The sequence below is a fragment of the Methylobacterium amylolyticum genome (assembly GCF_030700245.1).
In the GTDB taxonomy this organism is placed as follows: Bacteria; Pseudomonadota; Alphaproteobacteria; order Rhizobiales; family Beijerinckiaceae; genus Methylobacterium.
This window is the reverse complement of the sequence record NZ_JAUYZI010000013.1, coordinates 55951-111943: the sequence shown is the minus strand read 5'-3', so window position 1 is coordinate 111943 and position 55993 is coordinate 55951. Positions and strand designations below refer to the sequence as shown.

Sequence of the window (55993 nt, the reverse complement as noted above, 5' to 3'; positions counted from 1 at the left end):
TGACCGCGACGCGCTCGCTGGGCCAGTCATGGCCGGAGCCGGGAGACCGCCATGTTCCGTTCGCTGATGTCCGCACGGCGGTTCGCGCCGCTGTTCTGGTGCCAGTTCTTCTCGGCGTTCAACGACAACTTCCTGAAGAACGCGCTCGCCTTCCTGATCCTCTACGGGATCGGCGGCGGGGCCGCGGCGCGCGAGAGCGCCGACGCGGGCGTGCTGGTGACGCTGGCGAGCGCCGTGTTCATCGGCCCGTTCTTCATCCTGTCCGGCCTCGGGGGGCAGTGGGCCGACCGCTACGACAAGGCGCTGATGGCGCGCCGGCTGAAGTTCGCGGAGATCTTCGCCGCCGGCACCGCGGTGATCGGCTTCCTCCTGCACTCGGTCCCGATCCTGTTCGTGGCGCTCGGCCTGTTCGGGTCGATCGCCGCCCTGTTCGGCCCGATCAAGTACGGCATCCTGCCCGACCACCTGAAGCGGGAGGAGCTGCCCGCCGGCAACGCGCTGGTCGAGGCCGCCACCTTCCTCGCGATCCTGCTCGGCACCATCGCGGCCGGCACGGCCTCGGAGATGGGCGGCACGGGCGCGGTGTTCGGCGTCCTCGTGATGGGGTTCGCCGTGCTGTGCTGGCTGTCGGCGCGGATGATCCCGCCCACGGGGGAGGGCGCGCCCGACCTCAGGGTCGACCCCAACGTCGCCCGCTCGACCGTCGCGCTGCTGCGCGACCTCTGGGCGGACACGCGGCTGTGGCGCGGCTCGCTGACCGTGAGCTGGTTCTGGCTGGTCGGCGTCGTGGTGCTGTCGCTGCTGCCGACGCTCGTGCGCGGCGCCTTCAACGGCACCGAGACGGTGATCACCCTGCTGCTCGCCGCGTTCTCGATCGGCATCGCGCTGGGCTCCGGCCTCGCCTCCTGGCTCGCCAGCGGCCGGATCGTGCTGCTGCCGACCCCGGTCGGCGCGGTGCTGATGGGCCTGTTCGGCCTCGACCTCGCCTGGACGGTGGCGCACCTGCCGCCGCCCCCCGCCGCGGCGATCGGCCCGGCCGAGTTCCTCCGGAGCGGCGGCCTGCGGGTGGTGATCGACTTCGTCGGCCTCGCGGTGGCGGGCGGGCTCTACATCGTGCCGTCCTTCGCCGCGGTGCAGGCCTGGGCCGACAAGGCGATGCGCGCCCGGATCGTCGGCGCGGTCAACGTGATGACCGCCGCCTTCATGGTGGCCGGGACGCTGGCGCTCGCCGCGCTCCAGGGCACCGGGCTGTCGAACGCCAGCCTGCTCGCCCTGGTGGCGGTGCTGAACCTGATCGTCGGCGTCGCGGTGCTCGTCACCCTGCCCACGAGCCCCTTGCGCGACGCGATCTCGATCCTGTTCCGGGCCTTCTACCGGCTGGAGGTTCGGGGCCTGGAGAACGTCGAGAAGGCCGGCCCGAACTGCATCGTCGCCCTCAACCACGTCTCGTTCCTCGACGCGCCCCTCGCCCTGTCGTTGCTGGAGCAGGAGCCGGTCTTCGCCATCGACAGCGGCATCGCGCAGCGCTGGTGGGTGCGGCCGTTCCTGCGGATGACCCGGGCGATGCCGCTCGACCCGACGCGGCCGCTCGCCACCCGCACCCTGATCAACGCGGTGAAGGGCGGCGAGACGCTGATCATCTTCCCCGAGGGCCGGCTCACCGTCACCGGCAGCCTGATGAAGGTCTACGACGGCGCCGGGCTCATCGCCGACAAGTCCGGGGCGATGGTGGTGCCGGTCAAGATCGACGGGCTGGAGCGCACCGCCTTCTCGCGCCTCTCCCGCCGTCAGGTCCGCCGCCGCTGGTGGCCGAAGGTGACGGTGACGGTGATGCCGCCGGTGCGGCTCACGGTCGATCCCGACCTCAAGGGCAAGGCCCGGCGGCAGGCGGCCGGGGCGGCCCTGTACGGGATCATGTCGGACCTCGTGTTCCGCACCGCCGAGATCGAGCGCGGCGTGATGGCGGCGCTGATCGAGGCCGGCGAGCACCACGGCTGGCGCCGCAACGCCCTGGAGGATCCGGTCACCGGCCGGCTCAGCTACGGCCGCCTCGTGATCGGCGCCAACGTGCTCGGCCGCAAGCTGATGCCGCTCGCGCCGGTCGGCGGCCGGATCGGCGTGATGCTGCCGAACGCCAACGGCGCGGCGGTGACGTTCTTCGCCCTCGCCTCGGCGGGCCGGGTGCCGGCGATGATCAACTTCTCGGCCGGCGCCGCCAACGTGCTCGCCGCCTGCCGGGCGGCGGAAGTGAGCCGGATCCTGACCTCCCGCGCCTTCATCGAGAAGGGCCGGCTCGGCGCCCTCGTCGAGGCGCTCCAGGGCAAGGTCGAGCTGGTCTACCTGGAGGACGTGCGCGCGACGATCACGACGGGCGACAAGATCCGCGGCTTCCTCGCCCCCAAGCGGCCGCTGGTCGCGCGCCGGGGCGAGGATCCGGCGGCGGTGCTGTTCACCTCGGGCTCGGAGGGCACGCCGAAGGGGGTTGTGCTCGCCAACCGGGCGATGCTCGCCAACGTGGCGCAGGTGGCGGCGCGGATCGATTTCGGGCCGATGGACAAGGTGTTCAACGTGCTGCCGGTGTTCCACGCCTTCGGGCTGACCGCCGGGCTGGTGCTGCCGCTGGTCTCGGGCGTGCCGGTCTACCTCTACCCCTCGCCGCTGCACTACCGGATCGTGCCGGAGCTGATCTACGGCTCGAACAGCACCGTCCTGTTCGGCACCGACACGTTCCTGTCGGGCTACGCGCGCGCCGCCCACGCCTACGACCTGCGCTCGCTGCGCTACGTCGTGGCCGGCGCCGAGGCGGTGAAGGAGGCGACCCGCAAGACCTGGGCGGAGAAGTTCGGGCTGCGCATCCTGGAGGGCTACGGCGTCACGGAATGCGGCCCGGTGGTGGCGCTGAACACCCCGATGTTCAATCGCTTCGGCACGGTCGGCCGGGTGCTGCCCGGCGTCGAGACGCGCCTGGAGCCGGTCCCCGGGATCGAGGAGGGCGGGCGCCTGTCGGTGCGCGGCCCCAACGTCATGACCGGCTACCTGCGCGTCGAGAAGCCCGGCGTGCTGGAGGCGCCGCCGGAGGGCTGGCACGACACCGGCGACATCGTCGCGATCGACGCCGCCGGCTTCGTGACGATCAAGGGCCGGGCCAAGCGCTTCGCCAAGGTGGCGGGCGAGATGGTGTCGCTCGCCGCGGTCGAGACGCTGGCCGCCGAGCTGTGGCCGGACCGCCCGAGCGCGGTCGCCGCGGTGCCGGATGCCCGCAAGGGCGAGCGGCTGGTGCTGTTCACACAGGCCAAGGACGCGACGCGGGCCGCCTACCAGAGCTTCGCCAAGGGCCGCGGTGCCTCCGACGTGGCGATCCCCGCCGAGGTGGTGGTGCTCGACGCGATCCCGATGCTCGGCTCGGGCAAGGTCGATCAGGTCGCCGTGACGAAGCTCGCCCGGGAGCGGGCCCAGGCGCCCGAAGCGGCCTGACCCGATCCCCGCGGCCGGCCCCGCCCGCGGGGTCCGGCGGCTCGCGTCCCGGCGCGGGTTTCGGCCGCGATCGGGGGGCGGGCTTCGCGGGTCCGCACCCGCGTCACCCGGGCGGGAGCGGGATCACCCGTTCGGGTGATGCGCGCAGCGGGCCGAGCCTCCGAAAAGGAAGGCGCGGCCCCGTTTCGCGCGATCCGTCCCGAGGCGGATCCTCCGGGCCGCGGCACGCCGCCCGCAGGCGGCGCCCGGATGGGGTAGGACGATGCAGTGGAGCAGGCAGGTTCCGAATTGGCTGACCCGGCGCCGCTATTTCCAGCGGTTCGGGCCGATGCTGGCACCCCGGCGCCAGGGGGCGCCACAGCCGGAGCCGGCCGCCTCCGAGCCCGCGTCCAACGTGCTGCCGTTCCCCGGCCCGGCTGCCGGTGAGCGGCGCTCGCCTCCGGCGCCCCGGAATCCCGACGCGGATTGAGCGGCGGTGCCCCGGCACCCTCCTGCCCGACACCCCCCGGGCGCCCTCCGCGTGATCCCGCGCCCGGACAGTCAATCCGTCCTCTCCGTGGCCGATCCGCGGTCGTTCACAGGCTTCGTCCCCTCGGCGGCCCCGATCGCTATTGCCGATCGGAAGTCTCGGACGCTATCACCGCGGGGGCGAAACCTGCCGAGCCTGTCATGCCGACCGCCAGAGCGCTCCCCGCCGCCATGGATGCCGCTTCGGCACTCGAGCGCGCGGCGCGCGGATGCCTCAGATCCGTATTCGGACGCGGACCGACCGCGCACGCGCGCGGACGATGGACCCTCCTGCTCTGCGCGCTGGCGCTGATCGCCTGCGGCGGCGCGCCGGCGGCCCGGGCGGCGGGGCGGACGGCCCTGGTGATCGCCAACGCCGCCTACCCGGACAGCGACGCCGTCCTGCCGACCCCGATCGGCGACGCCCGGGCGTTCGGCGAGGACCTGAAGCGGCGCGGCTTCACGGTGGTCGCCGCCGAGAACGCCACGCGCGAGGCGATGACGGCTTCGATCGACAAGTTCCTGCGCGGGATCGAGCCGGACGGGATCGCGCTGGTGTTCTTCAGCGGTTACGGCATCCAGGCCGGCCGCAAGAACTATCTCGTCCCGGTGGACGCCACGATCTGGAGCGAGGCCGACGTGGTCCGCAACGGCGTCGCCGTGGACGGCCTGATGGACGAGATCGCCAAGCGCCGGGCCGGCATCCGGGTGCTGGTGCTCGACGCCGCCCGGCGCAACCCGTTCGAGCGGCGGTTCCGCAGCTTCTCGCAGGGGCTCGCGCCCGCCGCCGCGTCGCCCGGCACGCTGACCCTCTACGCCACCGCCGCGGGCGGGGTGATCAGCGAGGGCGGCGGCCCGCGCAGCCCGTTCGTCACGGAGCTGATCCAGCAGATCGGCGGCGACGGGACCGCGGACCAAGCCTTCGCCGCCGTCCGGGACGCGCTGGCCAAGCGCACCCGCAACGGCCAGGTGCCGGCGCTGGCCGTCAACCTCGACGCGACCTTCTCCTTCGATCCCGACCGGCCGCGGGTGCCCGTCGCCAAGGCCACGCCCGACAAGGCCGTTCCCGACAAGCCCAGCGTCGACAAGCCCGCCGCCGGCAAGGCCGCGCCGGACGCCGCCGCCTCCGCCGCGGCGGAGGCGCGCGCCCGGGACGCGCAGGCTGCGCTCGACCGGGACGCCCAGGCCGCGCGCGAGCGCGAGGCCCAGGCCCGGCGGGACCGCGAGCGCGACCGGGCGGCGCGCGAGCGCGAGGCGGCGATCGCCGCCGAGCAGGCCGCCGCCCGCGCCTTCGAGGCGGCCCGGGCGAAGGGCACCGCCGCCGCCTACCAGGACTTCCTCGACCGCCACCCGACCGGCCCGGCCTCCGACCGGGCGCGCACCGAGATCGCCCGGCTCGACACCGAGACGCGGGCCCAAGAGGCGCGCGAGCAGGAGGCGCGGGCCCAGGAGGCCGCTCGGCGCCGGGCCGACCAGGAGCGCCAGCGGCTGGCCGACCTCGACGGGCGTATCCGCCGCAATCCCCGCGACGAGGCGGCCTTCTACGAGCGCGGCCAGTTCCACGCCCAGCGCGGCGACGCCTCCGCGGCGATCGCCGATTTCGACCAGGCGATCCGCCTCAACCCCGCGAGCCCGGAGGCGTTCAACAACCGCTGCTGGATGCGGGCGATGGCCGACGACCTCAAGCGCGCGCTCACCGACTGCAACGCCGCGCTCAAGCTGCGCCCGGGCTTCCTCGACGCCCTCGACAGCCGCGGGCTGGTGAACCTCAAGGCCGGCGCGTTCCAGGCCGCGGCGACCGATTACGGCGAAGCCCTGAAGGTCGATCCGCGCCACAGCTCGGCCCTCTACGGCCGCGGGCTCGCCCGCAAGCGCCTCGGCGACGAGGCGCAGGCCCGGCACGACATGGCCGACGCCCTCGAACTCAACCCGCAGATCGACAAGGACTTCGCCTCCTACGGGCTGCACTGAGGTCGCGGCCGCGGCGGCGGGCGCCGACAGCACATCCGGTGCCGGTCCGCACGTCCGGGCGGCGCGAATGCTGGCATCCCGTGTTGATCGGCGCGCCGCGCCGTGTGAATAGAGCTTCGCGGCGAACGGCCCCGCTGAAGCGACTTGTCGAAGCGACGTGGAGGGTGCGATGTTCGATGTCTCGCAGGACGTGAAACGGGTGCTCGTCTCGGGTGCCCTGGCTGCCCTGATCTCCGGCCCCGCGCTGCTCGCCGGCGGCCCCGCCGCCGCGCAGGAGGTGAGCGACGCGCAGATCCTCAAGGCGCTGACGCCGGAGGCCCCGGTCCCCGCCGCGCCGCGCACCCGCGGCCTGACCGTGGGCCCGCAGACCGCGGCCCCACCCCCGGCCAACCCCGCCGTCTCGGCGGACGACGCCTTCGTCGCCAGCCTGCGCGGCAAGCCGAGCCGGTCCCTCTCGGTGGGCGAGCGCGAGAAGCTCGGCACGGTCGCCGCCTCGAAGCCGCAGATCGACCTGCCGATGGAGTTCGACACCAACTCGGACGTGCTGCGCGGGCCGGCGCTCGCCAACGCCAACAGCCTCGGACGGGCGCTCACCGACCCGTCGATGCGCGGCCAGACCTTCATGATCGCCGGGCACACCGACGCCCGCGGCACCGACGCGTCGAACCAGAAGCTGTCCGAGCGGCGCGCCGACGCGGTCAAGCAGTTCCTGGTCCAGACCTACAGCATCCCCCCCGCCAACCTGATCACGGTCGGCTACGGCAAGGCGCATCTCAAGAACGCGCACGAGCCCGACGGGCGCGAGAACCGCCGGGTGCAGGCGGTCAACATGCTCCAGGTGAAGACCGCCGGGCGCTGACGCGCCGCCCCCCGGCTCCGGCCGGCCACGAGCCCCGGGGCGGCCGCCGGCCGCTCTCCCCCCGACGCCGGCGAGCCGACCGAGCCCGAGGCCATGCACGCGTTCACGTCCGCCCCGCGCTCCGAAGGGACCCGCCCACCCCCCGCAGCGCTATCGCGCCGGCCCGGCGCCTGCCTCGGGGGCCTCCTCGCAGCGCTCCTGGCGCCGGCGCTGGCGGCGGGGCCCGCCGCCGCCCAGAGTACGCCGGAGGGCACGCGGGTGCTCGGCGTGCGGGCGGGCTCGGCCTGCCTCACCGAGCAGGTCCGCGTCACCGGCTTCGCGCTGCCCCGGGAGGAGGGCGGCGCCACGATCCCGTTCGACGGCTACCGGATCACCGAGATCCTGGCGGGGGAGGGCGACGCGGTGACGGCCGGCCAGGAGATCCTGCGCGCCGTCCGCCAGGAATCCGGGATGCCGGGCGCCGGCCGCGCGGGGACGCCCGGCGGAATCCCCGGTCTCCCCGAGATCTACGCCGTGCGCGCGCCGATCGCCGGCCGGATCACCCGGCTCGACGCCCGGATCGGGCAGGTCACGGGCGCCCCCGCGACGATGCCGGGGCAGGCGCCCCCGCCCCCCGCGCAGCCGGGCGTGCCCGACCTGATGGTCCGGGTCGCGGGCGAGGCCGGAACCGACCTCTTGGTCGACGTGCCGAGCCCCTACGCCGCCAAGATCAAGGCCGGCACCGCGGCGCGGATCCGGCCCGACGACGGCGCCGAGATCCGCGGCTCGGTCCGCGTGGCGGTCGCCGAGGTCGACCCGCGCACCCAGCTCGGACGCGCCCGGATCGCGGTCGAGCCCGCCGGCGCGCTGCGCCCGGGCCAGTTCGCCAGCGCGGTGATCGAGACGGCGCGCGATTGCGGCCTGTCGGTGCCCCGGGGCGCGGTCACCTACCGCGACGGGGTGCCCACCGTGCAGGTCCTGAACGGGACCCGGGTCGAGACCCGCAGCATCCGCACCGGGCTGTCCGACGAGAACCGGATCCAGGTCCGGGAGGGCTTGGCGGACGACGAGCCCGTGGTCGCCAATGCCGGATCGGCGCTCCGCGCCGGCGACCGGGTGACGCCGGTCATCACCGGCAAGGTCGGGGACGGGCGCTGATGGCCGCCAACTTCTCCGCCCTGGCGATCCGGCGCCCGCTGCCGGCGATCGTCGTCTCGATCATCCTGCTGGCGCTCGGCTGGGCGAGCTTCGCGCGGCTGCCGGTGACCCGGCTGCCCTCGGCCGACATCCCGCTCGTCTCGGTGGTGGTCTCGCAGTTCGGCGCCGCGCCGGCCGAGATCGAGGCGCAGGTCACCAAGACCATCGAGGACGGCGTCTCGGGCGTCGAGGGCGTGCGCCACATCGCGTCCTCGGTGACCGACGGGCTGTCGGTCACCACCATCGCCTTCCGCCTGGAGACCAACACCGACCGGGCATTGAACGACGTCAAGGACGCCGTCACCCGCGTGCGCTCCAACCTGCCGCAGAGCGTGCAGGAGCCGCTGATCCAGCGCGTCGACGTGGTCGGCCTGCCGATCGTCACCTACGCGGCCACCGCCCCGAACAAGAGCCCGGAGCAGATCTCCTGGTTCATGGAGAACGTCGTCAAGCGCTCGCTCCAGGACGTGAAGGGCGTGGCCGAGGCGGCGGTGATCGGCGGCGTCGACCGCGAGATCCTCGTCTCCCTCGATCCCGACCGGCTCCAGGCCTTCGGGCTGACCGCGGTCGACGTGAGCCGGCGCCTGTACGGCACCAACGTCACCGTCACCGGCGGCCGCGCCGAGATCGGCGGCCGCGACCAGGCGATCCGCACGCTCGCCTCGGCCAGGACGCTCGACGACCTCGCCGGCACGATGGTGACGCTCAACACCGGCGGGCAGGTGCGGCTGGAGGATCTCGGCCGCGTCACCGACACCGTGGCCGACCGGCGCACCTTCGCCCGCCTCAACGGCGAGCCCGTCACCGCCATCGGCATCAAGCGCGCCCAGGGCGCGAGCGACGTGGTGGTGGCCAAGGCGGTCGAGAAGCGGGTCGAGCAGATCCGGGCCGAGAACCCGGACTACGACCTCAAGCTGATCGACACCTCGGTCGACTTCACCCACGGCAACTACGAGGCCGCGATCTCGACCCTGTTCGAGGGCGCGATCCTGGCGGTGCTGATCGTGTTCCTGTTCCTGCGCGACCTGCGCGCCACGGTGATCGTCGCGGTGTCGCTGCCGCTCTCCATCTTCCCGGCCTTCTGGGCGATGGACGCGCTCGGCTTCTCGCTCAACCTCGTGAGCTTCCTGGCGATCACCCTGTCGACCGGCATCCTCGTGGACGATTCGATCGTCGAGATCGAGAACATCGCCCGCCACATGCGCATGGGCAAGCCGGCGCTCCAGGCCGCGATCGACGCCGCTGACGAGATCGGGCTGGCGGTCATCGCCATCTCGCTGACCATCATCGCGATCTTCGCGCCCGCGAGCTTCATGTCCGGCATCGCCGGCCAGTTCTTCAAGCAGTTCGGCATCACCGTGGCGGTGCAGGTGTTCTTCTCGCTGCTCGCCGCGCGCTTCGTCACGCCGATGCTCGCGGCCTACCTGATGAAGCCGCACACCGAGCCGGAGAAGCCGCCGGGCCGGATCCTGCGGGCCTACACCCGCCTCGTGACCTTCTCGGTGCGGCACGCCTACCTGACGCTGCTGATCGGGCTCGGCTTCTTCGCCGGCTCGATCGCCTCGCTCAGTCTGCTCTCGAAGGGCTTCCTGCCCGCCCAGGATTCCTCGCGCTCGGTGATGGCGCTGGAGCTGCCGCCGGGCTCGCAGCTCGCCGACACCGAGAAGACGGCGGAGGACATCGTCAAGGTGATCCGCGGCCTGCCCGAGGTGAAGAGCGTCTTCATCGACGGCGGTCGCGTGCCCAAGGAGCCGATCGAGGCGCGCCGGGCCTCGTTCATCATCAACTATACGCCCAAGAAGGACCGCTCCATCACCCAGCGCGACCTGGAGCGGGAGATCGGCGCCCGGCTGCGGTCGGTGCCCGACATCCGCTTCTACTTCGTCGACGAGAACGGGCTGCGGGCGATCTCGCTGGTGGTGCGCGGCGCCGACGCGCGCACGGTGGCCAACGTCGCCGACGAGCTGGCCGGGCAGATGCGCCGGCTGCCCAGCGTGACCAACGTCATCTCCGGCACCACCCTGAACCGGCCGGAACTCCAGATCCGCCCGCATCTCGACCTCGCCGCCCGGCTCGGCGTGTCGCCGACGCTGCTCGCCGAGACGATCCGCGTGGCGACGATCGGCGATGTCGGCCCGGCGCTCGCCAAGTTCGACGCGGGCGACCGCCTCGTGCCGATCCGGGTGCAGCTCGACGATTCCGCCCGGGTCAACCGCAGCGTGCTGGAGCAGGTGCGGGTGCCCAAAGGAGGCGGGGGCTCGATTCCGCTCGCGAGCATCGCCGACCTGGAGTTCCAGCAGGGCCCGACCAACATCACCCGCTATGACCGCATGCGGCAGGCGACCGTGGCGAGCGACCTCGCGGCCGACGCCGCGCTCGGCGACGTGCTCAAGGCGATCGACAACCTTCCGGTGATGAAGTCGCTGCCCAAGGGCGTCACCGTCGATCAGGGCGGCGACGCCGAGAGCCTGAACGAGCTCGCCGACGGTTTTGCCAAGGCGATGAGCGCCGGGCTGATGATGGTCTACGCGGTGCTGGTGCTGCTGTTCGGCTCGTTCCTGCTGCCGATCACCATCCTGTTCTCGCTGCCCCTGTCGCTCGGCGGCGCGGTGCTGGCCCTGATGATCACCGGCAAGCAGCTCACAACACCGGTGTGGATCGGCATCCTGATGCTGATGGGCATCGTCACCAAGAACGCGATCATGCTGATCGACTTCGCCGTGGAATCGATCCGGCACGGCATGGCCCGGGACGCGGCGATCATCGACGCGGGCCAGAAGCGGGCGCGGCCGATCGTGATGACCACCATCGCGATGGTGGCCGGCATGCTGCCCTCGGCGCTGGCCTTTGGCATCGGCGGCGAGTTCCGCTCGCCGATGGCGCTGGCGGTGATCGGCGGCCTGATCCTGTCGACGCTGCTGTCGCTGGTGTTCGTGCCGGCGGTGTTCATCGTCGTGTCGCGCGTCTCCGACCTCGGATTGGGCTTGGCGCGCCGGCTCCTCGCGTTCAATCTGCGCCGGCGGTCGGGCGCGAAGCCCGACGCGGCGCGGTCCGACGCGGCCAAGGCGGAGGGCGTGCCGGTCGCGTCGGGTCTCGGGCCGGCCGGGCCGCCGGCCTGAGTTCGGCCGGCTCCGGCCGCGGGCGGTGGGCCGGATTCCGGGGGCGGGGAGGGCGCGTGGAGCGAGGGCGGACCCGATTGCGCCGCCTCGCGTGGCCGATGCGCCGGATCGCCGGGCTCGCGGGGATCGGCCTCGCCGGCCTGATCCTCCTCGTCGCCGCGGCCGGCGCCTGGGCTTGGCGCGCGATGGAGACCCTGCCGCCCCTCGACCTCGCCCCGGCCTCGGCGCGCTCGACCGTCGTCCTCGACCGGTCCGGCGCGCTGCTGCGCCCCTTCGCCACCGCCGACGGCCGCTGGCGGCTGCCGGTCGGCGCGGAGAGCGTCGATCCGCGCTTCCTGGCGATGCTGCGCGCCTACGAGGACCGGCGCTTCGCGGCCCATCCGGGGGTCGATCCCGTCGCCCTGGCGCGCGCGGCCGGGCAGTGGCTCGCGCACCGCCGCATCGTGTCCGGCGGCTCGACCCTGTCGATGCAGGTCGCCCGCCTCGTCGAGCCGCGCCGGGCGCGCTCCCTCGACGCCAAGCTGCGGCAGGCCCTGCGCGCGGTCGCGCTGGAGCGGAGCCTCGGCAAGGCCGGCGTGCTCGACCTCTACCTCGCGCTCGCCCCCTACGGCGGGGCGCTGGAGGGCGTGCGGGCGGCGAGCCTCGCCTATTTCGGCCGCGAGCCTGTCCGGCTGACGGCGGCCGAGGCGGCGCTCCTCGTCGCCCTGCCGCAGGCCCCGGAGGCGCGGCGGCCGGACCGGTTCCCGGAGCGCGCCCGGGCGGCGCGCGACCGGGTGCTCGACATCGCCGCCGCCCGCGGCGTCCTCGACCGCGCCGAGGCCGCCGCCGCCAAGGCCGAGCCCGTGCCGCGGGCCAAGCGTCCGTTCCCGATGATCGCCGCCCACGCCGCCGAGGAAGCTCTGGCCGAGACGCCCGGCACGCCCGTCATCCGCCTGAGCCTCGACGGCCGCCTCCAGGCGAGCCTGGAGGCGCTGGCGGCCGAGCGCGCGGCGGCGGCCGGCCCCGGCCTGTCGGCGGCGATCCTCGTCCTCGACAACCGCGAGGGGCGGGTGCTGGCCCAGGTCGGCAGCGCCGGCTACCTGGAGCCGGAGCGCCGCGGCGCCATCGACATGACCCGGGCGGTGCGATCCCCGGGCTCGGCCCTGAAGCCGTTCGTCTACGCGATGGCCTTCGAGGCGGGCCTCGCCCATCCCGAGACGCTGGTGGAGGACCGGCCGGCCCGGTTCTCCGCGAGCTACGCCCCCGAGAATTTCGACCAGACCTACCAGGGCACCGTCACCGCGCGCCGCGCCCTGCAACTCTCGCTGAACGTGCCCGCGGTCGCGCTGATGGAGGCGGTCGGTCCCGCCCGGTTCATCGCCCGGCTGCGCGCGGCCGGCGCCGACATCCGCCTGCCGCGCGAGGCGGCTCCGGGACTGCCGGTGGCGCTCGGCGGCCTCGGCCTGACGCTCACCGACCTCGCCCGGCTCTACGCCGGCCTCGCCCGCGGCGGCGACGTGCCCGACCCGCTGCGGCGCGCCGGCCCCGCCCCGGAGCGCGGCCCCGGGCGCGCGATCACCGAGCCGGTGGCGGCGTGGTACGCGGCCGATATCCTGCGCGGGGCGCCGCCGCCCGAGAACGCCCTGCCGAACCGGATCGCCTACAAGACCGGCACCTCCTTCGGTTACCGCGACGCCTGGGCGGCGGGGTTCGACCGCCGCGTCACCGTCGCCGTCTGGGTCGGCCGCCCGGACGGCGCAGCGGTGCCGGGCCTCGTCGGCCGGTTCGTGGCCGCGCCGATCCTGTTCGACGCCTTCGCCCGGATCGGCGGCGAGCCCGAGCCGGTGCCGCGGCCCTTCGACGCGCTCGTGGCCGACACCGCGGGCCTGCCGCCGCCCCTGCGGCGGCTGGGACGCGACGCGGCGCCGGGGAGCCAAGCGCTCAAGATCGCCTTCCCGCCGGACGGCGCCCGGGTCGATCTCGGCCTGTCCGAGCGCGCCCGGCCCGAACCCGCGGACGGCCTGGCCCTCAAGGCGCTCGGCGGCGTGCCGCCGCTGACATGGATGGTCGACGGGACGCCGGTGGCGCAGACCGCCCGGCGCAACGCCGCCTGGACGCCGGACGGGGCCGGCTTCGCGCGCATCTCGGTGCTCGACGCGACCGGCGCCAGCGACAGCGTCACCGTGCGCGTGGAGTAGGCGGCCAACGCACGAATTCGTGACGGGCCTCGCCGAGCTTCACCGATCCTCAACCGATCTGTGACTATCTCAGGTCGTGAGAGGTCGATTATGCAATGGAAGGTCGGCGTCGCGGGCGCGGCGTTCCTGGGGGTGATCGGTGTCGCGGGCGTGGCGAGCGTGGCCGGTCACGGTCCCGACGCCCGGCGCGCCGCCTGGCAGGCGGAATACAGGCCGCCGGCGACCATCCCGTTCCCGTCCGAGAACGCCTACACCCCGGCCAAGGCCGAGCTGGGGCGGCGCCTGTTCTTCGACCCGATCCTGTCGGGCGACCGCGATCGCTCCTGCGGGACCTGCCACCTCCCGGACCTCGCCTGGGGCGATGGCCGGGCTCGGGCTGCGTCCCGCGGGCCGGGCGCCATGGACCTGCGCACGCCGACCCTGCTCAACGTGGCGTGGCAGGACGGGCCGCTCGGCTGGGACGGCAAGTTCGGGACCCTGGAGGCGGTGGCCGCGATGCCGATCACCGCGGCCGGCAACATGAACCTGCCGATCCCGCAAGCCCTCGACCGGCTCGCGGCCGACCCGGGCTACGCCGAGGCCTTCGCCGCCGCCTTCACCGATCCGGCGATCACCCGCGACCGGCTGGAGGCGGCGCTCGCCACCTTCCAGCGCACGATCGTCTCCGGAACCGGTCCGTTCGACCGCTGGATCGCGGGCGACGAGACGGCGATCCCCGAGACGGCCAAGCGCGGGTTCGACCTGTTCAACGGCCGGGCCGGCTGCGCGGGCTGCCATTCCGGCTGGTCGTTCACCGACAACTCGTTCCACGACATCGGCGTCGGCCGCGGCGGCGACCTCGGGCGCGGGCGCATCCTGCGCAGTTCGGTCGCCCTGCGCCACGCGTTCAAGACGCCGACCCTGCGCGACGCGGCCCGGCGGGCTCCGTACATGCACGACGGATCGGTGCCGACCCTGGAAGCGGTGATCGACCTCTACGACCGCGGCGGCATCGATCGGCCGAGCCGCTCCCGCCTGATCAGGCCGCTGCACCTGAAGGCCGCGGAGCGGGCGGACCTGCTCGCCTTCCTCCAGACCCTGTCGGCCACGGCCGACCGGGACGTGACGACCGCCGTGTTCAGCCCGGCGGCGCCGACGCCCTGACGCGCCGGACCGGTGTCCACCTCGGCGGCGAGCGCGCTAGCGGAACAGCGGCAGGCCGGATCCGAGCAGGACGAGGCCCGAGACGAGGAACAGGCCGCCCCCGGTCTCGAAAGCCCGCACGCGCAGGCCGGCGCGCGGCGCGAAGCCGGCCAGGGCGACACCGAGTCCGAGGCAGGCCGCGCTCGCCAGTCCGATCATCGCCACTCCCTGATCCGCACCATCTCTCGGGCGCCCCATCGCATGGGCGCGCCACCCCTCGGGCGAAGCGCCCGCCGCGCCCGGCCGCCGCATACCTTGCGCCGGGAGTCTTAACCGCGCGCTTCCGGCCCCGCAGGCCGGGGCTGATCGGCCAAGGGGCGGGGCGCGCCGGAAGTTCCCGCGCCCCGGCGAGGAGGGTCTGGACAAACGGAAACCGTGCGAGGCGCCCGCTATCCACAGCGTTAACCTTCCGGCCACACACGTTAACAAACCGTTGGCGCGGCGCTCGCGATTCTCCGTAAATGTCCTGGTAAGCACGTTCCTGAGGCGTGCTGGCGAGGATCAGATGCGCTTCCTCAAGAGAAACCGGCTGTTTCCTCGCCCCGTCATCGGATTGGCGACACTCTTCACCTTCGGGGCGATCGGCGAGGCCAGCGCCCACGTCAAATGGTTCTGCGCCTACGACGTCGCCGGCCAGCCGCAAGGTCTCGACCGGGTGCTGTGCCCGGACTTCGAGTGGCTAACCGGGCTGGCCCTGCTCTGCCTGATGCTCGGCTGCCTCGCGGAGGGCACGCCGCTGGGCGGTGCGCTCCTGAACGCTCTCGACCGGGTGACGGCGCGGATCCGCACCGACACCGAGCTCCTGGTGCGCGCGACGCTCGGGTTCTTCTTCGTCTCGCTGTGGAGCCTCGGCGGCATCATCCTCACGCCGGAGTTGAAGACCGACGTGGCCTGGATCTCCTGGCTGCAACTCGGGCTCGCGGCCTGCCTCGTCTCCCGGAAGACCATGCCGCTCACCGGCCTCGGCATCGTGTTCCTGTTCTCCTACGCCACCGCCCAGTACGGCCTGTTCCACCTCGCCGACTATCCCGTCTTCCTCGGCGTCGCCGCCTACCTGATCCTGCGCGGCCTCGACATCCGGCCCTACGGCGTGCGCCCGCTCGACATCGTGCGCTGGGCCGCCGCGGTCACGCTGATGTGGGCCTCGGTGGAGAAGTGGGCCTACCCGCAATGGACCGACCCGCTCCTGGCCGCCAAGCCCGGGATGACCATGGGCGCCTCGCCCGAGCTGTTCATGCAGGCCGCCGGCGTGATCGAGTTCACCCTCGCCTTCGCCCTCATCTGGACGCCCCTGGTGCGCCGGGCCGCCGCGATCATCCTCGCCGCGATCTTCGTCTCGGCGATCTTCGAGTTCGGCAAGGTGGACGCGATCGGCCATTCCGGCATCATCGTGGTCCTGCTGGGCATCGCGGCCGACGACGCCCGGGCCGCGGTCCGGGCCCGGGACGTGGCTCTGGCCCCGGCCTGGTACGGGGCGGCGCTCGCGGGCTTCCTGTTCCTCTACTACGTCGGCCACGCGGCGCTGTACGGGGGCCTGAGCGAGCTGCCGGTGATCTGAGCCGCGGCCGGCGCGCGACGGGGGTGGTCCGTCGGGGGCGGGTCGTCCCGGGCTGCCCCCGATCCCGTCCGGGTTCAGCGGGCGAAGGGCCCGAACACGTCGTGGATCCCGGTGACGAGGATCTGGGTGCCCACGCACAGGAGCAGGAAGGCGAACAGCCGCCCCGCCACCCGCGCCCGCACCGGACCGATCAGCGCCACCACCCGGTCGGCCGAGCCGTAGACGAGGGCGACCGCGAACGCGACGCAGAGCGCGGCCAGGGAGACGCCGAGGTAGAAGCCGAGCCGGTCGGCCATCGCCGCCGGCCGGTTGGCGCCGAGCGTGATCGCCACCGCGATGGTGCCGGGCCCGGTGGTGAAGGGTAGGGTGAGGGGGAAGAAGGCGATCTCCGACAGGGCCGCCGCGGTCGCCTCCGGGCGGCCCTCCGGGCTCGGCGGCGGCGGGAGCCCGCCGGTGCCGGACGCCTCCGCCTGCTTGCGCGCCTCCCGGGCCTCCGGCCGGTTGAGCTGCGTCCAGGCCGAGGACATGACCACGAGGCCGCCGGCGATGCGAAGCGCCCCGAGGCTGACCCCGAAGAAGTTCAGGACCGGCGTCCCAGCCCAGAGCGCGCCGAGCATGACCAGGGCGGCGTAGACGCCGATCCGCCGCGACAGCTCCACCCGCTCGGCGTGGCTGTAGGCGCCCGTCACCTGGGCGAAGATCAGCGCGCCGCCGATCGGGTTGACGATCGAGATCAGGCCCGAGAGGGCGAGAAGGAATTGCTGGATCGTCGAATCGACGTTCATGGGGCCGCGCTCCCGATTCGCGCGGCCCTATAGCACCCGGCGGCCTCAGCCAGGGGAGGGGGCCGGCACAAGCACTCGCGCCGGGACGAGGCGGCGGGCCCGGCGCACCACCTGGACCGCGACCGGACGGTAGAGCTGCTTCGTCGCGTCGACCACGTGGATCCCCGCGAACGGCAGCGACAGGCTGGTGCCGAGCGCCTCCCAGGCGGGGCCGGTCCGCAGCATCGGCCGCGACCGCACCGGCGGCATGTACAGGGTCTCGGCCCAGCCCTCGGGCGAGAACAGCGTGTCGCGCATCAGCCGGCCGAGCTGCGAGCGACTGTAGGGCTGGCCGTGCCCGAACGGCGTCGCCTCCCGCCGGGCCCAGACGCCGCGGCGGTTCGGCACCACGAGGATCAGCCGCCCCCCCGGCGTCAGGGTGCGCCACACCTCCTGGAGCAGCTCGGTCGGGCTCTCCACCGATTCGAGGGCGTGGACCAGGATCACCCGGTCGATGGCGGCCTCCGGCAGCGGCATCATCGTCGGGTCGGCGAGCGCCGTGCAGGAGCGGCCGGTGCCCGGCCAGTTCACCACCCCCTGCGTCGCCGACATGAACGCCAGGGTGCGCTCGGCGATGCAGTGCACCGGCCCGAGATAGGGCGTGGGGTAGCCGATCCCGAGGACCCGCAGGCCCGAGACGGAGCCGAGGAAGCCGTGGACCGCGCGGCCGACCACCCGGCGCGTCGTGCCGCCGAGGGGGCTGGCGTAGAAGGCCCGCAGGCCGTTGACGTCGAGGCGCATGGGTGTCCACCACGCTCGCGCGACGGGAGCGACAGGCGCTTCAATGGTGACCCGGGACGCCCGCGGCAAGCGGCGGAGGAACTTCCGGGCACCTCCGCCTGTTTTCGGCCACAATCTTTGTCGGTCCCGCCAAGCTGAGACGGCGTGGTCCGAGCCGGACACGGGGATTCGATGGCCGTTGAGCCGCAGTTCCACACCTTTCTGTGCCGCAGCGACAACATCGGCGTGCTGATCCGCGACCCGGCCACCGGCGCCTGCGCGGCGATCGACGCGCCGGAGGCCGACGCGGTGATGGCTGCCCTCGACGCCACCGGCTGGCGCCTCACCGACATCCTCGTCACCCACCGCCACGCCGACCACGTGGAGGGCATCCCCGCCGTGAAGCGCGCCACCGGCGCCCGCGTGACCGCGCCGCGCAAGGCCGGCGACGCCGTGCCGGAGGTCGACGCGGCGGTCGGGGAGGGCGACACCGTCCGGGTGGGCGATCTCGCGGCACGGGTCTGGGAGACGCCGGGCCACTGCGCCGACCACGTCACCTACCATTTCGCCGAGGCCGGCCTCGTCTGCGCGGGCGACACCCTGTTCACCCTCGGCTGCGGCCGGGTGCTGGAGGGTCCGCCGACCGCCCTGTGGTCCTCGCTCCGGCGATTCTCGGACCTGCCGGACGAGACCCTGCTGTTCAGCGGCCACGACTACGTGCTGTCCAACGCGCGCTTCGCGCTCGCCGCCGACCCGGACAACCGCGACCTCCAGGCCCGGGCGGAAGAGGCGCGGCGGGCGAAGGCCGAGGGCCGCTTCCTGGTGCCCTCGACGCTCGGCGACGAGCGTGCGACGAATCCTTTCCTGAGGAGCGGCGAGCCGGCCCTCGCGCGGTCTGTCGATCTTCCCGCAAGCGTTGATGCGTCACAGGTGTTCGTCGCACTGCGTGCGTGGAAGGACCGCTTCTGACAGCAGGTGATAACGAGAAAATTTTGTTGCGTTCTCAGTGCGAACTGAACATACGACGTTGAAGCGGTTCTAAGCCGCTCAATGACACTGGCTCCCGGGGGGAAGCCGCAACATCAGCCGAAGCGCCGGGACGCTTCACTCGGAACGATGGGGGTCCGTCTCGCCCTACCACCTGTCCTCTTCCCGCCTTCCACTCCCCTTCCTCAAACCCGAGGCCGAACCGTCGCAGGACGAAACGCTCGGGACGAAGGTGAGATTTCCTGCACCCGATGGCTCTGGTCAGGGCGCGCAGCGCGAATGCGGCGAGGTCGTGGCCCCCAGCCGCGTCCGCGCCCCGGTCTCGGCCGATGTCCGCCTGCTCGGCATCGCCACGGAACACCTCGCCCGGCTCGGCCCGAAACGCGTGACCGTGGTGGCGGTCGCCGCCGAAGCGGGCATGACCCACGCCAACGTCTACCGCTATTTCCCGTCCAAGGACGCGCTCCTGGACGCCGTGGCGGGGCGCTGGCTGCGCGAGGTGGAGGCGCGGCTCGCCGGCATCGCGGACGCGCCGGATCCCGCCGACGACAAGATCGAGCGGTTGCTCACCGCCCTGGCGACCGTGCAGCGCGACGCCCTGTTCGAGGAACCCAACCTGTTCGCGGTGCACCTCGACGCCACCGTCGCCGCCCGGCCCATCGCCCGGCGCCACCGGGTGCGGCTCCGCAACCTCGTCGAACGGGTGGTGGAGGAAGGGATCGCTTCGGGCACCTTCTCGGCCCGCGACCGCGAGCGGGCCATCGCCTACATCTTCGACGCGAGCTACCGCTTCACCCACCCGCTGGCGATCCAGCAGGACGCCGATGTGCCGCGCGACCTGATCGAGGCGCGGTTCGGTGCGGTGATCCACGCGATCCAGCGGGTGCTGCGCTCCGGCATCCTCTGAGGCAACACGTCCCGATCGCGGCGACGCGCGGATCGGCCGGCCGCTGGAGCGCGGCCAGATCACGGGCCCGGACCCTCGCGTCCGGGCCCGTTCGCGTTCCAGGCCTTCGCGTTTCAGGCCCGACCGCACGCGGTGATCGCGCGCCGAAATCCGAAAATGACAACATCGCGAAAGTGTCATCGCGCCCGGAGCGGGGTGATGTCCGACGCTGCACTGCACCTAAAACCTTAGCGGCGCTGGGCTTTCCCACGAGCCCTTCCGTCCCGGCCGCGTCCCGTGCCCGCCCCGACCCTGCGCGCGGCCGCGGCGCATCGGGTTGTAGGGCCGGTGCTTTTCCGCCACACAACCGCGCAGAATTCAGGAGCCGACCGATCCCGGGCGCGGCGGCCCCGCGCTCCCGCTCCCCGACGCTCCCGCCCAACGCCCCCATCCCGACGGACACGGAAGGCAGACCGGACATGGCACGCAGCAAGATCGCCCTCATCGGTGCCGGCCAGATCGGCGGCACGCTCGCCCTGCTGGCCGGGCTGAAGGAACTGGGCGACATCGTCCTGTTCGACATCGTCGACGGCGTGCCGCAGGGCAAGGCTCTGGACATCGCCGAGGCCGCCCCGGTCGAGGGCTTCGACGCCACGTATGCCGGGGCGAGCGACTACGCGGCCATCGCCGGCTCCGACGTGATCATCGTGACCGCCGGCGTGCCGCGCAAGCCCGGCATGAGCCGCGACGACCTGATCGGCATCAACCTCAAGGTCATGCAGGCGGTGGGCGAGGGCATCAAGACCCACGCCCCCGACGCCTTCGTCATCTGCATCACCAACCCGCTCGACGCGATGGTCTGGGCGCTCCAGAAGTTCTCCGGTCTGCCGAAGAACAAGATCGTCGGCATGGCCGGCGTGCTCGACAGCGCCCGCTTCCGCCACTTCCTGGCCGAGGAGTTCAAGGTCTCGGTCGAGGACGTGACCGCCTTCGTGCTCGGCGGCCACGGCGACGACATGGTGCCGCTGGTGCGCTACTCGACCATCGCCGGCGTGCCGCTGCCCGACATGATCAAGCTCGGCTGGTCGAGCCAGGAGAAGCTCGACGCGATGGTCGAGCGCACCCGCAAGGGCGGCGGCGAGATCGTCAACCTGCTCAAGACCGGCTCGGCCTTCTACGCCCCGGCCTCCTCGGCGATCGCGATGGCCGAGAGCTACCTGCGCGACAAGCGCCGCGTCCTGCCCTGCGCCGCCCATCTCGACGGCGAGTACGGGGTCGACGGCATGTTCATCGGCGTGCCGGTGGTGATCGGCGCGGGCGGCGTCGAGAAGATCCTGGAGGTCACGTTCGACGACGCCGAGAAGGCGATGTTCGACAAGTCCGTCGCCTCGGTCGCGGGCCTGATCGAGGCCTGCAAGAGCGTCGACGGCAGCCTCGCCTGAGCCCGCGCGGACGGCGGGAGAGGTGGCGATCGGCGGCGCCTGTCACCGGGGGCGCTGCTCGTCCGCCGCATCGTCCGCTATGCGCGCCTTACAATTCGCCCTGACCACGAGGTCGCGATGAATATTCACGAATACCAGGCCAAGGCGGTGCTGCGGGAGTTCGGCCTGCCGGTCTCGCGCGGCGTGGCGATCTTCGATCCCGCCGAGGCCGAGGCGGCCGCCAAGGAACTCGGCGGCCCGGTCTGGGTGGTGAAGAGCCAGATCCACGCGGGCGGGCGCGGCAAGGGCACCTTCAAGGGCGCGCCCGCGGGCGCCAAGGGCGGCGTGCGCGTCACCAAGTCGATCGACGAGGTGAAGAGCCACGCCGGCGAGATGCTGGGCCAGACGCTGGTGACGATCCAGACCGGCCCGGCCGGCAAGCAGGTCAACCGCCTCTATATCGAGGACGGCGCGCAGATCGCGGCCGAGTTCTACCTGTCGATGCTGGTCGACCGGAGCACCGGCGGCGTCGCCTTCGTGGTCTCGACCGAGGGCGGCATGGACATCGAGGCGGTCGCCCACGACACGCCCGAGAAGATCCACACGATCCCCGTCGACCCGGCCACCGGCGTGATGGCCCACCACGGCCGCGCCGTCGCCAAGGCCCTCGGGCTGACCGGCGCGCAGGCCAAGGAGGCCGCCGCGATCACGGAGAAGCTCTACGCGGCGTTCGTCGCCAAGGACATGAGTCTCCTGGAGATCAACCCGCTGGTGCTCACCGCCGACGGGCATCTCAAGTGCCTCGACGCCAAGATGGCCTTCGACTCGAACGCCCTCTACCGCCACCCGGAGCTGGTGGCCCTGCGCGACGAGACCGAGGAGGACGCCAAGGAGATCGAGGCGTCGAAGTACGACCTCGCCTACATCGCGCTCGACGGCACGATCGGCTGCATGGTCAACGGCGCCGGCCTCGCCATGGCGACGCTCGACATCATCAAGCTCTACGGCGAGAGCCCGGCCAACTTCCTCGACGTCGGCGGCGGCGCCTCCGAGGAGAAGGTCACCGCGGCCTTCAAGATCATAACCGCCGACCCGCAGGTGAAGGGCATCCTCGTCAACATCTTCGGCGGGATCATGAAGTGCGACGTGATCGCCCGCGGCGTGATCGCCGCGGTCAAGGCGGTCGGCCTCACCGTGCCGCTGGTGGTGCGGCTGGAGGGCACGAACGTCGAGGAGGGCAAGGCGATCATCCGCGGCTCGGGCCTCAACGTGATCCCGGCGGACGATCTCGACGACGCCGCCCAGAAGATCGTCGCCGCCGTGAAGGGAGCCTGACCATGTCGGTGATGATCGACGCGAACACCAAGGTCATCTGCCAGGGCTTCACCGGCAAGAACGGCACCTTCCACTCCGAGCAGGCGCTCAGCTACGGCACCAAGATGGTCGGCGGCACGAGCCCCGGCAAAGGCGGCTCGACCCATCTCGGCCTGCCGGTGTTCGACACGGTGGCCGAGGCCCGGGAGGCGACCGGCGCGGATGCAAGCGTCGTCTACGTGCCGCCGCCCGGCGCCGCGGACGCGATCTGCGAGGCGATCGCCGCAGAGGTGCCCCTGATCGTGTGCATCACGGAGGGCATCCCGGTGCTGGACATGGTGCGGGTGAAGCGCGCCCTGTCGGGCTCGAAGTCGCGGCTCGTCGGCCCGAACTGCCCCGGCATCGTCACCGCGGGCGAGTCGAAGATCGGCATCATGCCGGCCAACATCTTCCGGCCCGGCTCGGTCGGCATCGTCTCGCGCTCCGGCACCCTGACCTACGAGGCGGTGTTCCAGACCTCGACCGCGGGCCTCGGCCAGACCACGGCGGTCGGCATCGGCGGCGATCCGGTGAAGGGCACCGAGTTCATCGACGTGCTGGAGCTGTTCCTGGCCGACCCGAAGACTGAGTCGATCGTGATGATCGGCGAGATCGGCGGCTCGGCCGAGGAGGAGGCCGCCCAGTTCCTGAAGGACGAGGCCAAGCGCGGCCGAAGCAAGCCGATGGTCGGCTTCATCGCCGGCCGCACGGCGCCCCCCGGCCGCCGCATGGGCCATGCCGGCGCGATCATCTCCGGTGGCAAGGGCGGCGCCGAGGACAAGATCGCGGCGATGGAGGCGGCGGGCATCCGCGTCTCGCCCTCGCCGGCGCGGCTCGGTTCGACGCTGGTCGAGGTGCTGAAGGGCTGAGGCCGGCCGCCGCGGGGATCGCGGCGTCCGGACGAGCGGCGCCGGCGCGCGAGGCCGGCGCGGGCATGAGGGCGGTCCGGTCCGGATCGGGCCGCCAGAGCGACAGGATGGACGGACCATGGCACGCCAGGACGTGAACGAAGCGCTCCTCGAAACCTCGTTCCTCTACGGCGCCAACGCCGCCTACATCGAGGAATTGCAGGCGGCCTACGCCCGCAATCCCCATTCCGTCGACCCCGCGTGGCAGAGCTTCTTCAAGGGGCTCGGCGAGGACGAGACGCTGGTCGAGAAGAACGCGGCCGGCGCTTCCTGGGAGCGGCCGAACTGGCCGGTACCGGCCAACGGCGAGCTGGTCTCGGCCATGGACGGCAACTGGGGCGCCCTGGAGAAGGCGATCGGCGACAAGATCGTCGCCCGCGAGGGCCGCGAGGCCAAGCCCGGCAAACCGGTCGACGGCGTCGTGGCCAAGACCGGCGTCTCGGTCGAGCAGGCGACCAAGGATTCGGTGCGGGCGATCATGCTGATCCGCTCCTACCGCATGCGCGGCCACCTGCACGCCAAGCTCGACCCGCTCGGGCTGGCGCCGCGCGGCGACCACGAGGAGTTGCACCCGCAGCATTACGGCTTCCTGGAGAGCGACTGGGACCGGCCGATCTTCCTCGACAACGTGCTCGGCCTGGAGTTCGGCACGATCCGCGAGATCGTCGACATCCTTGAGCGCACCTACTGCCAGACGCTCGGCGTCGAGTTCATGCACATCTCGGATCCGGCCGAGAAGGCGTGGATCCAGGAGCGCATCGAGGGCAAGGACAAGGAGATTTCCTTCACGCCCGAGGGCCGCAGGGCCATCCTGAACAAGCTGATCGAGGCGGAAGGGTTCGAGCGGTTCCTCGACCTCAAGTACACCGGCACCAAGCGCTTCGGCCTCGACGGCGGCGAGTCGATGATCCCGGCGCTGGAGCAGATCATCAAGCGCGGCGGCGCGCTCGGCGTGCGCGAGATCGTGCTGGGCATGGCCCATCGCGGCCGGCTCAACGTGCTCACCACCGTGATGGCCAAGCCCTTCCGGGCGGTGTTCCACGAGTTCAAGGGCGGCTCGGCCTCGCCCGCCGAGGTCGAGGGCTCGGGGGACGTGAAGTACCACCTCGGCGCATCCTCGGACCGCGCCTTCGACGGCAACAACGTCCACCTCTCGCTGACCGCCAACCCGTCGCACCTCGAGATCGTCGATCCGGTGGTGCTGGGGAAGGTCCGCGCCAAGCAGGACCAGTGGGCCAAGCCCAACGTCGAGCGCCGCACGGTGCTGCCGCTCCTGATCCACGGCGACGCGGCGTTCGCCGGCCAGGGCGTGGTCGCCGAGTGCCTGGGCCTGTCGGGCCTCAAGGGCCACCGCACCGGCGGCTCGGTGCACTTCATCATCAACAACCAGATCGGCTTCACCACCGATCCGCGCTTCTCGCGCTCCTCGCCCTATCCGTCCGACGTGGCGAAGATGGTCGAGGCGCCGATCTTCCACTGCAACGGCGACGATCCGGAGGCGGTGACCTTCGCCGCGAAGGTGGCGGTCGAGTACCGGCAGAAGTTCGGCAAGCCGGTCGTGATCGACATGCTCTGCTACCGCCGCTTCGGCCACAACGAGGGCGACGAGCCGGCCTTCACCCAGCCGAAGATGTACCAGCGCATCCGCAAGCACCCCTCGGTGCTGGAGCGCTACGGCCAGAAGCTCGTCGAGAACGGCAGCCTGAGCCAGGAGGCGCTCGACGCCCGGAAGGCCGAATTCCGCGGCATGCTCGACGCCGAACTCGACGTCGCCACGAACTACAAGGCCAACAAGGCCGACTGGCTCGACGGGCGCTGGTCCGGCGTCAAGGCCGTGCACGAGGACGTGGACGACCCCCGGCGCGGCCGCACCGCCGTGCCGGCCGAGACCCTGCGCGAGATCGGCCAGAAGATCACCCAGGCGCCCCCCGGCTTCCACCTGCACCGCACGATCCAGCGCTTCATGGACAACCGCGCCAAGGCGGTGGAGACCGGCGTCGGGATCGACTGGGCGACCGCCGAGGCGCTCGCCTTCGGCGCGACCCTGCTCGACGGCAACCGCGTCCGCCTCTCCGGACAGGATGTCGAGCGCGGCACCTTCTCCCAGCGCCACGCGGTGGTGATCGACCAGGAGAACGAGCAGCGCTTCACGCCGCTGAACTCGATCCGCGAGGGGCAGTCCAACATCGAGATCATCAACTCGATGCTCTCGGAGGAGGCGGTGCTCGGCTTCGAGTACGGCTACTCGCTCGCCGAGCCGGATGCCCTGGTGCTGTGGGAGGCGCAGTTCGGCGATTTCGCCAACGGCGCGCAGGTGGTGATCGACCAGTTCATCGCGTCCGGCGAGCGCAAGTGGCTGCGCATGTCCGGCCTCGTGATGCTGCTGCCGCACGGCTACGAAGGGCAGGGGCCGGAGCACTCCTCCGCCCGCCTGGAGCGCTATCTCCAGGCCTGCGCCGAGGACAACATGCAGGTCGCCAACTGCACGACCCCGGCCAACTACTTCCACATCCTGCGCCGCCAGTTGAAGCGCGACTTCCGCAAGCCGCTGATCCTGATGACGCCGAAGTCGCTGCTGCGCCACAAGCGCGCCGTCTCGACGCTCGCCGAACTCGCCGAGGGCTCGACCTTCCACCGGGTGTTGTGGGACGACGCGGAGGCCGAGGGCAGCGAGTACAAGCTCGTGCGCGACGAGAAGATCCGCCGCGTCGTGCTGTGCTCCGGCAAGGTCTACTACGACCTCCTGGAGGAGCGGGAGAAGCGCGGGTTGACCGACATCTACCTGATGCGCGTCGAGCAGCTCTACCCGTTCCCGCTCAAGGCGCTCGCCACCGAGATGGCCCGGTTCCGCAACGCCGACGTCATCTGGTGCCAGGAAGAGCCCAAGAACATGGGCGCGTGGTCCTTCGTCGAGCCCTACCTCGAATGGGTGCTGGGCCAAGCGAACGCCGCCGTCAGCCGCCCCCGCTACGTCGGCCGCCCGGCCTCGGCCTCGACCGCGGTCGGCCTGATGTCGAAGCACCAGGCGCAGCTCCAGGCGTTCCTCAACGAGGCCCTGGCCGTCTGATCTTTTTCGAGACTCGGCGGCGGTCCCAGCCGGGCTGCCGCGCCCGATGACGGCCTCCGCAGGGCCCAACCGAACCGAGAGCTATGGCAACCGACATCCTCGTCCCGACCCTCGGAGAATCCGTGACCGAGGCCACGATCGGCCGCTGGTTCAAGAAGCCCGGCGACACGGTCGCGGCCGACGAGCCCCTGGTGGAGCTGGAGACCGACAAGGTCACCCTGGAGGTCAACGCCCCGGCGGCGGGCGAACTCGGCGAGATACTGGTCAAGGACGGCGAGACGGTGGAGCCCGGCGCGCTGCTCGGCTCGATCGTCGAGGCCGGCGCCGGCGGGGCGAAGCCCGCTCCGAAGGCCGCCGAGACCAAGGCCGAGAGCCGGAGCGAGGCCCCGAAGGACCAGCCGAAGCCCGCCGAGGCGCCGGCCCAGGAGAGCTCGCCTAAGGAGAACCCGCCCAAGGAGACCGCGGCCGGCTACGGCAGCCACGGCGAGGCGGCCCCCGTGCCCCAGCGCGAGGCCGGCGATCACGGCCCGGCGGTGGCCAAGATCGCCCGCGAATCCGGCATCGACCCGGCCACGGTCCAGGGCTCCGGCAAGGACGGCCGCGCCACCAAGGGCGACATGCTCGCGGCGGTGGCCCGCGGCCCGGCCCCTGCGAAGGAAGCCCCTGCGAAGGAGGCCCGCCCCGCTCCGCCCCGCGCGCCCTCGGCGCCCGACGACGCGTCCCGCGAGGAGCGCGTGCGCATGACGAAGCTGCGCCAGACCATCGCGCGCCGGCTCAAGGACGCGCAGGACACGGCCGCGATGCTGACCACGTTCAACGACGTGGACATGTCGGCGGTGATGAGCCTGCGGTCCCAGTACAAGGACATCTTCGAGAAGAAGCACGGCACGAAGCTCGGCTTCATGGGCTTCTTCACCAAGGCGGTGATCGGCGCCCTGAAGGACGTACCGGCGGTCAACGCCGAGATCGACGGGCAGGACCTCGTCTACAAGAACTACTACCACATCGGCATCGCGGTCGGGACCGACAAGGGCCTCGTCGTGCCGGTGGTGCGCGACGCCGACGAGCTGTCGGTCGCCGGGATCGAGAAGCGCATCGCCGGCTTCGGCAAGAAGGCCCGCGACGGCAAGCTGTCGATCGAGGACATGCAGGGCGGCACCTTCACGATCACCAACGGCGGCATCTACGGCTCGCTGATGTCGACCCCGATCCTCAACGCCCCGCAATCGGGCATTCTCGGCATGCACCGCATCGAGGAGCGCCCGGTGGTGCGCGCCGGCAAGATCGAGGCGCGGCCGATGATGTACCTCGCCCTCTCCTACGACCATCGCATCGTCGACGGGAAGGAGGCGGTGACCTTCCTCGTCCGCGTGAAGGAGGCCCTGGAGGACCCGGCGCGGCTGGTGCTGGACCTGTAATCGCCGCGCGCCGCAGGGCGGGATGCAGACGTGGGTGCTCCTGTCGGAGATCGTGCGCAATCTCGGGCTCGCGCTGGCTGCGCTGGTCGGCGCCGCACTGGCGTGGCGGAAGCTGACGCCGGAACTCAGGCAGGCCGGGACGGCGGCCTCCCAGGCGGAACTGGCCCGGCGCTCGCACGTGATGGAGCTGTTCAACCGCGCGGCCGGCCAGCTCGGAGACGAGCGACTGGAAGTGCGCCTCGCGGCGATCTACGTCTTGCGGGAGATCGGCCGGGATTTTCCCGATCTCGCCGATCCCGTGTTCGAATTGCTGCAAGCGCACCTGCGGGAGCGGCGGTCGGATTACGGGGAGGCGGACCCGCCGATCGACGTCCGTGCGATCATCGAGGCGCTACGTGGGAGGATCCTCAACGATGAGCCGTCTGGGCAGTCATAGGGCGCGCCCGACCTTGAACCTGCAAGGTGCCTTCATCCGTCGGACCGATCTGAGCGGGGCCGATCTGCGCGACGCCGACCTGTCGGGCGTCGATGCGACCGGTGCCCGTTTCAGGGATTCGGATTTCGCAGGCGCTCGGCTCGCCGACATGATCCTCGGCGGCGCCGACCTGACGGGTGCCCGCAACCTGACCGTGGACCAGATCGCCGAAGCCATCATCGACGATCAGACGCGTCTGCCAGCGTACATAGACCGACACGAGTTGATCCGCCGCCGCAAGATCGCAGCAGAGGGCGAAGCATGACTGGCACGTCGGAAAAGGTCGCCGTCGTCACCGGCGGGAGCCGCGGCATCGGCCGGGCGGTGGCGCTGCTGCTGGCCGAGCGCGGCTACGCCGTGTGCCTCAGCTACGTCTCGGACGCGGGGGCCGCGGAGGCGGTGGTCTCGGCGATCGAGGCGAAGGGCGGACGGGCCGTGGCGGTGCGCAGCGATGTCGGCGTCGAGACCGACGTGCTCGCCCTGTTCGAGGCGGCCGACCGGCTCGGGCCGGTGACGGCGCTCGTCAACAACGCCGGGGTCGTCGACGTGGCCTGCCGGGTCGCCGACGTGACCGCAGCCCGCCTCCAGCGGATGATGACCACGAACGTCGTCGGCAGCTTCCTCTGCGCCCGCGAGGCGGTGCGCCGGATGTCGACGAAGCACGGCGGCAAGGGCGGGGCGATCGTCAACCTGTCCTCGGTGGCAGCCCGGCTCGGCGGACCCGGCCAGTACGTCGACTACGCCGCCTCGAAGGGGGCGATCGACACCTTCACCGTCGGCCTCGCCCGCGAGGTCGCGGCGGAGGGGATCCGCGTCAACGCCGTGTCGCCGGGGATCATCGACACCGAGATCCACGCCAGCGGCGGCCAGCCGGACCGGGTCGCCCGCATGGGGCCGGACCAACCGATGGGCCGGGCGGGCACCGCCGAGGAGGTGGCGGCGCCGATCGTGTGGCTGCTCTCCGACGAGGCCGCCTACACCACGGCCGCCAACATCGACATCGCCGGCGGCCGCTGAACGCCCGCCCAGGCACCGATCCCGCGGGCCACGACCCCGCTCGGCCGCGCGCGGCCCGACCGAACGGAACCCTCTCATGTCCTACGATCTCGTCGTCATCGGCACCGGCCCGGGCGGCTACGTCTGCGCCATCCGCGCGGCCCAGCTCGGCCTGAAGACCGCGGTGGTCGAGAAGCGCGCCACCCACGGCGGCACCTGCCTCAACGTCGGCTGCATCCCCTCCAAGGCGCTGCTGCACGCCTCCGAAGCCTACGAGGAGGCCACCAAGCACTTCGCCGACCTCGGCATCGAGGTCTCGGGTGTGAAGCTCGACCTCAAGAAGATGATGGGCTTCAAGGCCGAGGGCGTGGCCGGCAACACCAAGGGCGTCGAGTTCCTGCTCAAGAAGAACAAGGTCGAGACGTTCCACGGCACCGGCCGCATCGCCGGGGCCGGCCGAGTCGAGGTCGTCTCCGAGGACGGCGGCAACCGGATGCTGGAGACGAAGAGCATCGTCATCGCTACCGGCTCGGACGTGGCGCGCCTGCCGGGCATCACCATCGACGAAAAGACCGTCGTCTCCTCCACCGGCGCCCTCGAACTCGACCGGGTGCCGAAGCGGCTGGTGGTGATCGGCGCCGGGGTGATCGGCCTGGAACTCGGCTCGGTGTGGCGCCGCCTCGGCTCGGAGGTGACGGTGGTCGAGTACCTCGATCGGATCCTGCCGGGCATGGACGGCGAGGTCGGCAAGCAGTTCCAGCGCATCCTCGCCAAGCAGGGCATGGTCTTCAAGCTCGGGACCAAGGTGACCGGCGTCGAGGTGGCCAAGAAGGGCGCGACCGTCACCGTCGAGCCGGCTTCGGGCGGCGGGGCCGAGACGCTCAACGCCGACGCGGTGCTCGTCTGCATCGGCCGGGTCCCCTACACCGAGGGGCTCGGCCTGGAGAACGCGGGGGTCCAGCGGGACGACAAGGGCCGCGTGCAGGTGGACGCGCACTACGCCACCAACGTCACCGGGGTCTACGCGATCGGCGACGTGATCGCCGGGCCGATGCTCGCCCACAAGGCCGAGGACGAGGGCGTCGCGGTGGCCGAGATGCTGGCCGGCCAGTCCGGCCACGTGAATTACGGCGTGATCCCGAACGTCGTCTACACCTTCCCCGAGGTGGCCTCGGTCGGCCGCACCGAGGAGGAGTTGCAGAAGGAGGGCGTGGCCTACAATGCGGGCAAGTTCCCGTTCACGGCCAACGGCCGCGCCAAGGCCAACGGCACCACCGATGGCTTCGTGAAGGTGCTGGCGGATTCCGCCACCGACCGGGTGCTCGGCGTCCACATCGTCGGGGCGGATGCCGGCAACCTCATCGCCGAGGTCGCGGTGGCGATGGAGTTCGGCGCCTCCTCCGAGGACATCGCCCGCACCTGCCACGCCCACCCGACGCTGACCGAGGCGGTGAAGGAGGCGGCTTTGGCGGTCTCCAAGCGCGCCATTCACGTCTGACGGATCAGGCCGCCCGCCCGGCCCTCGGGTGGGCGGCCGCGTAGGCCGCCATCAGGCGCGCCGCGTCGACCTGGGTGTAGAGCTGCGTCGTCGAGAGCGAGGCGTGGCCCAGGAGCTCCTGGATCGCGCGCAATTCCCCCTGCCGGGCCAGCAGGTGGGTGGCGAAGGAGTGGCGCAGCGCGTGCGGCGTCGCGCTGTCCGGCAGCCCGAGCGCACCGCGGGCCCGGGCCACGGCGTACTGGATGATCCGCGGCGAGAGCGGGCCGCCGCGGGCGCCCACGAACAGCGGCCCGTCCGGCGGCAGCGGCAGCGGGCAGGCGGCGACGTAATCGGCCACCGCCGCGGCCACCACCGGCAGCACCGGCACCATCCGCTCCTTGCCGCCCTTGCCGAGCACGGTGATCTGGTCGGTGCCCGGCAGCGGCGCGTCGCGCCGGGAGAGCCCCAGCGCCTCGGAGATGCGCAGTCCGGCGCCGTAGAGCAGGGCCAGCACCGCCGCGTCCCGGGCGAGGATCCACGGCTCGCGCGCCTCGCCCGCCCGGACCGCGGTGTCGGTGAGCGCTACAGCCGCCGGCACCGGCAGCGGCCGCGGCAGGCGCCGCGGCACCTTCGGCTGGCGCACCGCGCCGAGCGCCGAGACGCCGCCGTGGCCCTCCCGTTCGAGGAAGCGCGCGAACGAGCGCAGGCCCGCGAGCATCCGCATCAGCGAGCGCCCCGAGATCTCCTCGGCCCGGCGCGCGGCCATGAAGCCGCGCACGTCGCGGACCTTCAGCGCCGTCAGCACCGCGATCGTCGGGGTGCCGCGACGGCCGTCGAGGTGGACCAGGAACTGGCGCAGGTCGCGCCGGTAGGCCTCGACGGTGTTGTCGGCCATCCGCCGCTCGCGGGCGAGGCTCTCGGTCCAGGCGCGGATCGCCGCGCGGAGTCCCGCGTCGCCCGGAAGCAGGAGGAGGTCGGCGGCGTTGTCGGCGGTGGCGCTCATGCCGACACTCGAACGCCACGCCCCTTGCCGCGGGCTTAACGCGACCGCGTTCCGGTTCAGCGCCGGTACTGCGCGTCGGTCACCTGCTCCAGCCAGTCGACGGGCTTGCCGTCCTGCTTCTCCTGGATCGCGATGTGGCTCATGCCCGTGGTCGCCGTGGCGCCGTGCCAGTGCTTCTCGCCCGGCTCGAACCAGACCACGTCGCCGGGGCGGATCTCCTCCACGGGACCGCCCTCGCGCTGCGCCCAGCCGAGGCCGGCGGTGACGATCAGCGTCTGGCCGAGCGGGTGCGTGTGCCACGCGGTGCGGGCGCCCGGCTCGAAGGTGACGTGGGCCCCCGCCGCCCGCGCCGGGTCCGGCGCGCTGAACAGCGGGTCGACCCGCACCGCGCCGGTGAAATATTCTGCCGGCCCCTTGCCCGACGGCTGCGAGCCGCTGCGCCTGATCTCCATCGCCCCTTCCTTTCCGTTCATCGGCGCCGAACCGCCCTCACGCCGGGAGGTAGCGCCCGCACGCCGACGGGCGACCGTGGCGGTTGCCGCGCGCGTGCCCGGCGTGCGAGGCGGACGCCATGACCGTCCTCGCCTATGCCGGCGCCGCGCTGGCCGAGATCGCCGGATGCTTCGCGTTCTGGGCGTGGCTGCGCCTCGACCGCTCGGCGTGGTGGACGCTCCCCGGCACCGCGAGCCTCGTGCTGTTCGCGTGGCTGCTGACCCGGGTCGACAGCGCGGCGGCGGGGCGGGCCTACGCGGCCTATGGCGGGGTCTACGTCGCCGCCTCGATCGTCTGGCTGTGGCTCGCCGAGGGGCAGCGGCCGGACGGGCGCGACCTGCTCGGCGGGGCGGTGTGCCTCGCCGGCACCGCGATCATCCTCTACGGCCGCCGGGCCTGAGTCACCGACCCAGCGCGTAGAATTCCGGGTTCGGGCGCAGGTCGACCGCGCTGGCCAGCCGGTTCGACAGGCCGAACAGGGCGGTGATCGCGGCGATGTCCCAGGCCTCGTCGGGGGTGAAGCCGTGCTCGGCCAAGGTCGCGTGGTCGGCCTCGCCCACGTCTCCCGGCTTGGTCGCGAGCTTGACCGCGAAGGCGAGCATGGCGCGCTGGCGCGAGGTGATGTCGGCCTTCGGGAAATTGACCGCGATCTGGTCGGCGAGCGTCGGGTCCTTGGCCCGCACCCGCAGGATCGCGCCGTGGGCGACCACGCAGTACAGGCAGTCGTTGGCCGCGCTGGTCGCCACCACGATCATCTCGCGCTCGGCCTTGGTCAGGCCGCCCGCCCGCTCCATCAGGGCGTCGTGGTAGGCGAAGAAGGCGCGGAACTCGTCGGGCCGGTGGGCCAGCGCCAGGAACACGTTGGGCACGAAGCCCGCCTTCTCCTGCACCGCCTCGATCCGCGCGCGCAGGTCATCCGGCAGGGCCGACACCTCCGGCACCGGGAAGCGGCTGATCGGGGCGGTCTCGGGCATGGTCCGGCGTCCTCGGTTGGCGAAACGGAGCGTTCACGATACGTACGTCAGGGTCGCCCCGCGCGTCGAGCCGCGTTCGCGCGCCGCGTGAGCGTTCCGGAGCCCCCATGAGCCGACCCGTCCGCATCCTCGGCATCGACCCCGGGCTCCGCCGCACCGGCTGGGGCCTGATCACCGCCGAGGGCAGCCGGCTGACCTACGGCGATTGCGGCGTCGTCACCTCCGACGGCGGCCTGCCGCTGGCGCTGCGCCTGCGCGAACTGTTCGAGGGCGTCACCCGGATCGTCGAGGCGCTGCGGCCCGACGAGGTCGCGGTGGAGGAGACCTTCGTCAACAAGGACGCGCAGGCCACGCTCAAGCTCGGCCACGCGCGGGCGGTGGCGCTGCTGGTGCCGGCGCTCGCCGGGACGGCGGTGTTCGAGTACGCGGCCAACCTGATCAAGAAGACCGTTGCCGGCTCCGGCCACGCCGAGAAGGCGCAGATCCAGGCGATGGTGCGCTTCCTGCTGCCGAAGGCCGAGTTCCGGGTCGCCGACGCGGCGGACGCGCTCGCCATCGCCATCACGCACGCCAGCCACCGGGAGGCCCATGCGCTGCGGGCGGCGCACCTGCCGGGCCGGGGGGCGCGGACCCTGTCGGGCGTCGCGCTCGCCGGCCAAACCCTGGAAGGAAAAGGCTTTTCCGCCGCGGCGGCGGCGCGGATCGAGGCGGCCCTGGCCAAGCAGGGCTGAGGCGCTTCGGGAGGGTTGGGAAGAAACTTGGTGGGGGAAGTAGGACTCGAACCTACGAAGCTTACGCAGCGGATTTACAGTCCGCCCCCTTTGCCGCTCGGGACATTCCCCCAAGGCGGGCCGCCAGCGGCGCCCGCGCCGCCCTTATGGTGAGGGCGCCGCCGGGTGTCAACGCTCCGCGCGCCGTCCCGGACCGGTTGTCGAGGGATGCGTCCGCGGCATCGCGCGCGCGGCCGCCGCGCGCCGGGGGAGGGCGCATCCCGGCCGGGGATGGCGTATAGCGCGGCAACCTCCGGAAGACCCGCCGTGCCCGATCTCTCGACGCTGACCCTGTTCGCCGCCGCCTGCCTCGCGCTCGCCGTCACGCCGGGGCCCGACATGCTGCTGGTCGCCACCCGCAGCGCCGGCCAGGGCCGCGCGGCGGGGTTCGCGACGCTCGCCGGCATCCAGGCGGGGATCTACGCCCACGCCGCCGCCGCGGCGCTCGGCCTGTCGCAGCTTCTGGCAGTCGTGCCCGCCGCCTACGACGCGGTGCGCTACGCCGGCGCGGCCTACCTGCTCTACCTCGCGTGGCAGGCGTTCCGGTCGCCGCCCGAGCCGGCGGCGCGGGTGGAGGCCGCCCGCCGCTCCGGATGGCGGATGGTCGCCCAGGGCTTCCTCACCAACTTGCTCAACCCCAAGGTGGCGCTGTTCGTCCTCGCCCTGTTCCCGCAATTCGTGGCGGTCGAGCGCGGCGCGGTGGCCGCGCAGATGCTGGTGCTGGCCACGGTGCTGAACGCGGTGAGCCTCCTCGTCAACGGCCTCGTCATCCTGGCCGCCGGGCGGGTCGCCCGGTCGCTCGCCGGCCGCGGCCGGTTCCGGCGCGCCGGGCAGGTGCTGATGGGCAGCGTCTTCGCCGGGCTGGCCGCGCGGCTCGCGATCGACTGAGACCGCGGCGGGGCGCTCACGCGGCGCTGCGGCGGCCGAGCGGGAGGCCGGCCGCCTCCACCCGGTTGCGGCCGTTGCGCTTGGCGGCGTAGAGCGCCGCGTCGGCCCGGGCGAGCACACCGTCGACGCTCTCGCCCGCGTGCAGCTCGGCGACGCCGAACGAGCAGGTCCGCACCCCGATCCCCGGCATCTCGGCGGCCTCCACGCGCCGGCGCATCCCTTCGGCGAAGGCGCGCGCGGCGTCGAGACCGGCGCCCGGGCACAGGATCATGAACTCCTCGCCGCCCCAGCGCCCGAGCGCATCCCCGGGCCGGATCCCGCCGCGCAGCGTCCCGGCGAAGGCGACGAGGACGGCGTCGCCGACGGCGTGGCCGTAGCGGTCGTTGATGCCCTTGAAGTGATCGATGTCGCACAGGACGAGGCTGAAGGCGGGGCCGCCGGCCGCGCGCGGCGCCGCCTGGGCGAGGCGCTCGTCGAGGGCGCGGCGGTTGTCGAGGCCCGTGAGCTGGTCGGTGCGGGCGAGGCGCGCGAGGTCGCGCGTGCGCTCCTCGACCCGCGCCTGGAGCGTGGCGTTCGCCTCCCTGAGGTCACGCATCAGCGCGGCGTTGTCGTCGAAGGCGCGGCGCAGCTTGGCCGCCATGCCGTTGAAGACCTCCGCCAGGAGATGGAGCTCGTGGCCGCCCCGCCCGGTCAGCCGCAGCGGCCGCGCGCCGAGGCTGTCGGCGTCGAGCCGCCTCACGAAGCGGCTGATCTCGGCGAGCGGCCGGCCCACCATCCGGCGGACGACCGCCCAGAAGATCACCCAGAGCGCCAGGGTCTTCAGCACGGAGTTGATCAGGATGACGACCAGCGTGTCCGTCACCTGATCGAAGGCGATGCCGTCGTTCGAGCGCACCGTCCAGCGGCCGACCGGGTGCGGCCGGCCGACCTCGTCGCGGTAGACGAGGTCGAAGTCGCGCGCGAACGGCCTGTCGAACAGGCCGGACACGCGCCGGCCGCCGTGCGAGGCGACCGCGCGCTCGACGAGCCGGCCGCGCTCGTCGCGCACCTCGACGCCCACCACGACCGGCATCTCGGCGATGCCGTTGAGGATGCCGCGGAGCACGCGCTCGTTGAACCCCCAGAGGGCGTCGGCCAGCCCCGGGCCGAACGTGCGCTCCATCGCCTGGATGTCGGCCTCCAGCCGCCGGTGCGCGCTCCGGTACTCCGTGATCATCTGGCCGGCCGTCACCACGGTCGCCACCGCGAAGTAGCAGCCGAAGATCACCCGCAGCAGGCGGGCGGCGAGCGCGCCGCCGGCTGCGTCGGGCGGGCCGGCCTGCTGATCACGGAGGATCGGAGTGCCGGGGGCGGGGGGCGAGGCCATGCGCCGCCTCACTCGCCGTCGAGGAAGGCGCGGTCGTAGACGGTGCGGACCGCGGCGAGGTCGCCCGCCTCCGCCCACGCCTCGACGATCCGCCGGTAGGCGGGGGTTCCCCGCTCGACCCGCAGGACCGCGTCGATGCGGGCGACGAGGCGGCGCCCCCACGCGGTCTTCGGGCACATGACGCGACCGAACACCGGCGGTGGCGCCTCGGCGAACGGGAGCGCCGCCACGGCCGTCCCCGAACCCAGGCTCCGCGCCTCGTAGCCGGCGATCGTCGCGTACTCGATCAGGTAGTCCAGCCGCTCCGCGACCAGCATGCGGAAGGCCTCGCCGAATTCCGAGTGGACGCGCTGCGGGGCGGCGCGCAGGAGGGCGTCGATGGGGCCGCCGAGCGACCGGTCCTTCAGGAGGCTGGTGCGCAGGCCCGGGTCCGCGAGCAGCGCCGCCAGCGACAGCGGCGCCCGGGCTTCGAACGCCCCGCGCTGGGCCGCCGGCACGACGATGCGCAGCGGGTAGAACATCGCCACCGGCAGGGAGAAGACGGCGAAGTCCTCGCGCTCCGGCGTCCGCACGCCGCCGATGAAGCAGATCTCGGCCCCCTCCTTGAGCGACGCCACGACCCGCGGGAACGGCGCCCGCAGGGTGGGCGCCGGGGCGCCGACGAGGCGGTCGTCGAGGAGGTGGCGGATCCGGTCGAAGATCCCGGCGTCGCGGTCCGGACCCTCCGCGATCATGAAGGGCGGCGCGGCGTAGACCGCCCAGGTGACGGGCGCGTCCTCCGCACCGGCCGTGCCCGGCGAGGCGACGGCGAGCAGGCCCGCGAGGACCGCGCGGGCGATGCGCCGCGCGGCGAGCCGCCGGCGGCCGGACGCGAAGAACAGGGACCTCAGTCTCGCGGACATGCCACTTGGTCTTGCATCAAGTGGTCAATATCCCGTTGCGGCGTCTAAAAGCCGTGTGTTGTCCCCAGGTCCGATCGGCGCGGCAGCGCGGACGGTCGTCGGGGGTGCCGCCGCGGGCGGGATCAGGCAGGATCGCGCCGCGCGGGTCCGGAAGGGATTCACAACCGCCGCGGGATCGGCCACGGTGGCGGCATGGTCGTCCGCGTCGCCATCCGTTGAGCCGTCCCGTCCCAGCCCTGCGCGCCCATCAGCGCACGCTGATGGCCCTGGTCGCGGCCATCGCGGCCGGCGAGGCGGAGACGGTGGCGACGATCCTCGCGGCGGTGACGCCGGGCGGCGGCAAGTCGCTGCTGCCGGTGATCGCCGCCAGCCGGCTGATCGCCGCGGGCCGGGTCGAGCGCGTGGTCTGGGTGGTGCCGCGCGACTCCCTGCGCCTCCAGGCCGAGGAGGCCTTCGCCGACCCGCTCTGGCGCTCGGCGCTCGGCCACAACCTCAGCGTGCGCGCGGCCGACAACGAGCGCGACCCGGCCCGCGGGCTCGCCGGCTACGTCACCACCTACCAGGCGGTCGCCGCCGCACCGGACCTGCACCGGGCGGAGGCGCGGCGCCACCGGACGCTGCTCGTGGTCGACGAGGTCCACCATCTGCCGGTCCCGGGCCGCCCCGGCGCCGACGAACCGAGCGACGAGGCCGAGGCCGGGGCGTGGTCGCGGGCGATGCTGCCGCTGATGGAGGCCGCCGCCCTGAAGCTGTTCCTGTCCGGCACGCTGGAGCGGGCGGACGGACGGCGCATCCTCGGACTGCCCTATCACCCGCCCGCACCGGGTCGGGGGCCGGAACTCGACCTCGACGCGCCGGGGCTCGCGGTGATCGGCTATTCCCGGTCGCAGGCGCTGGCCGAGCGGGCGGTGCTGCCGGTGACCTTCGGGGCGCTCGACGGCGAGGCGAGCTGGCTCGAGGGCGGGCGGATCGCCGGCGAGGCGCCGCGCGTCGGCCCGCACCGGCTGGGGGCGGGGGCGGTGCGGACCACCACCCGGCCGGCCCTGTTCACGGCGCTGCGCACCGGCTTCGCCCGGGACCTGCTCGGCGAGGCCTTCCACGCGACCCGCCGGCTGCGGGCGCGCCGCCGGGAGGACCTCGGCCTCGCGCCGGGGGAGACGGCGCGCGGCCTCGGCAAGCTCCTCGTCGTCGCCCCCGACCAGCCGAGCGCCCGGGGCTACCTCGCCACCCTGCGCGGCTGGATGCCGGCGGGGCAGGGGATGCGCGACGTGCGGCTCGCCACCTCCTCGGAGGGCGACGCCCACGCCGCGCTCGCCGCCTTCCGGCTGACGCCCGAGCCCGCGATCCTCGTCACCGTGGCGATGGCCTACGAGGGGCTCGACGCCCCGGAGGTCGCGGTGGTGGCGGCGCTGACCCATATCCGCTCCCGGCCGTGGCTGGAGCAGATGCTCGCCCGGGCCACGCGCGTCGACCCGCACGGCGGCCCCTACGACGGGCAGCGCGCCCTGGTCTTCCACCCGGACGACCCGCTCTTCGCCCGGTTCCGCGCCGAGCTGGAGACGGAGCAGGGCAGCGGGACGAAGCCCCGGCGCGAGCGCCCGGCCTCGGCGGTCGTGCCCGAGCGGACCCGCTGGCGCGACGAGGATCCCGGGGGCATCACGCCGCTCGAGAGCAACGCCATCGGCCTGCGCTACGCGCTGCTGCGCCCGCGCCTGCCCGAGCCCGCCGCCGCGGCACCCGCCCCCGAGCCGCCCTCGCTCACCGAGCGGACCCTGCGGCAGCGCCTCGCCGCCGCCGTGGCCGCGCAGGCGGTGGAGGACGAGGCGGGGCTGCGGGTGCCCCGCGGCGGCAACCTCGCCCACCGCTACAACGCCGTGCTCAAGCGCGTCCTCGGCAAGGGCCGCGCGACCATGACCCTGCCGGAGCTGGAGGCGGCGCTCGCCTGGCTCGAACGCAACCGCCTCTGCGACCATCTCCACTGCCTCGACGGCGACGCCCGCTACGCGTGGTCGGCCCGCCAGCGGCGCGGCCGCTGGCAACCGGAGCGCGTCGCCGGGCGGTGAGGGGATCCGGCCGGGCCCCGGGAGCGGGCGCCGCCCGGCGGCGTTGACGGCTGGGCGCACCGAACCCGGCGCCCCGGGAACCGGAGCAGCCATGACCGACCCCATGCCCGACCCCATGACCGCCCCCATGCCCGGGAGCTTCGCGGCGGCGCTGACCGCCCCCGCCCCGTCGGAGGACTGGCCCGCACCGCTCGCCGCCCTGTGGTGGTCCGCGCGGGGCGAGGCGGGCTGGGCCCGCGCCCACGCCCTGGTCCAGGACGCGGCCGGCCCGGAGGCCGCCTGGGTCCACGCCCATCTCCACCGGATCGAGGGCGATGCGGAGAACGCCCGCTACTGGTACGCCCGGGCCGGGCGCGGGGTGCCGGATGAGCCCGTCGCGGAGGAGCGGGCCGTCATCGCCGCCGCGCTGATGCAGCGCCCGTGATCAGACGGGATCGTCCGGAACGACGTGGAAGATCCCGTCGCGTATCGGCCGCGCACGTGCCGCCCGGATAGCCGCGGCATCAATCTCCCGGTCGCAACCTCGTGATACGCAGCGATCGACATGTTGACCACCTTGAAACGTTTCAACCTATGATATGGCGATTGCAGTTCTCCACAGGATACGATGACGATACCGTGAGCTGAGTGCTGAGATGTCCGATCGAAGACAGTCGTGCGCTTCGCAAACCCGCGCGCTGTCATTATGGATGCGGCCGCAACGCGTGGATTTCGGATTGTGGTCGTCGCCATGAGCTTGGGCTGTCTGATCTGCGGAGTCTGCTTGGCCGGGCTGTCCTTGCGCGATCCCGATCAGGCCCCGGCCCTCGAACGCTGGAGCGGGGTCTGCCTCGTGCTCGGGCTCTGCCTGCTCGGCGTGTCCCTTCGGGTGGCGCGCTGAGCGCCGCTCGCGTCCCGGAGCGGGGAACGCCCGCGCGCCGGCTCGGTTGTCAGGCGGTCCGGCGACTCAACCTTGAGCGTCGATCCCACGGAGCGCAGCCATGAGCCTTCTCGGCAACATCGTCAGCAAGATCCTGCACCCGTTCGGCGGAGGGGGCGCGGAGGCGGCCCCCTCGACCACCGGCGGCGCGGGGGGGACGAGCGCCCCGTCCTCGGGCGGGTCGGCGGGTGCACCGGCCCCCTCGGGCAGCGCCGGCGGCACGGTCGACGTCGAGGCGGTGCTGACCGATCTCGCCTCGAAGAACCCGCAGAAGCTCGACTGGCGCCACTCGATCGTCGACCTGATGAAGCTGCTCGACCTCGATTCCAGCCTCGCCTCGCGCAAGCAGCTCGCCGACGAGCTCCACTACACCGGCGACAAGGACGACTCGGCGACGATGAACGTCTGGCTGCACAAGCAGGTGATGAAGAAGGTTGCCGAGAACGGCGGCAAGGTCCCGGAAGACCTCAAGCACTGATTTTTTCGGACTTTCGGGGTCCGGCGGTTCGCCGCCGGGCTTCGGCACCCGTCAGCGCCCGGTGCGCACCCGCGTCCACAGCCGGGTGACGAAGCGCTGGGTGCGGTCGTCCCAGGCGGTGTTGACCGACAGGCGCTGCATCGTCGCCTCGTCCGGGTAGATCCCGGGATTATTCAGGATCTCCGGCTTCACGAAGCGCTTCGCGGCGAGGTTGCCGCTGGCGTAGGACACGTAGTTCGTGTTGGCCGCCGCCACTTCCGGCCGCATCATGTAGTCGATGAAGGCCAGCGCCTCGGCGGGGTGGGCGGCGTCGCGCGGGATCGCGAAGGCGTCGAACCACATCAGCCCGCCCTCCCGCGGCACGACGTAGGCGATCTCGACGCCGTTCTTGGCCTCGTCGGCCCGCTTCCTGGCCTGGAGCACGTCGCCCGAGTAGCCCACCGCCACGCAGATGTCGCCGTTGGCCAGCGCCTGGACGTATTCCGAGGAGTGGAACTTCCGCACGCTGCCGCGCACCTTGTACAGCGCGTCGGTGACGAGGGTCATGTCGTCCCAGCGCTTGCTGTCGGACTTGGCGCCGAAGAACGGCAGCATGCTCGGGATCAGGTCCTCGGGGGAGTCGAGCATCATCACCCCGCACTCCTTCAGCCGGTTGATGGAGGCGGGGTTGAGGACGGCGCTCCACGAGTTGATCACGGCGTTCGGCCCCAGCCGCTCGCGCACCTGGGCGACGTTGTAGCCGATGCCGGTGGTGCCCCACATGTAATCGACGGCGTACTGGTTGCCGGGGTCGTAGACGGCGAGGCGGCTGCTGATCTCGGGCCAGAGGTTGCCGAGGTTCTTCAGGCGCGCCTTGTCGAGGGGCAGGAAGGCGCCGGCCCGGATCAGCCGTTGCAGGTAGGGCCCCGAGGGCACGACGATGTCGTAGCCGGAGCGGCCGGCGAGCAGCTTGGTCTCCAGGATCTCGTTGTTGTCGTAGGTGTCGTAGACGACCTTGATGCCCGTCTCCTTGGTGAAGGCGTCGAGCACCGCCGGGTCGATGTAGTCCGACCAGTTGTAGATGTTGACGACCCGCTCCTCGGCCGCCCGCGCGGGGGCGGCCAGCAGGAGCGCCGCCAGCAGCGCGGCGACGCCCCGAAGGAACCTCACGCGGCCCTCGCGGCGACCACGACGATCTCGACGAGGTACTCGGGGGCAGCGAGCCGCGCCTCGACGGTGGCGCGGGCCGGCGGGTTCTCCTTCGAGACCCACGCGTCCCAGGCGGCGTTCATCTCGGCGAACGTGTCGATGCTGGCGAGGTAGACGGTGGCGGTGAGGATGCGCGCCTTGTCGCTGCCGGCGGCGGCGAGCAGGCGGTCGATCTGGTCCAGCACGCTCTGGGTCTGCACCGTCACGCCGTTGCCGACCGGATCGGCCGCCACCTGTCCGGCGAGGTAGACGAGGCCGCCGTGCACGACGCCCTGCGCCATCCGCGCGCCCGGCTCGATCCGCTTGATGTCCATGTTTGCTCCACTCCGCTGTCGGCGGAGCCGTATCTGCCGCTCCCGAGGCGTCGCCGTAAAGGGCTGCAAGCGCGGGATGCCGGAGGCAGGGGTGAAAGCCGGCGCGAACCGGGCGCAAAAATCGTCATTCCGAGCGCGGCTTGCGGGCAACCGCTCGCGAAGGCCGCGCGTTCAGAGGGCATTCGCGGTCACGCTCGGGAGTCGCACATGGGTATCCTCTGGACCATCATCATCGGGTTTCTGGCGGGCGTCATCGCCAAGTTCATCATGCCGGGGCCGAACGAGCCGTCGGGCTTCATCCTGACCACCATCCTCGGCATCGTCGGCGCGTTCGTGGCCACATTCATCGGGCAGGCGGTCGGCTGGTACGGACCGAACCAGGGCGCGGGCTTCATCGGCGCCATCGTCGGCGCGGTGATCGTGCTGTTCATCTACGGCTTCGTCGCCAGCCGCCGCACCACCACCTACTGACCGTCCCGGATTTCCGGATCGGCCAGGGGCGCCCTCGGGCGCCCCTTCTCGTTTCGGCTGCCTCAGAGCTGGTCGGCGGCGGCCTTCACGGCGCAGTGGCCGGTCGCCCCGCGCACCGCCAGCCCGACGCCGACCGCGAGCGCCAGGAAGCTCAGGAGCTTGTTCGGCCGCGGCTGCGCCGCCGCCGCGGCGATGCCGAGGCCGAGCGCCACCGAGACCGCGCGCTCGGTGGTGGACAGGTTCGGCTGCCCGCTGAAGATGTCGTGGATCATGTCGTTGGCCATACGGCGTCTCCGTGTGAGAAAGGCGCACGGCGAACGCCGGGGCGGGGAGGGCGTTCCAGGCATTACCCGCGGCGGAGGGCGGCATGGCACGCGAGCTTCCCAGCGAGGCGGCGATCCGGGCGCTGACGACCCCGGAGGTGTACGAGCGCGGCCGGTCCTATCAGCGGGCGGGCGCGGTGTCGGGCCTCGTCGCGCGGGGTGCCGAGATCTCCGCCGCCGTCGAAGGCAGCGAGGCGGAGCCCTACCGCGTCACGCTCCGGATCGCGGACGGCGCGGTCGCCGAGACCCGCTGCACCTGCCCCTACGAGTGGGGCGGCGCCTGCAAGCACGTGGTGGCCGCGCTGCTGGCGCTGCGGGCGAAGCCCGGCGCACTCGCCGAGCGGCCTCCGCTTAGAGAGATCCTCGAACCGTTCGGGCGCGACGCCCTGGCCGACCTGATCCTGCGCCGCGCGGTGGCCGATTCCGACTTCGCCGGGTGGATCGAGGCGGACCTCGCCACGACCGTCGATCCGGATGCCGGCCGCCGCCCCATCGACACGGCACCGGTGGCCGAGCGCACCCGGGCTCTGCTCGCCAGCCCGTACAGGCGCGACGATTATTGGGACGGCTACCGGACCCGGGGCAACGCGGAGGCCTTGCGGGCGCTGGTCGAGAAGGCTGTGCCGTTCCTCCAGGTCGGCGACGGCCGCAACGCCCTGCGGGTCCTGGAGGCGGTGGCCGGGCCGTTCGTCGAATCGTGGACCGCCTACGGCTACGTGGACGACGAAACGGATTACCTGCTGTTCGACGACCTCGCCGCCCTGATGGCCGAGGCTGCGCTTACGAGCGACCTGACCGAGGCCGAGCGCACGGATCTCGCGGAGACGCTGCGCGCGTGGGACGACGCGATCGGGGAGGCCTTCGAACCCGTCTTCCCCGTCGCGGTCCGCGCCCTGGAGACGGGCTGGGACGAGCCCGAGCTCGACGCGGTGCTGGCGGGGGCCCCGGGCCCCTGGCCGCCGGAGGATGCGGATCTCGAAGACCTCCGGCTCACCGCGGTGCGGCTGCGCGTCCTCGACGGGTGCGGCCGCCACGACGCCTACCTGAACCTCGCCCGGGCGGCCGGGGCCCATACCCGGGTCGCCGCGATGCTGGTGCGCCTCGGCCGCGTCGGCGAGGCGGTCGCCTATGCCGGGCCGACCTTCACGAAGCCGGCGGAATCGCTCGATCTCGCGCAGACCCTGGCGGCGGCCGGGCGGCGGAAGGAGGCCGTGGCGGTGGCGGACGCCGGCCTCACCCTGGGCCAGGGCCAGTCGCGCGACGACGCGGACTGGCACCGGGGCGGCTCGCCGGTTCCGCTCGCCCGCTGGCTGCGCGAGACCGCCACCGGCACCTGCGCCCTGAGGGCCGCGCGGGTCGCCTTCGCCCGCACCCTCTCGCGCGACGACTTCGACGCGGTGCGCAAGCCGGCGGGGCGGGATTGGCCGAGCGTCCGCGCCGAACTCCTGGCGGAGCTGGTCGCCGCCGAGCGCGCGCCCGACCGCCCGGAGATCCTGCTGCGCGAGGGTCTGATCGACGAGGCGGTGGCGAGCGTCCGCGATGGGCCTGCCCACACGGTGCGCGACGACGTGCTGCTCGCGCTCATGGACGCCGCCCACGCGCGCCACCCGGACTGGGTGATCGGGCTGGCCGAGCGCAGGGCCGCGCGGATCATGGACGAGGGCGCCACCGGCTCGTACGCCCAGGCCGCCGAATGGCTGCGCCGGGCCGCCCTCGCCTACGAGGCGGACGGCCGGATCGACGCGTGGAGCGCGCGGATCGAGGGTCTGATCGAGACGCACAAGCGCAAGTACAAGCTTCGCCCGTTGCTGGAGGATCTGCGGTTCGGGGGATGAGCGCGTTCCCCGTCGAAGGATTTCGCGATCGCCTCCCTCCAACCAATCACCTCATCCTGAGGCGGCGGCCCGGAGGGCCGCCCTCGAAGGAGCCCTCCAGCCAGCCGCGCGATCCCTGGAGCCCTCCTTCGAGGCCGCTGACGCGGCACCTCAGGATGAGGCAACCTATTGGAACAGCGCATCGAACAAACTCTCACCCCGGCGCCTGCCCCTGCTCGGCGAGCAGTCGGTCGTCGATCTCACGCGCCCGCACCGCGGCCGGGCGCCCGAGCAGCCGGGCGGTGTAGGCCTCGAAGGCCGGCCGCCGCTCGATCGTCCCGAAGGCCATGCCCCAGCCGAGATGCGAGCCCACGTAGAGGTCGGCCGCCGAGAAGCGGCCGCCCGCGAGGTAGTCCACGTCGCGCACCGCGCCCTCCAGGGCGTCGAGCACCTCCGCCATCGAGCCGTAACCGACCATGCCCCGCATCCGCGGATCGTCCGGCACGGTCACGCCCAGCGTCTGGTTGGTCACCGCCGCCTCGACCGGGCCGGCCGCGAAGAACAGCCAGCGGTAATAGGGGCCGCGCTGCGGGTCGGCCGGAGGCGGCGCGAGGCCGGCCTGCGGGAACGCGTCGGCGAGGTAGGCGCAGATCGCCGCCGTCTCGGTCACGGTGACGGCGCCGTGGCGCAGCGCTGGGACCTTGCCGAGCGGGTTGACCGCCCGGTAGGCGGCCTCCTTCATCGCCGGGCCGAAGCCCAGGATCTCGGTCCGGTAGGGCGCACCGACTTCCTCCAACATCCAGCGGACGATCCGGCCCCGAGACATCGGCGAAGTGTAGAAGACGAGGTCGTCGGTCATAGCGCCCTTCCCGAATAAAATGCTATTTTAGATTGAATTTGACCGACGCGAATAGGTTCGATCTAAAATCTCGTAACTCTCATCCCTGACCAGGGACCACGCGTGTCAGACAGAGTGACAGGTCGAGCCTCGTGAGATCGATCATCCCGGCAGGTCGGCCGTGAGTTGGGTCGTCCTCTTCGATGACGCATTCGCCGCGGAATTCCGCCGATTCGACGAGCCGGTCCGGAAGGCCATCCTGACATACGCCAAGGTTCTCGAAAGCCTCGGCCCCCAACTCGGTCGGCCCTACGCCGACACGCTCAATGGGTCCCGGCACCGCAACATGAAGGAACTGCGGCCGACCGTCGACACGATCGAGTGGCGCGTGGCCTTCACCTTCGACCCGCGCAGGCGCGCGATCCTGCTGACCGCCGCGGCCAAGGGCGGCCGCAAGGATCGCCTCGTCTACAAGCGCCTGATCGACTTGGCGGATGCCCGCTTCGATGCCTATCTCGACGACGCGCAGGATCCGAGGAGCTAGCGATGCCCGTATCTCTGGACGCGATGCTGGGTGAGCTTTCGCCGGAAAGCCGGACCGCGATCGAGCGTGACTCTGCGGCCTTGATCGCGGATTGCCGGTCGCGGGCGGCCCCCGAGACGAAGAACGGGCCGAGCCCTTCAGCGCAGATCGCGGTTGGGGCGAAGGTGCGGACGGGGCAGCAATGTCCCACGTCCGGGCTGTGGCGCGTGGCGGATACGCCGTCCGCGACCCTGCCGATCGCGATCCACGATCTGATGCCGCCCTATCGCGATAGAGCCGTCACGTGGGAGCTTGTTCGATCCGTCGCGGCGTGAGGTTTTCAAGCCATACGAAAAGGGGCGACCGAACGGCCGCCCCCCTCGTCTTTACTCCCCGGCTTCCCGCCGCCGCTCGCCGCGGTGGCGGCCGCCGCCCTCGCGGTCACCGCGGCCCTCGCGCTCGCCGCGGGGCTCGTCGCCGCGCTCGGCCCGCTCGGCGTCGCGCTGCGCCTTGATCTTGTCGGTGATGTCCTCGCCGGTCTGCTGATCGACAACCTTCATCGACAGGCGGATCTTGCCGCGGTCGTCCTGACCGAGGAACTTCACCTTCACCTTGTCGCCCTCCTTCACCACGTCGGTGACCTTGGCGACGCGCTGGGCGGCGAGTTCCGAGATGTGGACGAGGCCGTCCTTGGCGCCGAAGAAGTTCACGAAGGCGCCGAACTCCATGCACTTCACGATCGTACCGTCGTAGATCGTGCCCGCCTCCGGCTCCGCGACGATCGAGCGGATCCAGTTGTAGGCCGCCTTGATCGCCTTGCCGTCGGCGGAGGCGATCTTCACGATGCCGGTGTCCTCGATGTTGATCTTGGCGCCGGTCTTCTCGACGATCTCGCGGATGATCTTGCCGCCGGTTCCGATCACGTCGCGGATCTTGTCGGTGGGGATCTGCATGGTCTCGATGCGCGGCGCGTACTCGCCGAGCTCGGGACGGGCGGCGGTGAGCGCCTTCGCCATCTCGGCCAGGATGTGGGCGCGGCCGCCCTTCGCCTGATCGAGGGCGACCCGCATGATCTCCTCGGTGATGCCGGCGATCTTGATGTCCATCTGGAGCGAGGTCACGCCCTCGTCCGTGCCGGCCACCTTGAAGTCCATGTCGCCGAGATGGTCCTCGTCGCCGAGGATGTCGGAGAGCACCGCGTAGCGCTCGCCCTCCAGGATCAGGCCCATGGCGATGCCGGCGACCGGCCGGCGCAGGGGCACGCCGGCATCCATCAGCGACAGCGAGCCGCCGCAGACCGAGGCCATCGACGAGGAGCCGTTCGACTCGGTGATCTCGGACACGACGCGGATCGTGTACGGGAACTCGTGGGCCGGCGGCAGCACCGGGCGGATCGCCCGCCACGCCAGCTTGCCGTGGCCGATCTCGCGGCGGCCCGGGGAGCCCATGCGGCCGGTCTCACCCACCGAATAGGGGGGGAAGTTGTAGTGCAGCAGGAAGCGCTCCTTGTAGGTGCCTTCCAGCGCGTCGATGAACTGCTCGTCCTCGCCGGTGCCCAGCGTCGCGACCACCAGTGCCTGCGTCTCGCCGCGGGTGAACAGCGACGAGCCGTGGGCGCGCGGCAGCACGCCGACCTCGGAGACGATCGGGCGGACGGTCTTCACGTCGCGGCCGTCGATGCGTGTGCCGGTATCGAGGATGTTCCAGCGGACCACCTTCGACTGGGCCTCCTTGAAGGCGGCCTTGACCTTCTCCGGGCTGAACTTCTGCTCGCCCTCGGCGGGGCAGAGGGCGGCCACGACCTTGGCCTTCACCGCGTCGACCGCGGCGTAGCGCTCCTGCTTGACGGTCTTGGTGTAGGCGGCGCGCAGCTCGGCTTCGCAGACCGCCAGCACCGCCGTCTCAACCTCGGCGTTCTCGGGCGCCTTGAAATCGCGCGGCTCCTTGGCGGCTTTCTCGGCCAGACGGATAATCGCCTCGATCACCGGCTGGAAGTGCTTGTGGCCGAACATCACGGCCCCGAGCATCACGTCCTCGGACAGCTCCTTGGCCTCGGACTCGACCATCAGCACCGCGTCCTGCGTGCCGGCGACGACGAGGTCGAGGCTCGACTCCTCCTTGGTCTCGTTGACCAGGGGGTTCAGCCGGTAGCCGCCGTTGATGTAGCCGACGCGGGCGCCGCCGATCGGGCCCATGAACGGCACGCCCGACAGGGTCAGGGCGGCGGAGGCCGCGACCATCGCCACGATGTCGGGATCGTTCTCGAGGTCGTGGGTCAGCACCGTGACGACGACCTGGGTGTCGTTGCGCCAGCCCTCGACGAACAGCGGCCGGATCGGCCGGTCGATCAGGCGGGAGACGAGCGTCTCCTTCTCGGAGGGACGGCCCTCGCGCTTGAAGTAGCCGCCCGGGATGCGGCCGGCGGCGTAGGCGCGCTCCTGGTAGTTCACGGTGAGCGGCATGAAGTCGATGCCGGGCTTCGGCTCCTTCGTGGCGACCACGGTGGCGAGCACCGAGGTCTCGCCGTAGGTGGCGACCACGGCGCCGTCGGCCTGCCGGGCGACCTTGCCCGTCTCGAGGACGAGCTTGCGGTCGCCCCACATCAGCTCTTCGCGTTGCACGTCGAACATCTTGTCAGTTCCTTGCCTTCCTGCGGCGGCCGGGCCCGGCGCCGCCGGGGGCAAGACGGCGAGGCGCTTCCGTTCCGAGGAAGCGCCTCGCGATCCTGCCCCGGCGCACGCGCCTCGAAGCCCGCCGCGCGGCGCGCCCGGGCCCCATGCCCGGACAGGCCCAAGCGAAGCGCGGCCCCGGATCTCCGGGACCGCGCGAACATCATCGCCTCAGCGGCGGATGCCGAGCTTCTCGATCAGAGAGCGGTAGCGCGGCTCGTCCTTGCGCTTGAGGTAGTCGAGCAGCGAGCGGCGCTGCGAGACCAGCTTCAGGAGCCCGCGCCGGGAATGGTTGTCCTTGGCATGGGACTTGAAGTGGGCGGTCAGGTTGGTAATCCGCTCGGTGAGGATCGCCACCTGCACCTCCGGCGAGCCGGTGTCCTTGGCGTCGTGGCGGTGCTGCTTGATGAGCGCGGTCTTGCGCTCTGCCGTGATCGACATCGCGTGCCTTTCGGGTATCTGTCGTCGGATCAGGCGCGCCCGCGCGGGGCGCGCGTGCCCGCGGTTCGGCCGGTGCCGGGATGTCGTCCAGCACGGTCACACCGCAAGCGGCTCAAGCCCCGCCCGGGATCCCGGGTCGAGGCCGGCGGGATCCATACACGAAACCGCCCGCGATGCCAGCCCCGCGCGGGACTTGAGGAGCAACCAGGACCGACCCGAACGGTTGAGACGGCGCGAGATTTGCCGGGGCGTGGCCGCGACGCGGGAAGACGGCACCGATGCGCGACACACATCCGACGATGCGGGTGCCCCCGGCCCCGGACGGGGCCCTCGCCCGCACCCTCACCGCCCCGGGCCTCGTCTGCATCGGGCTCGGCGCCACGATCGGGGCCGGCATCTTCGTGCTGACCGGCACCGCCGCCGCGCACTATGCCGGGCCGGCGCTGATCCTGTCCTTCGCCCTCGGCGGCATCGCCTGCGGCCTCGTGGGGCTGTGCTACGCCGAACTCGCGGCGATGATCCCGGAGGCGGGCTCCACCTACAGCTACACCCGCGCGAGCCTCGGGCTGCTGCCCGCCTGGATCGTCGGCTGGGATCTCGTGCTCGAATTCGCGGTGGCCGCAGCGACCGTAGCGGTCGGCTGGTCCGGCTACGCCCAGAGCGTGCTCGCCGACCTCGGCCTGCGGCTGCCGGCGGCGCTGGCCGCGGCCCCGGGGGAGGGCGGGCTGGTGAACCTGCCGGCCGCGGGAATCGTGCTGGCGCTCACCGCGCTGCTGATGCGCGGCACGAGCGGGGCCTCCCGCGTGAACGCGGCGCTCGTCGCCCTGAAGGTCGCGATCATCCTCGCTTTCGTCGCCGTCGGCGCGGTCCATCTCCGGCCGGACCTGTGGCACCCGTTCGTGCCGGAGAACGCCGGCAGCTTCGGCGCCTACGGCTGGAGCGGCGTCTTCCGCGGGGCGGCGGTGGTGTTCTTCGCCTTCATCGGCTTCGAGACGGTCGCGACGGCGGCGGGCGAGTGCCGCGACCCGCAGCGCGACGCGCCGATCGGCCTGATCGGCTCGCTCGCCGTCAGCACGGCGCTCTACGTCGCGGTGGCCGCGGTGCTGACCGGCCTCGTGCCCTACCGGACCCTCGACGTGGCCGACCCGATCGCGCGCGCCGTCGACACGATCGGGCTGGCCGGCTTCGCGCCGGCGATCAAGCTCGGGGCGCTGGTCGGCCTCACCACCGCGACGCTCACCGCCCTCTACGGTCAGGCGCGGGTGTTCTACGCCATGGCCCGCGACGGCCTGCTGCCCGACCTGTTCGCCCGGCTCCACCCGGGCACCCACGTCCCGGTGGCGAGCCAGGGGGTGATCGGGCTCGCCACCGCCGCCGTGGCGGGGCTGGTGCCGATCGGCGTGCTCGGCGAGCTGGTCAGCATCGGCACGCTGCTGGCCTTCGCCCTCGTCTGCGCCACCGTGCTGATCCTGCGGCGGACGCAGGCCGCGCGCCCGCGGCCGTTCCGGGTGCCCGCGGCCCCGCTGGTCGCCGGGCTCGGCATCCTCGCCTGCGCCGCGCTGATGGCCTCGCTGCCGCCGGAGACGTGGCTGCGGCTCGCCGCGTGGCTCGCGATCGGGCTGGCGATTTATGTCGGGTACGGGCGTCGGCGGGCGCGGCCCGTCGCGGACTGAGCGGCGCGTCCTCAGCCCGCCCGCGCGGACAGGCTCAGGGCGTCGCGGAAATCCTGGGCGTCGGCGAGGCGCAGGCCCCGGCGGCGCAGTGAGGCGAGCAGCGCGCGGTCGGGGAAGGGACAGTAGGGCAGCACCTCGGTCGCCCGGCCCTCGGGCAGCGCGCCCGTGCGGGCGATCGTGTCGAGCAGGCCGTCGAGCAGGCCGCGCCCGTGGTCGTGCAGCAGGCGGGCCGCCCGGGTCGCCGTGACGTCGGCGGACAGGCGCACCGCCTCCTGCGCGAGGATCGCGCCGGTGTCGATCGTGGCGGCGAGCCGGTGCAGGGTCATCCCGAACGCGTCCGGTCCGTCCGACAGGGCGTGGATCGTCGGCACCGGGCCGCGGTGGCGGGGCAGCAGGCCCGGGTGGCCGTTGATCCCGCCGAGGCGGGCGAGCGCGATCGTCTCCGCCCGGAGGATCTGGTCGAAATGGTAGGTCAGGATCAGGTCGGGAGCGGCCGCGCGCAGGGCGGCGGCGACCTCGGATCCGTTCACGTCGTCGACCTTCAGCGTCGGCAGGCCCAGGCGGCGGCACAGGGTCGTCAGCGGCGTCGCCTCGGGCACGTCGCTGCTCCCGGAGGCGGCCTGGGTGAGCGGCGCCAGCGGCCGCAGCAGGTCCGGCAGGCCGAAATTGCAGGCGAGGTAGGGCAGGATGCCGGGCCCGGAGCGCGCGAGGTGGCGGCGCACCTGTCCCGTCAGCCCCCCGCTCGACGGCCGCTCGGCGTTCGACAGTCCGACCAGCACGATCTCGTCCGCCCGGTCGGCCACCAGCCGGCGCACGGTCCGGGCGTTGGGCAGCGCCTCCAGGACGAACAGCGCGATTCGCAAGGGGCGCGTCATCGGCGCTTCCGCCGCTGGAAGCGGAAGGCGTAGAGGCCGACGCGGCGGACGCTCTCGGGCAGGAGCAGCACCGTGCGCGCCAGCGCCGCCAGCGCGAACGGGAAGGCGATCACGTCGCGGTTCTTCGCGAGCCCCCGGGCGATCACCGCGGCGGCCTGCTCTGCGCTCACCTCCAGGGGACGCCAGCCTTTCAGCTCGCCGCCCATCGGCGTCTTGACGTAGCCGGGCGTCACCACGCTGATCCGCACCCCCCGCGGCCCGACCTTCTGGCGCAGGGCCAGTCCGTGGGCGACGAGCGCCGCCTTGGCGCCGCTGTAGGCCGGCGCGTCGGGCAGCGGCGCGTAGGCGGCGAGCGACGACATCAGCGCGATCTGGCCCCGGCCGCGGGCCAGCATCAGGCTCAGGGCCGGCAGCATCACGTTGAGCGAGCCGGTATAGTTGATGTCCCCGGTCTCGAAGGCGGTCTCCTCGGTCTCGACCTCGCCCCGCTGGTTGCCGCCGTTCACCGCGGCGTTCACCACCACGAGGTCGAGGGGGCCGGCCGCGTCGGTCGCGTGCACCAGGGCGCGGACCGCGTCCCGGTCGCGGGTGTCGAGGGCGGCGGTCTCGACGGCGGCGCCGCGGGCGCGGCAGACCTGCGCCTCCGCTTCGAGGCGGTCGGCGTTCCGGCCGACGAGGACGAGGCTGGTGCCGGCGACGGCATAGTGGCGCGCCAGCGCAGCGCCGATGCCGCTCGACGCGCCGGTGATCAGGATGCGGGGCATGCCGCGGGTGCTACGCCGCGGAGACTGAGGAGATCAAGGGCGCGAAAAGCTCAGGCGTCGAACTTCGAGGCCCGAGACCGCTGGAATCCCCGCGAAGACGGTCGCGGCGATCAGTAGACCGGGGCCAGCTCGCCGTCGCGCTCGGCCGCCTCGCGCACGACGCGGGCGGCGGCCAGCATCGCGTCGGGCAGCGCCGACTCGATCCGCGGCACCGAGCCGGCCACCGCCCGCTCGATCGCCGAGGCCGAGAAGAAGCCGCCGTTGACCTGTGTCCTGTGGAGCACGACCCGGCGGAAATCGGCCATCAGACCCATGTCCGGGGGCGTCGGGTCGGTCCAGAACCGGTCGAGGTCGCCCTGATGGGTCAGGCCCGGCATGTTGTAGATCGCGGTGCCGACCGCGTGGGTCGGGCGGCCCATCTCCAGGGAGAGCATCCCCACCGTCGAATTGACGATCACCACGCCGCGCGCGCCGGCGATCAGGCTCGGCAGGTCGCCGCCGTCGATGAAGTCGAGCCGGTCGCTGACCCCGTGGCGGCGGGCCGAGGCCCGGGCGAACTTGCGCCAGTTGATCAGGCCGCTGTCGAGGGGATGCAGCTTCACGAGGAGGCGGGTGGGCGCCTTCGACGTGTCGGCGAAGGACTTGATCACCCGGTCCATGAAGCCCTCGACGCCGAGGAACGGCGAGTGGACCCGGATCTGGTAGTCGCTGTCGAGCTGGAGCGGCAGCAGGAAGTAGTCGCAGCCCACCGCGTTGTAGATCTCGCCGCACCGCGCCGCCTCGCGGCGGGTGTGGCCGCGGCGCGAGAACTTCTTGACCCAGCCGGCGTACTCGGCGGCGATGTGGGTCGGGCGATGGCTGCGGAAGTGCGGGTAGAGGTAGGGGAACAGGACGTTGGCGAGGTTGTAGCCCACGTCCCACACGCTGCGGCGGGCCATGTCGCCGGTCGAGGGCATCGCCCGGCCCGGCTGCGGCAGGCGCCGGGCCAGCGCCCGGACCTCCTCCGCCCGGCGCGGCAGCGAGGAGAAGCCGTTGACGCCGCCGAGCTCGCAGGTGATCCAGTTCGGGCGGATGTAGCCTTCCTCAAACACGTGCACCCGCAGGCCGCGGGTCTCCGCGATCATCCGTGCCGCCCGGTGGAAGGGCCGGCAATCGCCGAACAGCACCACGTCGGTGACGCCCTCGCGGGCGACGTAATCCTCGAGATAGCGGCCCCACGCCTCGCGCGGGCCGCGGTAATTGTCGGCCGGCCCGCGCCAGAACAGCCAGTCGCCGGGGCAGAGGTTGATCCGGCGGACATCGTGGCCGCGCGCGCGCAGGGCCCGACCCAGGTCGGAGAAGAACGGCGAGGCGATGCCCTGGAGGAACAGGAACGTCGCCGGTCGGTCGCGCTGGGCGTCGGGAGCAGGCTTGAGCATTCCGCGGCGCGTCCGTCCTTGACCCAATCGACCGGGATCGCCGGCCGGACAAACCAGAGGTGGCACGCGTCGCGGCGGCCGAGCAATCCGAGGCAGCGGCAGCCTGACGCCTTTCCGCCCCGACGTGGCACGGCTGCAACGCTCCGGTCGCAACGGCCACGCCGGGGATTGAGCCGGCAATCGGGGCGACGGTATGTCCAAAACCTTGCCGCCCCGTGGCGTCGGGAGACACCCGCCGCTCTTGTCCCCGCGATCCACCGGCCGGCCGCGCGGACGGCGCCCGTCCGGGCAGGGCGCGCGCGGGCAGGAAATGCGCTACAGGCGGTCACGAGCCGTGCCCGACCGTTGCACGATCCGAGACCCGCCGACCCCAGATTCCGGAGGCCACCGCGCCCGCCATGCGCCCCGAACCCGCCCCGACGCTCTACGCGACCGGCCCGACGATCCGCCGCCTGCGGGCCGAGATCGAGGCCGCGTCCGGCCTTGCCTTCGGACCGTTCCGGCCGGGCGCGGTCGGCGCCGCGTGGGGCGCGGGGAGCCTCCCCGCCCGCGCGCTCGCCGCCACCGGTCGGCGTCGGCTGATCGTCGGGCCCGGCCCCCTGGTCAGCCCCTACGACGGGCCGGAGACCGGCTTCGCCTCGCTGCGCCTGACCCTCGACGGCGCCCCGCTCGGGGGCGCGGACGGCGTCCACTATCTCGACCCCTGGACGCGGGCACCGATCGACCGGGACGCCTGCGCCGAGCGGGTGGCGTGGCTCGCCGCCCGTTTCGGTGAGAACGACCGGCGCGTGGTCTATGTCGGCATGTCCCGCTGGAAGCGCCCGGCGCTGGACGTGCTGGGCCTCGGCCCCGCGGGCCGGCCGGTCCACACCATGACGACCGAGGCCGCGATAACCGCCGGCCGCCGCCACGGCGGCCGGGTGCTCGCGTGGTCGACGCGGGCGCCGGGCCAGCTCGAAGCGGCATGCGCGGAGGCGGGCCTGCCGCTCGCCCGGGTCGAGGACGGGTTCCTGCGCTCGGTCGGGCTCGGGGCGAGCCTCCAGCCCGGCGCCTCGATCGTCGTGGACGACCTCGGCATCTACTACGATCCGCGCCGCGAGAGCCGCCTGCAGCGGCTGCTCGCCGAGAGCGCCTTCCCCCCCGACCTCGTGGCGCGGGCGCGGGCACTGCGGGAGGCGGTGGTGGCGCGCCGGCTCAGCAAGTACAATGTCGGGCTCGACGCGGGCGTCCTCGACTGGCCCGCGGGCCGGCGGATCGTGCTGGTGCCGGGACAGGTCGAGGACGACGCCTCGGTCCAGCACGGCTCGCCTCTTGTGCGCTCGAACAAGGCGCTGCTCGCCGCCGCCCGGGCGCGCAATCCCGACGCCTTCCTGCTCTACAAGCCGCATCCGGACGTGGAGGCGGGCTACCGGCCCGGCCGGATCCCGGAGGCGGAGGCCCTGGCGCTGGCCGACCGGATCGTCGGCGGCGTCAGCATCGTCGACCTGCTCGACCGGGTCCACCACGTCGAGACCATGACCTCGCTCGCCGGCTTCGAGGCGCTGATCCGGGGCCTGACGGTCGCCACCCACGGCCGGCCGTTCTACGCCGGCTGGGGCCTCAGCGAGGATCTCGCCCCCGGGGCCGACCGCGGCCGCAGGCTGGCGCTCGACGAGTTGGTGGCCGGGGCGATGATCCTCTATCCGCGCTACCTCGACCCGGTGGCGATGAAGCCCTGCACGCCGGAGCAGCTCCTCGATCGCCTGAGCGAGGCGCGGGCCGCCGCGCCGCCCTCGGCGCTCGCCATCGGCCGCCTCGCCCACCTCGCGATGCGCGTCCGCTACGGCCTGACCAACCCGATCGTGCGGGCGCTGCGCAGCCGCCGCGGCGTCGGCCGCGAGGCGGGCCCGCGCTGAAGCCCGCCGCAAACGCACACGCACCCGCCGAAACCCGTGATGACCTTCCTCGCCGCGACCGGGCTCGCGCTCGCCCTCTGCCTCGCCCTGGAGGCGCTGGCCGGGGATTCCCGGGGCCCCGCCAGCCTCGCCCCCGGCGACCTCGCGCTCCGGCTCCTCAGCTATCTCCTGATCCTGCTGTTCTGGTTCGAATTCTCGTGGCGGCCCTGGCTCGCGGCACTCACCACGCTCGTCACCGTGGCGGCCCTGGTGATCGTCAGCCGGGCCAAGCGCTCGGTGATCGGCGAGCCGCTGGTGTTCAGCGACTTCGCCCTGCTTCCGCAGGTTCCGCGCCACCCGCAGCTCTACTACATCCCGCCGCTCTGGGACCCGCGGAT

49 protein-coding genes and 1 tRNA gene (1 of these 50 cut by a window edge) are annotated in these 55993 nt (G+C 72.6%); 32 read left to right on the top strand and 18 right to left on the bottom strand.

What is annotated here, in order from left to right:
• The first annotated feature begins 51 nt into the window (after positions 1-51).
• From Q8W71_RS11820 to Q8W71_RS11790, 7 genes are all read left to right on the top strand, one after another.
• Positions 52-3474, top strand: a complete 3423-nt coding sequence (locus tag Q8W71_RS11820) for an acyl-[ACP]--phospholipid O-acyltransferase (RefSeq protein ID WP_305525564.1) — start codon at positions 52-54, stop codon at positions 3472-3474.
• 669 nt (positions 3475-4143) lie between these two features.
• Complete coding sequence (locus Q8W71_RS11815) at positions 4144-5952, top strand: caspase family protein (protein WP_305525563.1); 1809 nt, start codon at positions 4144-4146, stop codon at positions 5950-5952.
• Positions 5953-6121: 169 nt separating this feature from the next.
• Positions 6122-6811 (top strand): OmpA family protein, encoded by a 690-nt coding sequence (locus Q8W71_RS11810; protein ID WP_305525562.1) that lies wholly within the window; start codon positions 6122-6124, stop codon positions 6809-6811.
• 93 nt (positions 6812-6904) lie between these two features.
• Positions 6905-7948, top strand: a complete 1044-nt coding sequence (locus Q8W71_RS11805; protein ID WP_305525561.1) for an efflux RND transporter periplasmic adaptor subunit — start codon at positions 6905-6907, stop codon at positions 7946-7948.
• Positions 7948-11106: an efflux RND transporter permease subunit gene (locus Q8W71_RS11800; protein ID WP_305525560.1), complete on the top strand. Its 3159-nt coding sequence runs from the start codon at positions 7948-7950 to the stop codon at positions 11104-11106. The genes Q8W71_RS11805 and Q8W71_RS11800 overlap by 1 nt, the downstream gene beginning before the upstream one ends.
• Positions 11107-11204: 98 nt before the next feature.
• Positions 11205-13283 (top strand): penicillin-binding protein 1C, encoded by a 2079-nt coding sequence (gene pbpC, locus Q8W71_RS11795; RefSeq protein WP_370875394.1) that lies wholly within the window; start codon positions 11205-11207, stop codon positions 13281-13283.
• Positions 13284-13373: 90 nt separating this feature from the next.
• The gene (locus tag Q8W71_RS11790) at positions 13374-14426 is read left to right on the top strand and encodes a cytochrome-c peroxidase (RefSeq protein WP_305525559.1); all 1053 of its coding nucleotides are present in this window, start codon (positions 13374-13376) and stop codon (positions 14424-14426) included.
• Positions 14427-14462: 36 nt separating this feature from the next.
• On the opposite strand, the gene Q8W71_RS11785 is transcribed toward Q8W71_RS11790, so the two are convergent.
• Entirely contained in the window at positions 14463-14630 is a 168-nt protein-coding gene (locus Q8W71_RS11785) for a hypothetical protein (protein WP_305525590.1), read from the bottom strand.
• A 340-nt stretch (positions 14631-14970) separates the two neighbouring features.
• Here Q8W71_RS11785 and Q8W71_RS11780 point away from each other — a divergent pair, with 340 nt between their 5' ends.
• Positions 14971-16023 (top strand): hypothetical protein, encoded by a 1053-nt coding sequence (locus tag Q8W71_RS11780; RefSeq protein ID WP_370875393.1) that lies wholly within the window; start codon positions 14971-14973, stop codon positions 16021-16023.
• A gap of 74 nt (positions 16024-16097) precedes the next feature.
• On the opposite strand, the gene Q8W71_RS11775 is transcribed toward Q8W71_RS11780, so the two are convergent.
• Entirely contained in the window at positions 16098-16808 is a 711-nt protein-coding gene (locus tag Q8W71_RS11775; RefSeq protein ID WP_305525557.1) for a MarC family protein, read from the bottom strand.
• Positions 16809-16853: 45 nt separating this feature from the next.
• On the bottom strand, positions 16854-17588 hold the full coding sequence (locus Q8W71_RS11770; protein WP_305525556.1) for a class I SAM-dependent methyltransferase: 735 nt from the start codon (positions 17586-17588) through the stop codon (positions 16854-16856).
• Positions 17589-17759: 171 nt separating this feature from the next.
• On the opposite strand from Q8W71_RS11770, the gene gloB reads away from it, so the two are divergent.
• The 11 genes from gloB (at position 17760) to lpdA (ending at position 30576) form a co-directional block, all read left to right on the top strand.
• Positions 17760-18536 (top strand): hydroxyacylglutathione hydrolase, encoded by a 777-nt coding sequence (gene gloB, locus Q8W71_RS11765; RefSeq protein WP_305525555.1) that lies wholly within the window; start codon positions 17760-17762, stop codon positions 18534-18536.
• 310 nt (positions 18537-18846) lie between these two features.
• Positions 18847-19461, top strand: coding sequence for a TetR family transcriptional regulator (locus Q8W71_RS11760; protein ID WP_305525554.1), 615 nt, complete (start codon positions 18847-18849; stop codon positions 19459-19461).
• A gap of 458 nt (positions 19462-19919) precedes the next feature.
• Positions 19920-20882: a malate dehydrogenase gene (gene mdh, locus Q8W71_RS11755; protein ID WP_305525553.1), complete on the top strand. Its 963-nt coding sequence runs from the start codon at positions 19920-19922 to the stop codon at positions 20880-20882.
• A 117-nt stretch (positions 20883-20999) separates the two neighbouring features.
• Complete coding sequence (sucC, locus tag Q8W71_RS11750) at positions 21000-22196, top strand: ADP-forming succinate--CoA ligase subunit beta (RefSeq protein WP_305525552.1); 1197 nt, start codon at positions 21000-21002, stop codon at positions 22194-22196.
• A 2-nt stretch (positions 22197-22198) separates the two neighbouring features.
• The gene (gene sucD, locus Q8W71_RS11745) at positions 22199-23083 is read left to right on the top strand and encodes a succinate--CoA ligase subunit alpha (protein ID WP_305525551.1); all 885 of its coding nucleotides are present in this window, start codon (positions 22199-22201) and stop codon (positions 23081-23083) included.
• A gap of 118 nt (positions 23084-23201) precedes the next feature.
• On the top strand, positions 23202-26189 hold the full coding sequence (locus Q8W71_RS11740) for a 2-oxoglutarate dehydrogenase E1 component (protein WP_305525550.1): 2988 nt from the start codon (positions 23202-23204) through the stop codon (positions 26187-26189).
• Positions 26190-26272: 83 nt separating this feature from the next.
• The gene (odhB, locus tag Q8W71_RS11735; RefSeq protein WP_305525549.1) at positions 26273-27607 is read left to right on the top strand and encodes a 2-oxoglutarate dehydrogenase complex dihydrolipoyllysine-residue succinyltransferase; all 1335 of its coding nucleotides are present in this window, start codon (positions 26273-26275) and stop codon (positions 27605-27607) included.
• A gap of 34 nt (positions 27608-27641) precedes the next feature.
• Entirely contained in the window at positions 27642-28043 is a 402-nt protein-coding gene (locus Q8W71_RS11730) for a hypothetical protein (protein ID WP_305525548.1), read from the top strand.
• On the top strand, positions 28021-28347 hold the full coding sequence (locus Q8W71_RS11725) for a pentapeptide repeat-containing protein (RefSeq protein ID WP_305525547.1): 327 nt from the start codon (positions 28021-28023) through the stop codon (positions 28345-28347). Before Q8W71_RS11730 ends, Q8W71_RS11725 begins: the two co-directional genes overlap by 23 nt.
• Positions 28344-29099 (top strand): SDR family oxidoreductase, encoded by a 756-nt coding sequence (locus Q8W71_RS11720; protein WP_305525546.1) that lies wholly within the window; start codon positions 28344-28346, stop codon positions 29097-29099. The genes Q8W71_RS11725 and Q8W71_RS11720 overlap by 4 nt, the downstream gene beginning before the upstream one ends.
• Positions 29100-29175: 76 nt before the next feature.
• Positions 29176-30576: a dihydrolipoyl dehydrogenase gene (gene lpdA / locus Q8W71_RS11715; protein ID WP_305525545.1), complete on the top strand. Its 1401-nt coding sequence runs from the start codon at positions 29176-29178 to the stop codon at positions 30574-30576.
• A gap of 4 nt (positions 30577-30580) precedes the next feature.
• Here lpdA and Q8W71_RS11710 read toward each other — a convergent pair whose 3' ends face one another.
• Both Q8W71_RS11710 and Q8W71_RS11705 read right to left on the bottom strand, forming a co-directional pair.
• Positions 30581-31558: a tyrosine recombinase XerC gene (locus Q8W71_RS11710; RefSeq protein ID WP_305525544.1), complete on the bottom strand. Its 978-nt coding sequence runs from the start codon at positions 31556-31558 to the stop codon at positions 30581-30583.
• A 56-nt stretch (positions 31559-31614) separates the two neighbouring features.
• Positions 31615-32010: a (R)-mandelonitrile lyase gene (locus tag Q8W71_RS11705; protein ID WP_305525543.1), complete on the bottom strand. Its 396-nt coding sequence runs from the start codon at positions 32008-32010 to the stop codon at positions 31615-31617.
• 119 nt (positions 32011-32129) lie between these two features.
• Between Q8W71_RS11705 and Q8W71_RS11700 the strand changes: the two genes are divergently transcribed.
• On the top strand, positions 32130-32450 hold the full coding sequence (locus Q8W71_RS11700) for a YnfA family protein (RefSeq protein WP_305525542.1): 321 nt from the start codon (positions 32130-32132) through the stop codon (positions 32448-32450).
• Between the two features lies 1 nt (position 32451).
• On the opposite strand, the gene Q8W71_RS11695 is transcribed toward Q8W71_RS11700, so the two are convergent.
• Positions 32452-33024: a peroxidase-related enzyme gene (locus Q8W71_RS11695; protein WP_305525541.1), complete on the bottom strand. Its 573-nt coding sequence runs from the start codon at positions 33022-33024 to the stop codon at positions 32452-32454.
• Positions 33025-33131: 107 nt separating this feature from the next.
• On the opposite strand from Q8W71_RS11695, the gene ruvC reads away from it, so the two are divergent.
• The gene (gene ruvC / locus Q8W71_RS11690) at positions 33132-33755 is read left to right on the top strand and encodes a crossover junction endodeoxyribonuclease RuvC (protein WP_305525540.1); all 624 of its coding nucleotides are present in this window, start codon (positions 33132-33134) and stop codon (positions 33753-33755) included.
• 28 nt (positions 33756-33783) lie between these two features.
• Here ruvC and Q8W71_RS11685 read toward each other — a convergent pair.
• Positions 33784-33867: transfer RNA gene (locus Q8W71_RS11685), tRNA-Tyr, on the bottom strand.
• Between the two features lie 194 nt (positions 33868-34061).
• Between Q8W71_RS11685 and Q8W71_RS11680 the strand changes: the two genes are divergently transcribed.
• Positions 34062-34682 carry a LysE family translocator gene (locus tag Q8W71_RS11680; protein ID WP_305525539.1) on the top strand — a complete coding sequence of 207 codons (621 nt, stop codon included), beginning with the start codon at positions 34062-34064 and terminating at the stop codon, positions 34680-34682.
• Between the two features lie 16 nt (positions 34683-34698).
• Here the strand turns inward: Q8W71_RS11680 and Q8W71_RS11675 are convergent, their stop codons facing one another.
• Positions 34699-36048 carry a diguanylate cyclase domain-containing protein gene (locus Q8W71_RS11675; RefSeq protein WP_305525538.1) on the bottom strand — a complete coding sequence of 450 codons (1350 nt, stop codon included), beginning with the start codon at positions 36046-36048 and terminating at the stop codon, positions 34699-34701.
• 8 nt (positions 36049-36056) lie between these two features.
• Complete coding sequence (locus Q8W71_RS11670; protein WP_305525537.1) at positions 36057-36950, bottom strand: hypothetical protein; 894 nt, start codon at positions 36948-36950, stop codon at positions 36057-36059.
• 215 nt (positions 36951-37165) lie between these two features.
• Here Q8W71_RS11670 and Q8W71_RS11665 point away from each other — a divergent pair, with 215 nt between their 5' ends.
• From Q8W71_RS11665 to Q8W71_RS11655, 3 genes are all read left to right on the top strand, one after another.
• Positions 37166-39013: a DEAD/DEAH box helicase gene (locus Q8W71_RS11665; protein WP_305525536.1), complete on the top strand. Its 1848-nt coding sequence runs from the start codon at positions 37166-37168 to the stop codon at positions 39011-39013.
• 91 nt (positions 39014-39104) lie between these two features.
• Positions 39105-39437, top strand: coding sequence for a hypothetical protein (locus tag Q8W71_RS11660; protein WP_370875392.1), 333 nt, complete (start codon positions 39105-39107; stop codon positions 39435-39437).
• A gap of 556 nt (positions 39438-39993) precedes the next feature.
• A complete protein-coding gene (locus Q8W71_RS11655; RefSeq protein ID WP_305525535.1) occupies positions 39994-40410 on the top strand; it encodes a DUF3597 domain-containing protein in 417 nt (138 codons plus the stop codon).
• Between the two features lie 51 nt (positions 40411-40461).
• Here the strand turns inward: Q8W71_RS11655 and Q8W71_RS11650 are convergent, their stop codons facing one another.
• Entirely contained in the window at positions 40462-41559 is a 1098-nt protein-coding gene (locus Q8W71_RS11650; RefSeq protein WP_370875391.1) for a polyamine ABC transporter substrate-binding protein, read from the bottom strand.
• Positions 41556-41912 (bottom strand): RidA family protein, encoded by a 357-nt coding sequence (locus tag Q8W71_RS11645; RefSeq protein WP_305525534.1) that lies wholly within the window; start codon positions 41910-41912, stop codon positions 41556-41558. Before Q8W71_RS11645 ends, Q8W71_RS11650 begins: the two co-directional genes overlap by 4 nt.
• A gap of 207 nt (positions 41913-42119) precedes the next feature.
• On the opposite strand from Q8W71_RS11645, the gene Q8W71_RS11640 reads away from it, so the two are divergent.
• The gene (locus tag Q8W71_RS11640) at positions 42120-42383 is read left to right on the top strand and encodes a GlsB/YeaQ/YmgE family stress response membrane protein (protein ID WP_305525533.1); all 264 of its coding nucleotides are present in this window, start codon (positions 42120-42122) and stop codon (positions 42381-42383) included.
• Positions 42384-42445: 62 nt separating this feature from the next.
• Here the strand turns inward: Q8W71_RS11640 and Q8W71_RS11635 are convergent, their stop codons facing one another.
• Positions 42446-42667, bottom strand: a complete 222-nt coding sequence (locus Q8W71_RS11635; protein WP_305525532.1) for a YgaP-like transmembrane domain — start codon at positions 42665-42667, stop codon at positions 42446-42448.
• An 83-nt stretch (positions 42668-42750) separates the two neighbouring features.
• Here Q8W71_RS11635 and Q8W71_RS11630 point away from each other — a divergent pair, with 83 nt between their 5' ends.
• Positions 42751-44541: an SWIM zinc finger family protein gene (locus Q8W71_RS11630; RefSeq protein ID WP_305525531.1), complete on the top strand. Its 1791-nt coding sequence runs from the start codon at positions 42751-42753 to the stop codon at positions 44539-44541.
• Between the two features lie 193 nt (positions 44542-44734).
• Here Q8W71_RS11630 and Q8W71_RS11625 read toward each other — a convergent pair whose 3' ends face one another.
• Complete coding sequence (locus Q8W71_RS11625) at positions 44735-45379, bottom strand: glutathione S-transferase family protein (protein ID WP_305525530.1); 645 nt, start codon at positions 45377-45379, stop codon at positions 44735-44737.
• Between the two features lie 160 nt (positions 45380-45539).
• On the opposite strand from Q8W71_RS11625, the gene Q8W71_RS11620 reads away from it, so the two are divergent.
• Positions 45540-45902, top strand: a complete 363-nt coding sequence (locus Q8W71_RS11620) for a type II toxin-antitoxin system RelE/ParE family toxin (RefSeq protein ID WP_305525529.1) — start codon at positions 45540-45542, stop codon at positions 45900-45902.
• A 2-nt stretch (positions 45903-45904) separates the two neighbouring features.
• Complete coding sequence (locus Q8W71_RS11615; RefSeq protein ID WP_305525528.1) at positions 45905-46216, top strand: hypothetical protein; 312 nt, start codon at positions 45905-45907, stop codon at positions 46214-46216.
• Positions 46217-46267: 51 nt separating this feature from the next.
• Here the strand turns inward: Q8W71_RS11615 and pnp are convergent, their stop codons facing one another.
• The gene (pnp, locus tag Q8W71_RS11610; protein WP_305525527.1) at positions 46268-48511 is read right to left on the bottom strand and encodes a polyribonucleotide nucleotidyltransferase; all 2244 of its coding nucleotides are present in this window, start codon (positions 48509-48511) and stop codon (positions 46268-46270) included.
• 210 nt (positions 48512-48721) lie between these two features.
• Entirely contained in the window at positions 48722-48991 is a 270-nt protein-coding gene (gene rpsO, locus Q8W71_RS11605) for a 30S ribosomal protein S15 (protein ID WP_305525526.1), read from the bottom strand.
• 278 nt (positions 48992-49269) lie between these two features.
• On the opposite strand from rpsO, the gene Q8W71_RS11600 reads away from it, so the two are divergent.
• Positions 49270-50664, top strand: coding sequence for an amino acid permease (locus tag Q8W71_RS11600; RefSeq protein WP_305525525.1), 1395 nt, complete (start codon positions 49270-49272; stop codon positions 50662-50664).
• Between the two features lie 11 nt (positions 50665-50675).
• Here Q8W71_RS11600 and Q8W71_RS11595 read toward each other — a convergent pair whose 3' ends face one another.
• The 3 genes from Q8W71_RS11595 to Q8W71_RS11585 form a co-directional block, all read right to left on the bottom strand.
• Positions 50676-51539, bottom strand: coding sequence for a formyltransferase family protein (locus Q8W71_RS11595; RefSeq protein ID WP_305525524.1), 864 nt, complete (start codon positions 51537-51539; stop codon positions 50676-50678).
• On the bottom strand, positions 51536-52303 hold the full coding sequence (locus tag Q8W71_RS11590) for an SDR family NAD(P)-dependent oxidoreductase (RefSeq protein WP_305525523.1): 768 nt from the start codon (positions 52301-52303) through the stop codon (positions 51536-51538). Before Q8W71_RS11590 ends, Q8W71_RS11595 begins: the two co-directional genes overlap by 4 nt.
• A gap of 110 nt (positions 52304-52413) precedes the next feature.
• Positions 52414-53721 carry a capsule biosynthesis protein gene (locus tag Q8W71_RS11585; RefSeq protein ID WP_305525522.1) on the bottom strand — a complete coding sequence of 436 codons (1308 nt, stop codon included), beginning with the start codon at positions 53719-53721 and terminating at the stop codon, positions 52414-52416.
• A gap of 398 nt (positions 53722-54119) precedes the next feature.
• Here Q8W71_RS11585 and Q8W71_RS11580 point away from each other — a divergent pair, with 398 nt between their 5' ends.
• Positions 54120-55616, top strand: a complete 1497-nt coding sequence (locus Q8W71_RS11580; protein WP_305525521.1) for a capsular polysaccharide export protein, LipB/KpsS family — start codon at positions 54120-54122, stop codon at positions 55614-55616.
• A 36-nt stretch (positions 55617-55652) separates the two neighbouring features.
• Positions 55653-55993, top strand: the 5' portion of a protein-coding gene (locus tag Q8W71_RS11575) for an LTA synthase family protein (RefSeq protein WP_305525520.1). Its footprint extends 1156 nt past the window's final position; 341 of the gene's 1497 nt are visible here — the first part of the coding sequence; its start codon is at positions 55653-55655; its stop codon lies off the right edge, out of view.

Excerpts from the sequence above, each read along its gene's own strand:
- Q8W71_RS11710 (WP_305525544.1), bottom strand. The coding sequence starts at position 31,558 with ATGAGCGCCACCGCCGACAACGCCGCCGACCTCCTCCTGCTTCCGGGC.
- Q8W71_RS11585 (WP_305525522.1), bottom strand. The coding sequence starts at position 53,721 with ATGCTCAAGCCTGCTCCCGACGCCCAGCGCGACCGACCGGCGACGTTC.
- Q8W71_RS11705 (WP_305525543.1), bottom strand. The coding sequence starts at position 32,010 with ATGGAGATCAGGCGCAGCGGCTCGCAGCCGTCGGGCAAGGGGCCGGCA.
- Q8W71_RS11590 (WP_305525523.1), bottom strand. The coding sequence starts at position 52,303 with ATGCCCCGCATCCTGATCACCGGCGCGTCGAGCGGCATCGGCGCTGCG.
- mdh (WP_305525553.1), top strand. The coding sequence starts at position 19,920 with ATGGCACGCAGCAAGATCGCCCTCATCGGTGCCGGCCAGATCGGCGGC.
- Q8W71_RS11675 (WP_305525538.1), bottom strand. The coding sequence starts at position 36,048 with ATGGCCTCGCCCCCCGCCCCCGGCACTCCGATCCTCCGTGATCAGCAG.
- Q8W71_RS11740 (WP_305525550.1), top strand. The coding sequence starts at position 23,202 with ATGGCACGCCAGGACGTGAACGAAGCGCTCCTCGAAACCTCGTTCCTC.
- Q8W71_RS11670 (WP_305525537.1), bottom strand. The coding sequence starts at position 36,950 with ATGTCCGCGAGACTGAGGTCCCTGTTCTTCGCGTCCGGCCGCCGGCGG.
- Q8W71_RS11625 (WP_305525530.1), bottom strand. The coding sequence starts at position 45,379 with ATGACCGACGACCTCGTCTTCTACACTTCGCCGATGTCTCGGGGCCGG.
- Q8W71_RS11600 (WP_305525525.1), top strand. The coding sequence starts at position 49,270 with ATGCGCGACACACATCCGACGATGCGGGTGCCCCCGGCCCCGGACGGG.
- Q8W71_RS11660 (WP_370875392.1), top strand. The coding sequence starts at position 39,105 with ATGACCGACCCCATGCCCGACCCCATGACCGCCCCCATGCCCGGGAGC.
- sucD (WP_305525551.1), top strand. The coding sequence starts at position 22,199 with ATGTCGGTGATGATCGACGCGAACACCAAGGTCATCTGCCAGGGCTTC.
- Q8W71_RS11790 (WP_305525559.1), top strand. The coding sequence starts at position 13,374 with ATGCAATGGAAGGTCGGCGTCGCGGGCGCGGCGTTCCTGGGGGTGATC.
- Q8W71_RS11645 (WP_305525534.1), bottom strand. The coding sequence starts at position 41,912 with ATGGACATCAAGCGGATCGAGCCGGGCGCGCGGATGGCGCAGGGCGTC.
- Q8W71_RS11725 (WP_305525547.1), top strand. The coding sequence starts at position 28,021 with ATGAGCCGTCTGGGCAGTCATAGGGCGCGCCCGACCTTGAACCTGCAA.
- pbpC (WP_370875394.1), top strand. The coding sequence starts at position 11,205 with ATGCGCCGGATCGCCGGGCTCGCGGGGATCGGCCTCGCCGGCCTGATC.
- Q8W71_RS11770 (WP_305525556.1), bottom strand. The coding sequence starts at position 17,588 with ATGCGCCTCGACGTCAACGGCCTGCGGGCCTTCTACGCCAGCCCCCTC.
- Q8W71_RS11580 (WP_305525521.1), top strand. The coding sequence starts at position 54,120 with ATGCGCCCCGAACCCGCCCCGACGCTCTACGCGACCGGCCCGACGATC.
- Q8W71_RS11640 (WP_305525533.1), top strand. The coding sequence starts at position 42,120 with ATGGGTATCCTCTGGACCATCATCATCGGGTTTCTGGCGGGCGTCATC.
- Q8W71_RS11775 (WP_305525557.1), bottom strand. The coding sequence starts at position 16,808 with ATGAACGTCGATTCGACGATCCAGCAATTCCTTCTCGCCCTCTCGGGC.
- Q8W71_RS11800 (WP_305525560.1), top strand. The coding sequence starts at position 7,948 with ATGGCCGCCAACTTCTCCGCCCTGGCGATCCGGCGCCCGCTGCCGGCG.
- lpdA (WP_305525545.1), top strand. The coding sequence starts at position 29,176 with ATGTCCTACGATCTCGTCGTCATCGGCACCGGCCCGGGCGGCTACGTC.
- Q8W71_RS11805 (WP_305525561.1), top strand. The coding sequence starts at position 6,905 with ATGCACGCGTTCACGTCCGCCCCGCGCTCCGAAGGGACCCGCCCACCC.
- Q8W71_RS11695 (WP_305525541.1), bottom strand. The coding sequence starts at position 33,024 with ATGCCCGAGACCGCCCCGATCAGCCGCTTCCCGGTGCCGGAGGTGTCG.
- Q8W71_RS11635 (WP_305525532.1), bottom strand. The coding sequence starts at position 42,667 with ATGGCCAACGACATGATCCACGACATCTTCAGCGGGCAGCCGAACCTG.
- ruvC (WP_305525540.1), top strand. The coding sequence starts at position 33,132 with ATGAGCCGACCCGTCCGCATCCTCGGCATCGACCCCGGGCTCCGCCGC.
- Q8W71_RS11615 (WP_305525528.1), top strand. The coding sequence starts at position 45,905 with ATGCCCGTATCTCTGGACGCGATGCTGGGTGAGCTTTCGCCGGAAAGC.
- Q8W71_RS11630 (WP_305525531.1), top strand. The coding sequence starts at position 42,751 with ATGGCACGCGAGCTTCCCAGCGAGGCGGCGATCCGGGCGCTGACGACC.
- Q8W71_RS11595 (WP_305525524.1), bottom strand. The coding sequence starts at position 51,539 with ATGACGCGCCCCTTGCGAATCGCGCTGTTCGTCCTGGAGGCGCTGCCC.
- sucC (WP_305525552.1), top strand. The coding sequence starts at position 21,000 with ATGAATATTCACGAATACCAGGCCAAGGCGGTGCTGCGGGAGTTCGGC.
- gloB (WP_305525555.1), top strand. The coding sequence starts at position 17,760 with ATGGCCGTTGAGCCGCAGTTCCACACCTTTCTGTGCCGCAGCGACAAC.
- Q8W71_RS11810 (WP_305525562.1), top strand. The coding sequence starts at position 6,122 with ATGTTCGATGTCTCGCAGGACGTGAAACGGGTGCTCGTCTCGGGTGCC.
- Q8W71_RS11820 (WP_305525564.1), top strand. The coding sequence starts at position 52 with ATGTTCCGTTCGCTGATGTCCGCACGGCGGTTCGCGCCGCTGTTCTGG.
- Q8W71_RS11720 (WP_305525546.1), top strand. The coding sequence starts at position 28,344 with ATGACTGGCACGTCGGAAAAGGTCGCCGTCGTCACCGGCGGGAGCCGC.
- Q8W71_RS11655 (WP_305525535.1), top strand. The coding sequence starts at position 39,994 with ATGAGCCTTCTCGGCAACATCGTCAGCAAGATCCTGCACCCGTTCGGC.
- Q8W71_RS11815 (WP_305525563.1), top strand. The coding sequence starts at position 4,144 with ATGCCGACCGCCAGAGCGCTCCCCGCCGCCATGGATGCCGCTTCGGCA.
- Q8W71_RS11700 (WP_305525542.1), top strand. The coding sequence starts at position 32,130 with ATGACCGTCCTCGCCTATGCCGGCGCCGCGCTGGCCGAGATCGCCGGA.
- pnp (WP_305525527.1), bottom strand. The coding sequence starts at position 48,511 with ATGTTCGACGTGCAACGCGAAGAGCTGATGTGGGGCGACCGCAAGCTC.
- Q8W71_RS11780 (WP_370875393.1), top strand. The coding sequence starts at position 14,971 with ATGCGCTTCCTCAAGAGAAACCGGCTGTTTCCTCGCCCCGTCATCGGA.
- rpsO (WP_305525526.1), bottom strand. The coding sequence starts at position 48,991 with ATGTCGATCACGGCAGAGCGCAAGACCGCGCTCATCAAGCAGCACCGC.
- odhB (WP_305525549.1), top strand. The coding sequence starts at position 26,273 with ATGGCAACCGACATCCTCGTCCCGACCCTCGGAGAATCCGTGACCGAG.